This window comes from Nonomuraea sp. NPDC049421, assembly GCF_040677005.1.
Taxonomy (GTDB): domain Bacteria; phylum Actinomycetota; class Actinomycetes; order Streptosporangiales; family Streptosporangiaceae; genus Nonomuraea; species Nonomuraea salmonea.
This window is the reverse complement of the sequence record NZ_JBFAQA010000025.1, coordinates 1-57,671: the sequence shown is the minus strand read 5'-3', so window position 1 is coordinate 57,671 and position 57,671 is coordinate 1. Positions and strand designations below refer to the sequence as shown.

The 57,671-nt window shown below is 72.1% G+C and carries 45 protein-coding genes (1 of these 45 running past the window's edge); 20 read left to right on the top strand and 25 right to left on the bottom strand.

Going from position 1 to position 57,671, the window contains the following annotated elements:
- The 4 genes in view from AB0K18_RS34695 to AB0K18_RS34680 are tightly spaced (at most 3 nt apart) and all read right to left on the bottom strand, a layout consistent with a single transcriptional unit that may run on beyond the window.
- A protein-coding gene (locus AB0K18_RS34695) for an acyl-CoA dehydrogenase family protein (RefSeq protein WP_364923016.1) crosses the window boundary here: on the bottom strand, positions 1-362 show its 5' portion. It extends 784 nt beyond the left edge of the window; 362 of the gene's 1,146 nt are visible here — the first part of the coding sequence; its start codon is at positions 360-362; the stop codon falls past the left edge of the window.
- A 3-nt stretch (positions 363-365) separates the two neighbouring features.
- A complete protein-coding gene (locus AB0K18_RS34690) occupies positions 366-1,271 on the bottom strand; it encodes a hydroxymethylglutaryl-CoA lyase (RefSeq protein WP_364923013.1) in 906 nt (301 codons plus the stop codon).
- Positions 1,271-3,217, bottom strand: coding sequence for a biotin carboxylase N-terminal domain-containing protein (locus AB0K18_RS34685; RefSeq protein WP_364923010.1), 1,947 nt, complete (start codon positions 3,215-3,217; stop codon positions 1,271-1,273). The genes AB0K18_RS34690 and AB0K18_RS34685 overlap by 1 nt, the downstream gene beginning before the upstream one ends.
- A 3-nt stretch (positions 3,218-3,220) precedes the next feature.
- A complete protein-coding gene (locus AB0K18_RS34680; RefSeq protein ID WP_364923007.1) occupies positions 3,221-4,792 on the bottom strand; it encodes a carboxyl transferase domain-containing protein in 1,572 nt (523 codons plus the stop codon).
- 61 nt (positions 4,793-4,853) lie between these two features.
- On the opposite strand from AB0K18_RS34680, the gene AB0K18_RS34675 reads away from it, so the two are divergent.
- Together AB0K18_RS34675 and AB0K18_RS34670 are read left to right on the top strand one after the other, a co-directional pair.
- Positions 4,854-5,453, top strand: coding sequence for a helix-turn-helix domain-containing protein (locus AB0K18_RS34675; RefSeq protein ID WP_345386953.1), 600 nt, complete (start codon positions 4,854-4,856; stop codon positions 5,451-5,453).
- Between the two features lie 27 nt (positions 5,454-5,480).
- On the top strand, positions 5,481-6,719 hold the full coding sequence (locus tag AB0K18_RS34670) for an ATP-binding cassette domain-containing protein (protein WP_364923003.1): 1,239 nt from the start codon (positions 5,481-5,483) through the stop codon (positions 6,717-6,719).
- 730 nt (positions 6,720-7,449) lie between these two features.
- On the opposite strand, the gene AB0K18_RS34665 is transcribed toward AB0K18_RS34670, so the two are convergent.
- The gene (locus AB0K18_RS34665) at positions 7,450-8,181 is read right to left on the bottom strand and encodes an SDR family oxidoreductase (protein ID WP_364923000.1); all 732 of its coding nucleotides are present in this window, start codon (positions 8,179-8,181) and stop codon (positions 7,450-7,452) included.
- A 70-nt stretch (positions 8,182-8,251) separates the two neighbouring features.
- Between AB0K18_RS34665 and AB0K18_RS34660 the strand changes: the two genes are divergently transcribed.
- On the top strand, positions 8,252-9,121 hold the full coding sequence (locus tag AB0K18_RS34660) for a LysR family transcriptional regulator (RefSeq protein ID WP_364922998.1): 870 nt from the start codon (positions 8,252-8,254) through the stop codon (positions 9,119-9,121).
- Positions 9,122-9,330: 209 nt separating this feature from the next.
- Here AB0K18_RS34660 and AB0K18_RS34655 read toward each other — a convergent pair whose 3' ends face one another.
- Positions 9,331-10,662, bottom strand: a complete 1,332-nt coding sequence (locus tag AB0K18_RS34655; RefSeq protein ID WP_364922995.1) for a hypothetical protein — start codon at positions 10,660-10,662, stop codon at positions 9,331-9,333.
- Between the two features lie 199 nt (positions 10,663-10,861).
- Here AB0K18_RS34655 and AB0K18_RS34650 point away from each other — a divergent pair, with 199 nt between their 5' ends.
- Complete coding sequence (locus tag AB0K18_RS34650; protein WP_364922993.1) at positions 10,862-13,081, top strand: thiamine pyrophosphate-dependent enzyme; 2,220 nt, start codon at positions 10,862-10,864, stop codon at positions 13,079-13,081.
- Here AB0K18_RS34650 and AB0K18_RS34645 read toward each other — a convergent pair.
- Positions 13,070-14,695, bottom strand: coding sequence for a protein kinase (locus AB0K18_RS34645; protein WP_364922991.1), 1,626 nt, complete (start codon positions 14,693-14,695; stop codon positions 13,070-13,072). The two genes, AB0K18_RS34650 and AB0K18_RS34645, sit on opposite strands and share 12 nt — an antisense overlap.
- Before the next feature lie 46 nt (positions 14,696-14,741).
- The gene (locus AB0K18_RS34640) at positions 14,742-15,440 is read right to left on the bottom strand and encodes a M50 family metallopeptidase (protein ID WP_364922988.1); all 699 of its coding nucleotides are present in this window, start codon (positions 15,438-15,440) and stop codon (positions 14,742-14,744) included.
- Positions 15,441-15,561: 121 nt separating this feature from the next.
- Here AB0K18_RS34640 and AB0K18_RS34635 point away from each other — a divergent pair, with 121 nt between their 5' ends.
- The 7 genes from AB0K18_RS34635 (at position 15,562) to AB0K18_RS34605 (ending at position 21,916) form a co-directional block, all read left to right on the top strand.
- Positions 15,562-16,425 (top strand): LLM class F420-dependent oxidoreductase, encoded by an 864-nt coding sequence (locus AB0K18_RS34635; RefSeq protein WP_364922986.1) that lies wholly within the window; start codon positions 15,562-15,564, stop codon positions 16,423-16,425.
- Positions 16,422-17,303, top strand: a complete 882-nt coding sequence (locus AB0K18_RS34630; RefSeq protein ID WP_364922983.1) for an amidohydrolase family protein — start codon at positions 16,422-16,424, stop codon at positions 17,301-17,303. Before AB0K18_RS34635 ends, AB0K18_RS34630 begins: the two co-directional genes overlap by 4 nt.
- 7 nt (positions 17,304-17,310) lie before the next feature.
- A complete protein-coding gene (locus AB0K18_RS34625) occupies positions 17,311-17,784 on the top strand; it encodes a nuclear transport factor 2 family protein (RefSeq protein WP_364556412.1) in 474 nt (157 codons plus the stop codon).
- 23 nt (positions 17,785-17,807) lie between these two features.
- Complete coding sequence (corA, locus tag AB0K18_RS34620) at positions 17,808-18,926, top strand: magnesium/cobalt transporter CorA (protein WP_364922980.1); 1,119 nt, start codon at positions 17,808-17,810, stop codon at positions 18,924-18,926.
- 133 nt (positions 18,927-19,059) lie between these two features.
- Positions 19,060-19,287, top strand: coding sequence for a hypothetical protein (locus AB0K18_RS34615; protein WP_364556415.1), 228 nt, complete (start codon positions 19,060-19,062; stop codon positions 19,285-19,287).
- Positions 19,284-21,344, top strand: coding sequence for a hypothetical protein (locus AB0K18_RS34610; RefSeq protein WP_364922978.1), 2,061 nt, complete (start codon positions 19,284-19,286; stop codon positions 21,342-21,344). The genes AB0K18_RS34615 and AB0K18_RS34610 overlap by 4 nt, the downstream gene beginning before the upstream one ends.
- Positions 21,345-21,433: 89 nt before the next feature.
- Positions 21,434-21,916 (top strand): hypothetical protein, encoded by a 483-nt coding sequence (locus AB0K18_RS34605; protein ID WP_364922975.1) that lies wholly within the window; start codon positions 21,434-21,436, stop codon positions 21,914-21,916.
- Here AB0K18_RS34605 and AB0K18_RS34600 read toward each other — a convergent pair.
- A complete protein-coding gene (locus AB0K18_RS34600) occupies positions 21,887-22,603 on the bottom strand; it encodes a crosslink repair DNA glycosylase YcaQ family protein (RefSeq protein WP_364922972.1) in 717 nt (238 codons plus the stop codon). The two genes, AB0K18_RS34605 and AB0K18_RS34600, sit on opposite strands and share 30 nt — an antisense overlap.
- Before the next feature lie 14 nt (positions 22,604-22,617).
- Positions 22,618-23,709: a MoxR family ATPase gene (locus AB0K18_RS34595; RefSeq protein WP_364922969.1), complete on the bottom strand. Its 1,092-nt coding sequence runs from the start codon at positions 23,707-23,709 to the stop codon at positions 22,618-22,620.
- 238 nt (positions 23,710-23,947) lie between these two features.
- Between AB0K18_RS34595 and AB0K18_RS34590 the strand changes: the two genes are divergently transcribed.
- Genes AB0K18_RS34590 through AB0K18_RS34580 form a run of 3 tightly spaced genes read left to right on the top strand, consistent with a single transcriptional unit; the run spans position 23,948 to position 29,546 of the window.
- Positions 23,948-25,150 (top strand): hypothetical protein, encoded by a 1,203-nt coding sequence (locus tag AB0K18_RS34590; protein WP_364922967.1) that lies wholly within the window; start codon positions 23,948-23,950, stop codon positions 25,148-25,150.
- Entirely contained in the window at positions 25,143-26,360 is a 1,218-nt protein-coding gene (locus AB0K18_RS34585) for a hypothetical protein (protein ID WP_364922964.1), read from the top strand. The genes AB0K18_RS34590 and AB0K18_RS34585 overlap by 8 nt, the downstream gene beginning before the upstream one ends.
- Before the next feature lie 57 nt (positions 26,361-26,417).
- A complete protein-coding gene (locus AB0K18_RS34580) occupies positions 26,418-29,546 on the top strand; it encodes a chromosome partitioning protein ParA (protein WP_364922962.1) in 3,129 nt (1,042 codons plus the stop codon).
- A 4-nt stretch (positions 29,547-29,550) separates the two neighbouring features.
- Here AB0K18_RS34580 and AB0K18_RS34575 read toward each other — a convergent pair whose 3' ends face one another.
- Together AB0K18_RS34575 and AB0K18_RS34570 are read right to left on the bottom strand one after the other, a co-directional pair.
- On the bottom strand, positions 29,551-30,999 hold the full coding sequence (locus AB0K18_RS34575; protein WP_364922959.1) for a citrate synthase: 1,449 nt from the start codon (positions 30,997-30,999) through the stop codon (positions 29,551-29,553).
- Positions 31,000-31,050: 51 nt separating this feature from the next.
- The gene (locus AB0K18_RS34570; protein WP_364922956.1) at positions 31,051-32,337 is read right to left on the bottom strand and encodes an MFS transporter; all 1,287 of its coding nucleotides are present in this window, start codon (positions 32,335-32,337) and stop codon (positions 31,051-31,053) included.
- 99 nt (positions 32,338-32,436) lie between these two features.
- On the opposite strand from AB0K18_RS34570, the gene AB0K18_RS34565 reads away from it, so the two are divergent.
- Positions 32,437-33,072 (top strand): HAD family hydrolase, encoded by a 636-nt coding sequence (locus AB0K18_RS34565; protein WP_364922953.1) that lies wholly within the window; start codon positions 32,437-32,439, stop codon positions 33,070-33,072.
- Between the two features lie 9 nt (positions 33,073-33,081).
- On the opposite strand, the gene AB0K18_RS34560 is transcribed toward AB0K18_RS34565, so the two are convergent.
- The 3 genes from AB0K18_RS34560 to AB0K18_RS34550 all read right to left on the bottom strand — a co-directional run bounded on the left by AB0K18_RS34560 (position 33,082) and on the right by AB0K18_RS34550 (position 39,232).
- Positions 33,082-33,966, bottom strand: a complete 885-nt coding sequence (locus tag AB0K18_RS34560) for an NAD(P)-dependent oxidoreductase (protein ID WP_364922951.1) — start codon at positions 33,964-33,966, stop codon at positions 33,082-33,084.
- A 457-nt stretch (positions 33,967-34,423) separates the two neighbouring features.
- A complete protein-coding gene (locus AB0K18_RS34555) occupies positions 34,424-38,122 on the bottom strand; it encodes an AAA family ATPase (RefSeq protein WP_364922948.1) in 3,699 nt (1,232 codons plus the stop codon).
- Positions 38,123-39,232: an exonuclease SbcCD subunit D gene (locus AB0K18_RS34550; RefSeq protein WP_364922946.1), complete on the bottom strand. Its 1,110-nt coding sequence runs from the start codon at positions 39,230-39,232 to the stop codon at positions 38,123-38,125. It abuts the gene before it with no gap.
- A 107-nt stretch (positions 39,233-39,339) separates the two neighbouring features.
- On the opposite strand from AB0K18_RS34550, the gene AB0K18_RS34545 reads away from it, so the two are divergent.
- Complete coding sequence (locus AB0K18_RS34545; protein WP_364922943.1) at positions 39,340-40,833, top strand: prolyl oligopeptidase family serine peptidase; 1,494 nt, start codon at positions 39,340-39,342, stop codon at positions 40,831-40,833.
- Here AB0K18_RS34545 and AB0K18_RS34540 read toward each other — a convergent pair.
- A complete protein-coding gene (locus tag AB0K18_RS34540) occupies positions 40,806-41,735 on the bottom strand; it encodes an alpha/beta hydrolase (RefSeq protein WP_364922940.1) in 930 nt (309 codons plus the stop codon). The two genes, AB0K18_RS34545 and AB0K18_RS34540, sit on opposite strands and share 28 nt — an antisense overlap.
- Position 41,736: 1 nt before the next feature.
- Positions 41,737-42,597 carry an enoyl-CoA hydratase-related protein gene (locus AB0K18_RS34535; protein WP_364922937.1) on the bottom strand — a complete coding sequence of 287 codons (861 nt, stop codon included), beginning with the start codon at positions 42,595-42,597 and terminating at the stop codon, positions 41,737-41,739.
- Between the two features lie 171 nt (positions 42,598-42,768).
- Between AB0K18_RS34535 and AB0K18_RS34530 the strand changes: the two genes are divergently transcribed.
- The gene (locus AB0K18_RS34530; RefSeq protein WP_364922934.1) at positions 42,769-44,283 is read left to right on the top strand and encodes an LCP family protein; all 1,515 of its coding nucleotides are present in this window, start codon (positions 42,769-42,771) and stop codon (positions 44,281-44,283) included.
- 40 nt (positions 44,284-44,323) lie between these two features.
- Positions 44,324-44,578 (top strand): hypothetical protein, encoded by a 255-nt coding sequence (locus AB0K18_RS34525; protein ID WP_364922931.1) that lies wholly within the window; start codon positions 44,324-44,326, stop codon positions 44,576-44,578.
- A gap of 125 nt (positions 44,579-44,703) precedes the next feature.
- On the opposite strand, the gene AB0K18_RS34520 is transcribed toward AB0K18_RS34525, so the two are convergent.
- From AB0K18_RS34520 to AB0K18_RS34510, 3 genes are all read right to left on the bottom strand, one after another.
- Positions 44,704-45,708: an enolase C-terminal domain-like protein gene (locus AB0K18_RS34520; RefSeq protein ID WP_364922928.1), complete on the bottom strand. Its 1,005-nt coding sequence runs from the start codon at positions 45,706-45,708 to the stop codon at positions 44,704-44,706.
- Between the two features lie 10 nt (positions 45,709-45,718).
- Positions 45,719-47,104 (bottom strand): MFS transporter, encoded by a 1,386-nt coding sequence (locus AB0K18_RS34515; protein ID WP_364922926.1) that lies wholly within the window; start codon positions 47,102-47,104, stop codon positions 45,719-45,721.
- A 74-nt stretch (positions 47,105-47,178) separates the two neighbouring features.
- The gene (locus tag AB0K18_RS34510) at positions 47,179-47,919 is read right to left on the bottom strand and encodes a TetR/AcrR family transcriptional regulator C-terminal domain-containing protein (protein WP_364922924.1); all 741 of its coding nucleotides are present in this window, start codon (positions 47,917-47,919) and stop codon (positions 47,179-47,181) included.
- Positions 47,920-48,021: 102 nt separating this feature from the next.
- Here AB0K18_RS34510 and AB0K18_RS34505 point away from each other — a divergent pair, with 102 nt between their 5' ends.
- On the top strand, positions 48,022-49,467 hold the full coding sequence (locus AB0K18_RS34505; protein WP_364922922.1) for an MFS transporter: 1,446 nt from the start codon (positions 48,022-48,024) through the stop codon (positions 49,465-49,467).
- Positions 49,468-49,473: 6 nt separating this feature from the next.
- Here the strand turns inward: AB0K18_RS34505 and AB0K18_RS34500 are convergent, their stop codons facing one another.
- Genes AB0K18_RS34500 through AB0K18_RS34480 form a run of 5 tightly spaced genes read right to left on the bottom strand, consistent with a single transcriptional unit; the run spans position 49,474 to position 56,833 of the window.
- Positions 49,474-50,643: a VWA domain-containing protein gene (locus tag AB0K18_RS34500; RefSeq protein WP_364923251.1), complete on the bottom strand. Its 1,170-nt coding sequence runs from the start codon at positions 50,641-50,643 to the stop codon at positions 49,474-49,476.
- 13 nt (positions 50,644-50,656) lie between these two features.
- Positions 50,657-52,873, bottom strand: coding sequence for a DUF5682 family protein (locus AB0K18_RS34495; RefSeq protein WP_364922919.1), 2,217 nt, complete (start codon positions 52,871-52,873; stop codon positions 50,657-50,659).
- Entirely contained in the window at positions 52,870-53,934 is a 1,065-nt protein-coding gene (locus AB0K18_RS34490; protein WP_364922916.1) for an AAA family ATPase, read from the bottom strand. The genes AB0K18_RS34495 and AB0K18_RS34490 overlap by 4 nt, the downstream gene beginning before the upstream one ends.
- Positions 53,931-55,337, bottom strand: coding sequence for a DUF5691 domain-containing protein (locus AB0K18_RS34485; protein ID WP_364922913.1), 1,407 nt, complete (start codon positions 55,335-55,337; stop codon positions 53,931-53,933). The genes AB0K18_RS34490 and AB0K18_RS34485 overlap by 4 nt, the downstream gene beginning before the upstream one ends.
- The gene (locus AB0K18_RS34480; RefSeq protein WP_364922910.1) at positions 55,334-56,833 is read right to left on the bottom strand and encodes an SWIM zinc finger family protein; all 1,500 of its coding nucleotides are present in this window, start codon (positions 56,831-56,833) and stop codon (positions 55,334-55,336) included. The genes AB0K18_RS34485 and AB0K18_RS34480 overlap by 4 nt, the downstream gene beginning before the upstream one ends.
- A gap of 123 nt (positions 56,834-56,956) precedes the next feature.
- On the opposite strand from AB0K18_RS34480, the gene AB0K18_RS34475 reads away from it, so the two are divergent.
- Positions 56,957-57,499 carry a cupin domain-containing protein gene (locus tag AB0K18_RS34475; RefSeq protein WP_364922907.1) on the top strand — a complete coding sequence of 181 codons (543 nt, stop codon included), beginning with the start codon at positions 56,957-56,959 and terminating at the stop codon, positions 57,497-57,499.
- Positions 57,500-57,671: the final 172 nt, after the last annotated feature.

Here is a 57,671-nt window from a genome sequence, read left to right as displayed (position 1 = left end):
CCGAACGCGCCCAGCATCTCGCCGGAGGCGAGCTTGGGGAGCCACGTACGGCGCTGCTCGGGCGAGCCGAACCGGTAGACGGGCATCGCGCCGAGCGAGACCGCCGCCTCCAGGGTGATGGCGACGCTGGAGTCGACCCTGGCCAGCTCCTCCAGGGCCAGGCAGAGAGCGAAGTAGTCGCCGCCCATGCCGCCGTACTCCTCGGGGATGGGCAGGCCGAACAGCCCCATCGCGCCCATCTGCCGCACGATGTCGTACGGGAACTCCTCGCGCTCGTAGAAGTCCCCGATCACGGGCGCGACCACCTCGCGGGCGAACGCCTCGACGGTCTTGCGCAGCTCTTCGTACTCGTCGGTGAGCATCTCTCAGCCTTTCGCTAGCGCCTGTACGACGCGGGACGGGCTCGGCCGACCGAGCAGCTCCGCCAGCCAGGTGCTGGTGGCGACGAGCTTGCCCAGGTCGAGCCCCGTCTCGATGCCGAGTCCCCGGAGCATCCAGACGAGGTCTTCCGTGGCGAGGTTGCCGGTGGCCGACTCCGCGTAGGGGCAGCCGCCGATCCCGCCGGTGGAGGCGTCGATGGTGGTGACGCCGCAGTGCAGCGCGGCCAGGGTGTTGGCCAGCGCCTGCCCGTAGGTGTCGTGGAAGTGCACGGCGAGCCGGTCCGGGCGGCGGAAGGCGCGGATCAGCTCGGTGACGTGGCCGGGGGTGCCGACGCCGATGGTGTCGCCCAGGGAGAGCTGGTAGCAGCCGAGCCCGAGCAGCCGCTCGCCGACGGAGACGACCTGCGCGATCGGCGTCGGCCCTTCCCAGGGGTCGCCGAAGCACATGGAGACGTACGCCCGCACGCGGATCCCGTTGTCCAGCGCCCTGGCCACGACCGGCTCGAACATCTCGAACTGGCTCTCCAGGCTGCGGTTGAGGTTCTTGGCGGCGAACGTCTCGGTGGCGCTGGCGAAGATGGCGATCTCGGCCACGCCGAGGTCGAGCGCCCGGTCGAGGCCGCGCGCGTTCGGCACCAGCACGGGGTAGCGCACGCCCGTGCGGCGGTGCAGGCGGCGCAGCAGCTCGTCGGCGTCGGCGAGCTGGGGCACCCACGTGGGGTGCACGAAGCTGGTCGCCTCGATCACCCTGTGCCCCGCGTCGGCGAGCCGGTCGATGAACTCGGCCTTGACCTCGACGGGGATGGTGGCGGACTCGTTCTGCAGTCCGTCGCGCGGCCCGACCTCGTAGATCGTGACCTGCTGCGGAAGACCTTCCATCGGGTACGGCATCACGCCTCCTCGGCGGTGACCACGGCCAGGACGGCGTCCATGTCCACCGGCCGGCCCGCCTGCACGGGCAGCTCGGCGACCACGCCGTCGCGCGGCGCGGTGACCGTGTGCTCCATCTTCATGGCCTCGACGACGACCAGCGGCTGGCCCGCGCTGACCCGCTCGCCCTGCTGGGCCTTGACCAGCAGCACGGTGCCCGGCATGGGGCTCCTGACGACGCCGTCGCCGGCCGCCGCCGCGCCGGGCCGGTCGCCCGGGTCGCCGATGTGGTGGCGGGTGAACGACCAGGACGCGCCGTCGCGGCCGAGCCAGAGCGTGTCGCCGTCGCGTACGCACAGATACCGCTCGCTGCGCCCGCCGAGCGTGACGGTCAGGTCCGGGCCGTCGCGCCTGACGCGGGCGGGCACCGCCTGCTCGCCCACGCGGACCTCCGCCTGCTCCTGGGGCAGCCCGCGCACCTGGATCGCGTGCACGCCGTCGCGGGACTCCAGCCGCCAGGTCGTCCAGGCCGGCTCGCCCATCCGCCAGCCGTCGGCGACCTCCCAGGGGTCGTCACCGCGCGGCAGGTCGTGGAAGACCAGCGCCGCCGCCGCCGTCACCGCGTCAGGCGTCTGCGTGGCGGGCAGCAGGCCGGGCAGGACGCGTTCGACCAGGCCGGTGTCCAGTTCGCCGGCCGCGACGGCCGGGTGGGCGGTCAGGGCGCGCAGGAACGGGACGTTGGTGACGACGCCGAGCACCGCCGTGGCGGCGAGCGCGCGCTCGAGCGTCCGGTACGCGGCCGCGCGGTCGGGCGCCCAGGCGATCACCTTCGCCATCATGGGGTCGAACTCGCTGCCGACCACGGCCCCTTCGGCCAGGCCCGAGTCCACCCGCACGACCGCCTGACCCGCCGGATCCCGGGGTTCGCGGAGCGCGAGCACCCGCCCGCCGGTCGGGAGGAAGCCGCGCGCCGGGTCCTCGGCGTACACCCGCGCCTCGACCGCGTGCCCGTCGAGCCGCACGTCCTCCTGCGCGAGCGGCAGCCGCTCCCCCGCCGCCACCCTGAGCTGCAGCTCCACCAGGTCGAGCCCGGTGACCAGCTCGGTGACGGGGTGCTCGACCTGGAGCCGGGTGTTCATCTCCATGAAGTGGTACGCCCCGGTGGCGCCGTCGACGATGAACTCGACCGTGCCCGCCCCGGTGTAGCCGACGGCGCGGGCGGCCTCGACCGCCGCCGCTCCCATGGCCGCGCGCGTCTCGGGGGTGAGGAACGGGGACGGCGCCTCCTCGATGATCTTCTGGTGGCGGCGCTGCAGGCTGCACTCGCGCTCGCCGAGGTGCACGACGCCGCCGTGGGCATCGGCCAGCACCTGGATCTCGATGTGGCGAGGGCTCTCGACGTAGCGCTCGATGAGCAGGGTGTCGTCGCCGAAGGCGGCCCGCGCCGTACGCCGGGCCGACGCCAGGGCCTCGGGCAGCTCGGCGGCCGCGCGTACGAGGATCATGCCCTTGCCGCCGCCCCCCGCGGACGGCTTGATCAGGGCGGGGAAGTCGCGCCAGTCCTCAAGGCCCGGCCCTGTCGCGCCCGGCACCACCGGCACGCCGGCCGCCGACACGGTCTCCTTGGCGCGGATCTTGTCGCCCATGGCCTCGATGGCCGCGGCGGGCGGCCCGACGAAGACCAGCCCGGACTCGGCGCACCGGCGGGCGAACGCGGCGTTCTCCGCGAGGAACCCGTAACCGGGATGCACCGCCTGCGCGCCGGACGCGCGGGCGGCTCCGATGATCGCCTCGACGTCCAGGTAGGACGGCACCTGGAGGGCGACGTCGGCCTCGCGGACGTGCCGCGCCCGGGCGTCGGACGGCGTGTGCACCGCGATCGCTTCGATGCCGAGCGCGCGCAGCGTGCGGGCGATCCGTACGGCGATCTCGCCCCTGTTGGCGATCAGAACACGGTCGAACAACATGCGTCACATCCGGAAGATGCCGAAACCGGCGGGTTCGAGCGGCGCGTTGGCCGCCGCGGACAGCGCCAGGCCCAGGACGGTACGGGTGTCGAGCGGATCGATCACGCCGTCGTCCCAGAGCCTGGCCGTGGAGTAATACGGATTGCCCTGGTGCTCGTACTGTGCCCTGATCGCGGCGGGATCGGCGTCGCCGACGGTGGTGAGCACGTTCGCGGCCTGTTCGCCGCCCATGACCGAGATGCGGGCGTTCGGCCACATCCACAGGAACCTGGGCGAGTACGCCCGCCCCGCCATCGCGTAGTTCCCCGCCCCGAACGAGCCCCCGATCACCACCGTGAACTTGGGCACCCGCGCGCACGCCACCGCCGTCACCATCTTGGCGCCGTGCTTGGCGATGCCGCCCGCCTCGTACGCCTTGCCGACCATGAAGCCGCTGATGTTCTGCAGGAAGAGCAGGGGGATGCCGCGCTGGTCGCACAGCTCGATGAAGTGGGCGCCCTTCATGGCCGATTCGCTGAACAGGATGCCGTTGTTGGCGAGGATGCCGACCGGGTGGCCGTGGACGTGGGCGAAGCCGGTGACGAGGGTCGGGCCGTACTCGGCCTTGAACTCCAGGAAGCGCGAGCCGTCGACGATCCTCGCGATCACCTCGCGCACGTCGTACGGCTGACGGGTGTCGGCGGGGACGATGCCGTAGAGGTCGCGGGGGTCGTGGCGGGGCGGCTCCGGCGTGATCGCCTCCCACGGGCGCGGCGCGCGCGGCGCCAGCGTGGAGACGATGTCGCGGACGATGGCCAGCGCGTGGGCGTCGTCCTCGGCGAGGTGGTCGGTGACGCCGCTGACCCGCGCGTGCAGGTCGCCGCCGCCCAGCTCCTCGGCCGTGACCTCCTCGCCGGTGGCCGCCTTCACCAGGGGCGGGCCGCCCAGGAAGATCGTGCCCTGGCCGCGGACGATGACCGCCTCGTCGCTCATGGCGGGCACGTACGCGCCGCCCGCCGTGCACGAGCCGAGCACCGCGGCGATCTGCGGGATGCCCCGCGCGGACATCGTGGCCTGGTTGTAGAAGATCCGGCCGAAGTGCTCGCGGTCGGGGAACACCTCGTCCTGCCTGGGCAGGAACGCGCCACCCGAGTCGACCAGGTAGACGCAGGGCAGGCGGTTGTGCAGGGCCACCTCTTGGGCGCGCAGGTGCTTCTTGACCGTCATGGGGTAGTAGGTGCCGCCCTTGACGGTGGCGTCGTTGGCGATGATCACGCATTCGCGGCCGGAGACGCGGCCGACGCCGGTGATGATGCCGGCGGCGGGGGCCTGGTCGTCGTACAGGCCGCCGGCGGCCAGCGGCGACAACTCAAGGAAGCGCGAGCCGGGATCGAGCAGGCCGTCCACGCGATCGCGCGGCAGCAGCTTGCCGCGCTCGACGTGCCGCCGCCGCGACCGCTCCGGCCCGCCGAGCGCGGCGGTGGCCAGGCGGTCGAGCAGCTCGGCGGCCAGCCGCTCGTTGAGCTCGGCGTTGCGCTTGTACGCCTCGCTCCCGGGCTCGATCGCCGATCTCAGCACCGGCCAGTCGCTGCTCATGAGTCCCCTCCCATGGCTCGGATGTTAGCCATCATTAACGTCATCGTCTAGCATGTGAGACGTGACCACCGCCTCCGCCCCCTCTACCCGCAGCAGGCGCAACAGGCGCGCGGAGATCCTGGAGGCGGCCGCCCGGCTGTTCGCGGCCCGCGGCTTCCACGGCGTCTCGATCGAGGACATCGGCGCCGCCGTCGGCGTCTCGGGCCCGGCCCTCTACCGGCACTTCGACGGCAAGGACGCGCTGCTGTCGGAGATGCTGCTCGACGTCAGCTCGCGGCTGCGCGAGTCGGCCGTCGCGGTCGCCACCTCCTCCCCCGGCCCCAAGGAGACCCTCGACGCGCTGCTCAACGTGCAGATCACATTCGCGATCGAGCAGCCCGCGCTGATCACCGTGCACGACAGGGAGCTGGGCAACGTCCCGGAGCCGCAGCGCAGGCAGATCAGGCGGCTGCAACGGCTCTACGTCGAGGAGTGGGTGACCGTGCTGGCCGAGCTGCACCCGTCCTGCCCCGCCGCGCGGCTGCGGGCCGCCACGCACGCCGTGTTCGGGCTGCTCAACTCGACTCCGCACAGCGCGGGCGAGCTGCCAGGGCACGAGATGCGGCCGCTGCTGCACGCGATGGCCAGGGCGGCCATCGAGGCCGCTGTTAAGGCTTATTAACTTTTCGTCTTCTGCGCTCAGCGCCTTGTGCCTTCCCGCCCGCGCTATTTCGTCGATTTCCGGACCGGCGGCAGCGCCGAGGTCGCCGGCCACGACGTCGTCAGGCAGCGCGACGAGGTGCGCAGGAACATCGGCCTCGTCCTCCAGGACCCCACGCTCGACGGCTACCTGTCCGCCGAGCAGAACCTGCGCTTCCACGCCGAGCTCTACGGCGTCCCCAAGAGCCAGGTCGGGCCCAGGATCAGGCAGGTCATGGAGATGGTCGCGCTGTGGGAGCGCAAGGACGCCAAGGTCATGACGTTCTCCGGCGGCATGAAACGGCGGCTGGAGGTCGCCCGTGGACTCCTGCACTCGCCGCGCGTGCTGTTCCTCGACGAGCCCACCATCGGGCTCGACCCGCAGACCCGCTCAGCGGAGCGGTTCGGCATCGAGGCCGCCGTGCACGAGGGGGCCGTGACGTTCGCCGTGGCCGCCGGCGAGAAGTTCGTGCCCCGGCTGTTCGCCGAGCTCGGGATGCCGATCAGATCCGTCAGCGTCTCGCTTCGCCCACCTCGACGTCCCCGCCTCCGCCGCGGCCGTCCTCAACCCCGGCGTGCGCTGGTTCACCCAGCAGGTCCCCGTGCCGGTGGAGCCCGGCATCGTCGCCGCCCTCGGCCTCCTGCTCCTCGGGGTGGCGGTCCTGCAGTTCAGAAAGGCCGACTAGGAACTTCTCTCACATCAGCCTGCGCACAACCCTGTGCGGAGGGTAACTTTCCTGATGCGCCGCGCGGCCCCTTCCAGCAGTCCCCCCGAGCAAAAGGAGCTCACCCGATGTTGGATCTCGAAGCGAAGTACTTTGACCTGGAGTGCCGGGTGCAGAAGCTCGAAGCGGCTAACGTGAGTGGCGTGCCGAACCTCAGCATCGCCGACCGCATCGACACCCTTCACGAGCGCGTCACGCAGGTCCAGGACAACGTCAACGCGAGAATCACGAGAGAAGCCCAGTCCATCAGGGCCGAGATGAAGGCCGGCTTCGCGGCCGTCAACGAGCGGTTCGAGCAGATGGACACGCGGCTCGCTCAGATGGACACGCGCTTCGAGCAGATCGATAAGCGGTTCGAACAAATCGACACGCGCTTCGAGCAGATCGACAGGCGGTTCGAGCAGGTCGACACGCGCTTCGAGCAGATCGACAGGCGGTTCGAGCAGGTCGACACGCAACTCGAAAGTCTCCGGACACTGCTCATGCGAATCGATGCCAAGTTGCCGGATTCGCAGGTCAACTAGTGGCTTGGCTCGGATCCTTGGTCGGGTGATTGATCTTCCGTTCGTTGCGCGGCAGGCTGCTTCCACGTTGTGATGGTGGAGGTGGTCGTGGGACGTCATCCACGCCTTCGACGAGCAGGGGTTCGAGGCGCTGGACCCAAAATGGAGCGGGGGTCGCCCCAGGATGATCAGCAGCCAGGTGCGTGAGCACATCTGCCTGATCGCCCGGGGCATCCCCCGCCGACCGACGGCCGGGTGGTCTGTGTCGACGAGTTCGGGCCGCTCAACCTCATGCCCCGCAAAGGCAGGGCACGGCGCCCGCACCGCTCACCACGTCGTCTGCGGGCCACCTACAACCGCTACGACGGCGTGATGCACATGCTTGCCGTCCTCGACCTGGGCCACCGGCAAGATGTACTACCGCATCCGGCCCCGCACACGGTGGTGCGAGTTCCTGTCCCTACTCAAGTCCCTGCGCATCCGCCGGCCCGGCGAGAAGCTCTACGTCGGCCTGGACGACTTCTCCCTCACGAACACTCGAACGTCCGCACGTGGGCCGCGGCGAACGACATCGGGCTGGTCTTCCTGCCGACCTACGGATTGTGGCCGAACTGGATCGAGTCCGAGTTCACCGCCCTTCGCTACTTCGCCCTCAACGGCACCGACCACCACAGCCATGGCGAACAGAACGCCGCCCATCCCGTCCGGGCTGACCCCCACCACTCCGTCCCTCGGTTCCCTGACAGGCAGCTCACCAGGGAACCGGGCCGTGCTCGTCGAAGAAGCCGCCGGTCGGCCCGTCATCGGGCAGCGTGGCGAGCCGGACGACCACGGCCGCCCCGTCGGCCGCGGTGCGGGTGAGGCCGGGGAACGCGGTGGTGAGGTCGGTCGCACACGGCCCCGGATCGGCGGCGTTGACCAGGATGTTGCGGCTGCGCAGTTCCTTGGCGTACTGCACGGTCAGCGAGTTGAGTGCGGTCTTGGACGGGACGTACGCGGCCAGCGGGGGCCGGGTTGTGAAGTAGTCCTCGGGATCGGTCATCCGGGCGATGGAGCCCAGTCCACTGCTGACATTGACGATCCGGGCGGCGGGGGAGCGGGCGAGCAGCGGCAGCATCGTGGTGGTCACGCTGATCACGCCGAACACGTTGGTCTCGAACACCTCGCGTACAGCGGGCAGTTCGACACTGCCAGGGCTCTGGGCGGCGAGGTCGCCAGAGATGCCGGCGTTGTTGATCAGGATGTCCAGCCGGCCAAAGCGCTCCTCGATCCAGCGGGCGGCGGATAGGACGCTGGCGCGGTCGGTGACGTCCAGGGTGACCGGGTACACCCGCGGGCCCAGGTCGGCTGCGGCTGCCGCACCGCGGTGCGGGTCGCGCGAGGCCAGCAGGACGTTCGTGCCGAGCGAGGCGAGCCGGGCTGCGACCTCGCGCCCGATGCCCTTGTTGGCACCGGTGACCAGGGCCGTCGTGGTTTCTGTCATGCGTTCAGCCCACCACGGGTGCGGCCGGGAGCTCCAACACCGATCAGGTGCGCAGCGATACCGTGCGGGTATGGAAAGACTGGAGGTCCGCGAGCTCGTCTACTTCACCGCTGTCGCCGAAGAACTGCACTTCGGCCGGGCGGCCGCCCGGCTAGGAATGGCCCAACCGCCGCTCTCCCGCGCCATTCAGCAGCTCGAACGACGGCTGGGCGTAGCCCTCTTGGAACGCGGCAGTCGCCGGGTCGTACTGACCGAGGCGGGGGCCGTCCTGCTCCGCGAGAGCCGTACGGTGCTCGACGCCGCGTCGGCCGCGGCGCGCCGCACCCGGCGGGCCGGCCGCACCGACCCGCGTCTGGTCCTGGTCATCAAGCCGGGCGGCGACGGTGGCCTGCTGCCCGCGATCCTCGACGCCTATCAGGCTGAGCCGGGTTCGCTGCCGGTCGAGCTGGTGTGCAGCTTCGGCGAGCGTGAGATCCTCCTGCGGGAGGGTCGTGCCGACGCCGCCCTGCTTCATCGTCCCCGCCACGACCTCACCGGCCTGGACACCCAGGACCTCCTGACCGAGACTCAACTTCTCGTGATGCCGAGTTCGCATCGCCTCGCGGGCCGTACCCGGGTCTGCCTGAACGACCTCGCCGGGGAGCCCCTGCCGCGCTGGCCGGGCGCATCTGAGGGTGGCTCACACGGACCCGAGGTCCACGACCTTGGGCAGCTTCTCCACCTCATCGCCTTGCGCCGCATGGTCGCCGTCCTCCCCTCCTCCATCCGCGGCCAGCTCCGCGACGACCTGGTCGCTGTCCCAGTCGCTGATGCCGAGCCCACCACGCTCGTCCTCGCCTGGCCCGAGCACGCCACCTCCCCAGCCCTGGCCGCCTTCGTCCGCGCGGCCGCCGCCGTGGCGGGCAAGGCGACGGGCAAGGCGACGGGCCACGGCGGGTAGAGCGGGGTGGGAGGCTCCCTCGCCCATGCTCGCGGGCGTGCGAACACTCCAGGGCGCCCTCACGACCACCGTCGAGATCACACCTGGAGGCAGAATGACGGGCACCGGACGGCGAACAATGACGCGGTCGACAATCCGGGCCAAGCCACTAGTCAGGTTGAAAGGGCGAGGCCCGGGGTGGGTGTCCCGGGCCTCGTCGAACTAGGAGGTCAGCGCCTTACGCGGACGTAGTCCCTGGCGCTGTCGTCGCCGTTGGTGTCCGCGTCGCCGCGGAACACGAACTTCCAGTGGCCGGAGCGCCAGGCCCTGGCCTTGGTGTAGAGGCGGCCGCTGTCACCCGAGGAGGTGGTCTTGACGTACTGCCACTTCCTGGAGCCGAGCGGCTTGAAGTAGAGCGCCACCTTGCCGGCGTAGCCCTCCCACGAGCCGTCGTCGTCCACCTGCAGCACACCCCTGAACCTGAGGTAGCCGCCGCGCCTCGGCGGCTCGGGGTAGGCGTTGAACCTGATCAGCCGGGTGTCGGCCTTGTCCGCGGTGGGCGGCGGGGCGGGCTCGTTGACGCGGACCCAGTCGGGGCCGCTGACGGTGCCGTTGACGCCGCGGGTGCCGCGGTACTCGGCACGCCACCAGCCCGACTTCTCGGCGGTGGCGGTGGCGAAGAAGCGGCCGCCGCGACCGGTCACGTCGGAGGTGACGTACTCCCAGCGGCGGGAACCGTCCGCACGGAAGTAGACGGACACGCGCTGGCCGGGCAGGCCGCCGCGGCGCTCGGCGCGCAGGGTGCCGGTGAAGCGGAGCTTGTCGCCCTTGTCCACGGGCTCGGGCCTGGCGTCGAAGCCGGAGATGCGGCTGGCGAGGTCGGCGCGCCTGACGTCCACGCGGTCGCCGTCGCTGACGGTGCCCCTGGCCGTGGCGGTGGCCGCGAACTCGGCCCGCCACCAGCCGGTGGACATGGCGCGTACGCGGGCGGAGAACCAGCCGCCGCGCCCCGTCGTCACCTTGGTCACCTGGCGGTAGTCGTCGGAGCCGCGCCCACGGAAGGCGATGGCGACGGTCTGCCCGTCGTACCCCTTGCCGTCGGCGACCAGGCGGCCGGACACCTTGATCGTGTCGCCCCTGCTCACCCGGTCGGGGTCGGCGTCGAAGTCGCCGATCCTGGTGGTGAGCGCCTTGACGACGTCGAAGGTGCCGGTCTTCGTGGCATCGCCGTCACCCTTGGCGACGGCGTTGTACGTCCACTTGCCGACGGCGCCGGCGCCGAACGCCTTGGTGCCGGTCCACTTGAAGCCGCCCGGTACGGGCGACTTGGCGAGGTTCACGACGTCGTTGTTGAGCTTGAGCTCGGCGCTGTTCGCCCGCCTCGTCGTGAACGTGAACGTCACGGTGACGTCCTTGTCGAAGACCACGATCGCGGGCGCGGGACTGATGCCCACGTCGCTGATGGTGGGTGCGGCTGCCGCCGTCGCCGTGCCAGGCGCGGCGGCGAGTGCCCCTGCCCCGAGTACGAGGGCGAGGGCGGCTACACGGATGCGTTGTAACATGCGGGTTCCTTTCTGGAGACCCCATTGGTTTCAACGCGGCATTGAGGGTGCCACGTGTGTCCTCCTAGTAGACGTGGCTCTCGCTGTGAAGGTTGGGAATTCTGACGAACAGTTATCTCAGTGGGTCAATCGGACCGGTCCACAACATCTCCCCCGCGTCCGGCAGACGTCAGCGCCGATCAAAGACATAATCGGGGGTGTGGCGCGCGACACAGTTGAGACTCATTTCATCCAGGCCGTTGCGACGCTGGAGGCGGGTCCCCCGCGAGATCCGGGGCTCCCGATCCGCGACGGCACGTCCCTGACCGGCGCCCAGTGCAGGACGCTCTACCGGCGGCAGCTCGACAGCCGGCTGCTCGACATCGCGGCCAGGTGGCTGCGCGAGCGGGACGAGGGCCACTACACGATCGGCTCGGCCGGTCACGAGGGCAACGCGGCGGTGGCCGCCGCCCTGCGTCCCGGCGACCCCGCGCTGCTCCACTACCGCTCGGGCGCGTTCTACCTGGCCCGGTCCGAGCAGGCGGGCAGACTGCCCGAGCAGGGCATCCGCGACGTGCTCATGGGGCTGACCGCCGCGGCGGACGAGCCCATCGCGGGCGGGCGGCACAAGGTGTTCGGCCACCCCGACCTGGCCGTCATCCCCCAGACCTCCACGATCGCCAGCCATCTGCCGCGGGCCGCGGGGGTGGCGTTCGCGATCGAGCGGGCGCGGGCGCTCGGCGTGCCGTCCGCCTGGCCCGACGACGCCATCGCGGTGTGCAGCTTCGGCGACGCCTCGATCAACCACGCCAGCGCCCTGTCCGGCTTCAACACCGCCGCCTACGCCACCTACCAGGGGCTGGGCATGCCGATCCTGTTCGTCTGCGAGGACAACGGCATCGGCATCAGCGTGCGCACCGCCAAGGGCTGGGTGGAGGCGGCGGCGCGGCGGCCCGGCATCGAATACTTCGCCGCCGACGGGTGCGACCTGGCCGAGGCGTACGACGTGGCCGTCAGGGCCGCCGAGCACGTACGCGAGCACCGCTCCCCCGCGTTCCTGCACCTGCGCACCGTGCGGCTGATGGGCCACGCCGGGTCCGACGTCGAGTCGGCCTACCGCACGCAGCGCGAGATCAGGGCCGACCTCGAGCGCGACCCGCTGCTGCGCACGGCGGCGCTGCTGGTCGAGGCGGGGCTTGAGACGCCGGACGAGCTGCTCAAGTCGTACGAGCTGGCCCGCGAACACGTGCTGCTGATCGCCCAGGAGACGGCGCGCAGCCCGCGGCTCAGCTCGGCCAAGGAGGTCATGGAGCCCATCGCGCCGCGCAAGCCCGAGCTGATCGCCAAGATCAGCCCGATGGCGGCCTCGCCCGCGGTGCGGGAGAAGGCGTTCGCCGGGTCGCTGCCGGAGAACGACAAGGCGATGACGCTCTCGCAGTCCATCAACCGCACGCTCGCCGACGCGCTGGCCGTCTATCCGGAGCTGACCGTGTTCGGCGAGGACGTCGGCAAGAAGGGCGGCGTCTACGGCGTGACCAGGGGGCTGCAGAAGCGGTTCGGGGCCGGCCGGGTCTTCGACACGATGCTCGACGAGCAGGCCATCCTGGGTCTCGCGCTCGGGCAGGGCGTGTCGCGGCTCCTGCCCGTACCCGAGATCCAATATCTCGCCTACCTGCACAACGCGCTCGACCAGATCCGCGGCGAGGCGGCGACGCTGTCGTTCTTCTCGCGCGGCGCCTACACCAACCCGATGGTGGTGCGGGTGGCGGGTTACGCCTACCAGAAGGGGTTCGGCGGGCACTTCCACAACGACAACGCGGTGGCCGCGCTGCGCGACATCCCCGGGCTGGTCATCGCCTCGCCCGCGCGGCCCGACGACGCCTCCGCGATGCTGCGCACGTGCCTGGCGGCGGCCCGTACGTCCGGGTCGGTGTGCGTGTTCCTGGAGCCGATCGCGCTCTACCACACCCGTGACCTGTTCGAGGACGGCGACGGCGGCTGGCTGGCCCCCTACGCGCCGCCCGCGCGCTGGGCCGAGACGCACGTCCCGATCGGCCGGGCCCGCTCCTACGGCGACGGGCGCGACCTGACGATCGTCACGTTCGGCAACGGGGTGCGGATGAGCCTGCGCGCCGCGGTGCGCCTCACCCAGGAGGGGTACGGCTGCCGCGTGCTCGACCTGCGCTGGCTCGCGCCGCTGCCGCTCGACGACCTGCTGCGCGCGGCCGAGCTGACCGGCAACGTGCTGATCGCCGACGAGACCCGCCACTCCGGCGGCGTCTCCGAGGGCATCGTGGCCGAGCTGCTCGATGCCGGCTACACCGGGAAGATCGCGCGGGTGACGTCGTCCGACAGCTTCATCCCGCTCGGGCGGGCGGCCGATCACGTGCTGCTGTCGGAGGAGGAGATCGAGCAGGCCGCGCGCAAGCTACTCGGCTGAGCGGGCCACCGCTCCCCTGATGCAGTACGGCTTCGACCAGGCGACCGTCGACTTCTCCGAGATCTGCACCGGCACCCCGACCAGGAAGCAGTAGCCGCTCTCCGGGTCCAGGCCGCTGATCTTCGCCGAGGTGACGCCCTGGCCGAGCGCGGTGATGGGCTGCCTGCCCCGCTCGACCGGGGAGCGCTGGATGACCACCGGGTAGCCGCGGGCCGCGGCAGGGAGCGTCCACTTCAGCTCGATCAGCGCGCCCCGGTCGGCGGTCAGCTTGAGCTGGCGGGGGGCGTACGCGGATGCGTCCTGCCCGCCTGGGTCCTGGCGCTCGGTGGCCGCCGCCGTCGGGTTCGTGGTGGCCGGTTTGTCCTGTTGCGACAGGAAGACGGCCAGGGCGGTGCCGCCCGCCGCCACGACCGCCACAGCGCCCGCGATGAGGACGACGTTGCGGGTGCGGGTGTTGTTTGAGGGCTGCGTCGGTAAGCTCGGCGGGCCGCTCATGGCGGGCTGGGCCGGGGGGAGGTGCCGGCCCGTGGCGGGGAACGCGTTACCGCCGGCCGGGCCCGAAACGTTGCCGCCCATCGACTGGTGCTGGCCCGTCACGGGGAAGGCGCTGCTCGGTGGCTGGTGCTGCCCCGTCGTGGGTGGTGCGTGGTGGCCCGTGGCAGGTGGTGCGTGGTGGCCCGTGGTGGATGGTGCGGGGTGGCCCGTCGCGGGGAAGGCGGGGCCGGTCGTGGTGGGGTGAGCGGGCCGGGGCGGGGTGGCGTCGGAGCCGATCAGGTCGGTGACCGGCAGGCCCAGCTCCGCCTGTACGGCCTGCAGGTGCCGGGCGAGCTCGCGCGCCGACCCGTACCTGGCCTCCGGCTGCTTGGCCATCGCCCGCAGCACCGGCGCGAGCACCGCGGGCGGCACGTCGGCGCGGTTGACCGGCGGCGGCTCGGCGCTCAGCACCCGGTACATCAGCGGCGCGATCGACGGGTCGGCCGCGTTGTGGAAGGCGGGCTGCCCGGCGAGCAGGTGGTAGAGGGTGGAGCCGAGCGAGTAGACGTCGGTGGCGGCCGAGTGGGGCCGGCCGGTGAGCACCTCGGGGGCGGCGTGCAGCGGGGTGAACGCCTGCGAGGTGGCCGAGATCTCCGCCGCGTCGACGACCCTGGCCACGCCGAAGTCGGCGATGGCCGGCTCGCCGTAGCGGGAGATGAGGATGTTCTGCGGCTTGATGTCGCCGTGCAGCACCCCGGCCTCGTGGACGGCGGCCAGCGCCCCGGCCAGTTTCACCCCGGCGCGCAGCACGTCGGGGACCGGCAGCGGTCCCTCGTTGCGTACGCGGTCGCGCAGCGAGCCGTGCTCGAAGAAGTCCATCGCGATGTACGGCTTGCCCGACCCTGTCATGCCGGTGTCGAAGACGGTGACGACGTTGGGATGGCCGGTGAGGCGGCCGGTGAGCTGCAGCTCGCGCTGGAACCTGCGCATCGTCCGCTGGTCGACCCGGTCGACGGACAGCACCTTCAGCGCCACGACCCGGTCGAGGCGCTCCTGGTAGGCGCGGTACACGACGGCGAATCCGCCCTGGCCCACCTGATCGAGTACCCGGTAGCCGGGTGCGTCCTCGACTGGCAGCACACCACTCTCCCCCTGTTGCTGTGGAGTTTAGTGGGAAATAAGGGGATCAGAGCGGGTTCATCAGGTACGCGCCGAACACCATGGAGACCAGCGCCACCAGCAGGAAGAAGAACACGTAGAAGCCGCCGGGCAGGATCGTCAGCCGGGAGAGCTGGTCGGCGTCGGAGTCTCTGGCCTGCCTGCGGCGCCGCTTGTGCTGCAGCTCGATGATCGGCCGGATGCCGCCGAAGAGCAGGAACCAGGCGGCGACCAAGGCCACGACCTGCTGGACCTCAGCGGGGGCGTACATGATCAGGGCGAAGACGGCGCCGCCGGTGACGAGCAGGATGAGGGCGCCGTACAGGTTGCGGATCAGCAGCAGCATGCAGACCAGGAGCAGCAGCACTCCCCAGATCAGCAGCGTGATGTGACCCTGCTCGGTCAGCCACGCGGCGCCGAGCCCGAGCAGCGGCGGCGCGACATAACCGGCCATCGCGGTCAGCACCATGCCGGGTCCGGTCGGCCTGCCCCTGGTCAGCGTCACGCCGGAGGTGTCGGAGTGCAGCCGGATGCCTTCGAGCTTGCGCCGGGTGAGCAGCGCCATGACGGCGTGACCGCCTTCGTGGGCGATCGTGATCAGCCCCCGGGAGACCTGCCAGGGCATGCGGAAACCGACGATCACGAGCGCGGCGAGCGCCGAGACCCCCACGACCCAGGGGTCGGGGTCAGGCTGAACCGCGATCAGGTGGGCCCAGAACTTGTCCATCGAGGACAAACCCTAATCGCTCCGGCCTGTCCGCGGCGCCCGTACGGGGGCGGCGATCCAGGAGATGCGGAGGGCGCGATAATGAACCGGAGATACCTCCGATTCACGACGGGATCAGCCCATGGAACTCGGACTGCACATTCAGCACTTCACCTGGCCCGGCGGCGCCGAGCGGATCGGGCCCGAGCTGGCCGAGATCGCGCGTACGGCGGAGGACGCGGGCGTCGCCCGGCTGACCGTCATGGACCACGTCTGGCAGATCGACTCGGTGGGGCCCGCCGAGCAGGACATGCCTGAGCCGTACACGACGCTCGGTTTCCTGGCCGCCGCGACGCGGCGGGTCCAGCTGCACACGCTGGTCACCGGCGCCGTCTACCGGGAGCCGGGCCTGCTCGCCAAGACCGTGACCACGCTCGACGTGCTCTCCGGCGGGCGCGCCTGGCTCGGCATCGGCGCCGCCTGGTACGAGGCGGAGGCGCGCGGGCTCGGCCTGCCGTTCCCGCCGCTCGCCGAACGCTTCGAGCGGCTGGAGGAGACGCTGCAGATCTGCCTGCAGATGTGGAGTGGCCGGGACGAGCCGTACGAAGGGCGGCACTACCGGCTCGAACGCACCCTCAACGCGCCTCAGAGCATCGGCAGGCCGCACCCGAAGATCATGATCGGCGGATCGGGCGAGAAGAAGACACTGCGCCTGGTCGCCAAATACGCCGACGCCTGCAACCTCTTCGGCGGCCCCGAGGTCACCCGCAAGCTCGACGTGCTGCGCGAGCACTGCGCGCGCGAGGGCCGCGACTACGACGCGATCGAGAAGACGACCGTGCTGGTCATCGGGGCGGACGACGACGCGGGACGCGTGCTCGAGCAGCTGCGCGGCATGCACGAGCTCGGTTTCACCGCCGTCTACGTGACCGTCCGCGACGGCGACCAGCGCAAGGCGATCGACCTGCTGGGCGGAGAGGTGATCCCGGAGGTCTCGGGCTGGTGACGGGCGTGGACTCCGACATCGACGTGCCCGCATGGTTGCGGCGGCTGGGGCTGCCGGGGCTGATCGACCTGCACGTACACTTCCTGCCCGAACGCATGGAACGCCGGGTGTGGCACCACTTCAACCACGGCGGGCCGCTGATGGGCGGGGGATGGCGCATCGCATACGAGTGGCCGGTCGAGAAGCGGGTCGAACGGCTGCGCGAGCTGGGCGTACGGACGTTTCCCGCCCTGGCGTACGCCCACAAGCCGGACATGGCGGCCGACCTGAACGCGTGGACCCTCGGCTTCGCCCGGCGCACCCCCGGCTGCCTGCCCTCCGCGACCTTCTACCCCGAGCCGGGCGTGGAGGCGTACGTGCGGCGGGCGCTCGACGACGGCGCCCGGATCTTCAAGGTGCACCTGCAGGTGGGCGGGTTCGATCCGCGGGTGCCCGAGCTGGACGACGTGTGGGGGTTGCTGGCCGAGTCGGGCGTGCCGGTCGTGGTGCACGCGAGCTCGGTGCCCGTACCGGGCGGGCACGTCGGCGTGGAGCCCATCGCTGAGGTGCTGCGCCGCCATCCGGCGCTGCGGGTGGTCATCGCGCACCTCGGCATGCCCGAGTACGACCCGTTCTTCGGCCTGGCCGCCCGCTACGAACGCGTCGCCCTGGACACCACCATGGCCTTCACCGATTTCAGCCAGGAGCGGATGCCGTTCCCCGAACGGCTGCGGCCCGCGCTGCTTGATCTCGGCCTGGCGGGGAAGGTGGTGCTGGGCACGGACTTCCCCACCATCCCGTACCCTTACGCGCACCAGCTCGACGCGCTGGCCCGCCTCGGGCTGGGGGACTCCTGGTTGCGGGCCGTGTGCTGGGACAACGGTGCGGCCATGATCTGATAGAGGGGTGAACGATCGGCACGTGGCGCTCATCAGCGCTTTCTACGACGCTCTGGGCCGCGCGGACTTCGCGGCCATGGAGCGCTGTTACCACCCCGCGGTCAGTTTCGGCGACCCCATCTTCCAGGAGGTCGAGGGGCGCGACAGAGTGATGAGGATGTGGCGGCTGCAGCTCGGCGTACGCGACGGGCTGAAGTCCGAATACCGTGACGTGACGGCCGACGACTTCACCGGCACCGCCCACTGGACGGCCACCTACACCTTCTCCAGCACGGGCCGCCAGGTCGTCAACGAGATCGACGCGCTGTTCAGGTTCGAGGACGGCCTGATCGTCCGCCACCACGACGACTTCGATTTCAGACGCTGGTCGAAGATGGCTCTGGGCCGGCCGCACGGGCTGCTGTTCGGCTGGACGCCCATGTGGCGCAAGACCATCAGAGACCGCGCGACACAGCAGCTCGACGAGCTCGGCTCGTCCTAGTTCTTCCTGTTGGGGAGGTGCCCATGGCCAGGGTGAAGGGGCTCAGGCGCGGCGGTGACGTACGCGAGCAAGCGCCCGAACACTCGATGGACCCGCGCGCCGTGGAGGAGCCTCCCTACCGCCCGACCGTCATCGACAACGCCATCTACTGCGACGGCGAGCGGGTCGACAACCCCGGCTCGCTCGCCGACGCCTTCGAACGCCTCAAGCAGACCCCCGACGCCATGGCCTGGATCGGGCTCTACCGGCCGAAGGAATGGGAGCTGGTCAAGCTCGGCGAGGAGTTCGAGCTGCACGAGCTGGCGCTGGAGGACGCCATCGTCGGCTCCCAGCGCCCCAAGGCCGACCGCTACGGCGACACCCTCTTCGTCGTGCTGCGCGCCGCCCGCTACCTCGACGACGAGGAGGAGGTCGCGTTCGGCGAGCTGCACGTCTTCGTCGGTCCCAACTTCGTGATCACCGTACGCCACGCCGAGGCGCCCGACCTGCAGGGCGTGCGCCGGCGCATGGAGTCCGACCCCGACCTGCTGCGGCAGGGCCCGCAGGCCGTCCTGTACGCCATCCTCGACGCCGTCGTCGACGGTTACGCCCCGGTCGTGGCCGGGCTGCAGAAGGACATCGAGGAGATCGAGGTCCAGGTCTTCAGCGGCGACCCTTCGGTGTCGCGGCGCGTCTACGAGCTGTCGGGCGAGGTGATCGAGTTCCAGCGGGCCACCGCGCCGCTGGTCGGCATGATCCACGGCTTCATCGCCGGAGCGCGCAAGTACGGGGTCACCGACGAGCTGCAAAGCTACCTGCGCGACGTCGCCGACCACGCCATCACGGTGACCGAGCGCATCTCGTCGTTCCGCCAGATGCTGCAGAACATCCTCGTCGTCAACTCCACGCTGGTCACGCAGGCGCAGAACGCGGAGATGGCGCGGATGACGGAGGCCAGCATCCGGCAGGGCGAGGAGGTCAAGAAGATCTCGGCGTGGGCGGCCATCCTGTTCGCGCCTACGTTGGTGGGGACCATTTACGGGATGAACTTCGACTTCATGCCGGAAACGCACTGGGTCTTCGGTTATCCGTTCGCCATCGTGCTGATGGGAGCGGTCTGCCTGATCCTTTACACCGTCTTCAAGCGGAGGGACTGGCTCTGACGAGCGAGCCATTCCCAGGCGATTTTCCCCGACATATCATCATCCATTCCATCGCCCTTTTCCGGGCTTGATGCCTTCCGCCCTGACCTGCTTTTATGATGCCTTCGACCCCCGCCACTACAGATCGGCGACGATGGCGACGCAGGAACACATCAACACCGCCCGGCGGCACCTGGAGCATTTGCGCGACCACCACCAGGACGACGTGCTCGCACTCGCCCGCCTGGTCGAGGCCGGCGCGCTCAAGGGCCCCGCCGGCGACCGACTGGCCGCCGACCTCCGTTCCTGGGACCACGCCGTCAAGGACCTCTTCACCCGCGCCCTGTCCCTCCTGGACACCCTCACCCCGGACGCCCGGTGACCCCGCAGGTAGGCATCGATCCGGCCCTGATGACCCGGCTCATCAACGCCATGCGACGAACCGCCCGAACCCTCCCCGAAGTCGCCGTCCGCATCGAACGCGATCTGACCGCCCTGGGCCTCCATGTGTGGGGCCCTTCCCACCTCCACACCGTGGCCCGCCGCCTGACCGACGAACTCCCCGCCCTTCAAGGCCGCCTGGACCTCATCCTCGCCACCCCCGACCGCACCCTCGGCAAGGACGGCCTCCTCTGGGCCGACGAATCCGCCTGGCTCTCCAAGTCCCCCGCCGAAGGCACCACCAACGCCCAGCTTCTCACCACCCGCCTCCGCACCGAGCTCACCGCCCACGCCCTGACCCCGGAAACAGTCGCCGCCCTGGAACGCCACAAGAACGACCCGTACTTCGCCTTGGCCTTCACCCAGTTGATCAGCCCAGCCGAACTCAGAACCCTGATCGCCCGCGCCTACGGGCCGGGCCTCCCGCCCTCAGAACGCCCCCTCCAGTACGACGTGGCAACCCAGGACCGCCTGACCACCATCCTGAGCACCCTGCTGGCCACGGCCTCCCGAGGCGCCGGCCGACTCACCCTCCCACCGGACTACGCCGACCTCCTGACCGCCGACCTCCACCTCCCAGAAAACGCCTTCGCCCTCAAACGTCTCCTCCAGGACGGCACCTTCGACCACACCTTCCTCCTGACATTGGTCCGCAAGCTCTACGACCTCGACCTCGCCCACCCGCCGGACCTCTCACTCCCCCGCGACATGTGGACGACCCCCGGCCCCCGCGACACCTCCGCCGGCGACCTCAGCCCGATGGGCACCGCCCTGGCCGCCCTCGCCCACCACCCCGCCGTAGCCCAGGACTTCTTCACCGACCCGGCCCGCCGCCCCCTGGCACATCTGATGCGCACCCACCCCTGGCACGGCACCGCCGGAACGGACCTCGCCTGGGCCATCGAATCCGCCACCACGGAATTCCGCGACCACGACCTCCCCCCAGCAGAAAGCCGCGGCTACAAATCCGCCCTGATCGCCTCCTGGGCTCTGCACTTCTGGAGCGACCCGAAGGTCCAGAAGAACCTGCCTGAGTCCCGCCTCCATGTCGGCAGAATTCTCGCTCAGTTCACCGGAGACGTGCACCGCGCCGCAGGATCATTCAGCGAAGAAATTCCAGGAGTGGTGATGTATGAGGATCCGGACAAGAACCTGCGCGGCATAGAGCCCTATGGCACACGCATCAATGCGAGGGAGCTGAGAGGCCTGCTCGCATGGGCTTTCTGTGATGAGGAAGCTTTCAAGAGCGTCTCAGCCGCACACGGCGCTTACGCCGCCGCAATGCTGGACGAGGTGGCGAGCAAGGTCGCGCTGGAAGTGGAGGCCGCCTTCGACGCGTGGCGCACAGCCCACCCGGGTGCCACTGACCAGGAAAAGGCCGCAATGCGACAGGACATCTTGGAGGAACACATGGCCCGCAGCGGAGGAGCCGAGTTCTCCAGGGCCGCGCGCAGTCTCAGCAGAGCGACCTGGGCCATCTCGGACGCTGCGCAGATCGGCGACATCTCGGCCGCCGCGGAGAACGACGCGCGCATGAGCACCTTCAAGGAACTGGCCAAAGGTGTGGTGGAACTGGCTCCCGGGCCACCTGGCATGTTCATCGGCGTCATCGCTGAATCCGCCACGACGAGCATCTTCGGAAAAATCAGGACCAGCGAAGAAGAGCGCGTCCGTCAGGAGGCGGACAGTGCCTTGCGCACCACCCAGAACATGTTCGCCGACGTCACCGTCAGAGCCATGATGCGCCACGGCCTCTTCGGCGATGCGACCGCCATTACGCATCCCTACCGCCATGAGGATTTCTCCCCGGGCGCCGAGGGTCACTTCCTCAAGGACGGGCAGATACCGCCACCGACGGAGATGTCGCCTGCCCAGCGCATCGCCTACCAGGACTGGCTGGGGCTCAACGAGACCGGGCGCGTGTTCGGCCGACCGGACGAGTCCATTGAGATCGGGTTCCACAGCGCCGAGGCCTACTACTCCGGAAACGGCTCATGAGAGTGCCGCCGGGGGCGGCCATGTTTCTTGCCGTCCTCGTCACCGCGGCGTCCTGCGCTGCTCCCTCTCCTCCACCTGACGCCCGTCCCTTGGGCGACGTGACCGCGGCCCCACAGGAGTGCGGTCTGATCGCGGTGAACGCCATCACCATCGCCACCGGTCTCACCGAATACAGGGCCTATGGCACTAAGACCGACATGGGTCGCCGCTTCGAGTCGTGCACCGTGCGTAAGAAAACGGCGTCGGATGACGAGCAAGGGCTTCTGATCGAGGTGTTCGAGCCTTCCCCGATCAGCCCTGAGGGGCTGGAGAATACAAAACGCATGAACCGGGGAGACGATCTTCCTGATGGGCTTGGGCCTGGGTTTGTGGCGCGTCGGAAGAATGCTCGGGGGCGGAGCATCGCGTTCGTCTATGGGTGGACGGGTGACTACGAGAAGTTGCTCACCGTCAACATTATGGAGGGTGCGCCGGGGCGGGATTCCGTGGCGGATGCGGTGGAGTTTTTTCGGCAGCTTAAGCCGGTGTTGCTGGGCAAGCGGTCAGGTGAGGAAGCGGTGGATGTCGGTTAGCTCCAGCGTTGTGAGGGGTGAGGTGCCAGGCGGTGCGGGTGGTGCCCAGGGGCAGGCCCGACCAGGTGGCCAGGTCCTCCGGGGTGGCGGGGTGGTGGGGTGGTGGGCTCGGCGGTAGCGGGTGGCGAGTTCTTTGAGTGCGCGGTCCTTCGAGGGTTCGGGGACTATGGGGCGGCCCAGCCAGTCGGCTGCGTGGACGTAGGTGGGCTTGCCGGCGCGTGACGGGCCGAGGACGGCGAGGCCGTGGTGGGCGGCGAGGGCCACCAGGTGGACGATGCCTTGGCCCCGGGCTCGGCCTGACAGGCGGTCTTCCAGCTCTGCCTTGGTCAGGGGGCCCTGGCCTTCCGGGGCGCGGGTGATGAGGCTCAGAAGGTCGTCGCCGGTGACGCCTTCCTGGGCCAGACGGCGCAGGGTGTTCGTGGGGCGGCTGGTCAGGGCGTGGAGCCTCGGGAGGTCGTCCACGTGGACGAAGTGGAGGGTGCCCCGGGAGCCCCACGTTCTGACGATCTCGCGGGCGTGCCAGGCGGCTTCCACGTCGGCGCGGGTGAGGGTGGCGGAGCGGGCGCGGAAGGCGAGCAGCGCGGACGGTACGTCCTGGGCCTGCACGGCGCCCAGGTGGCGGACGATGTCCCCGGCGGTCAGGCCCGGCAGGCGGTGCAGCAGCTGGACCTCGACGCTTCTCGGCATGCCGGGCGGCGCTCTCAGGCGGCCTGGGGGACGGGCATGGTGGTCAGCAGTTCCGTCAGGGCGGTGGCCGCCGTGAAGTCGCGGAGTTCGGCTTCCGGGGTGAGGATGAGGCGGTGGGCGAGGACGGGGACGGCCAGGGCCTTGACGTCCTCGGGCACCACGTAGTGGCGTCCCGCGGCGGCGGCCTTGACGCGGGCGGCGCGCAGCAGGGCGAGGCTGCCGCGTGGGCTGGCGCCGAGCCTGAGGTGCGGGCTCGTACGGGTCGCGGCGACCAGCGCGACGATGTAGTCGTAGACGGGGTCGGCGACGTGGATGCGCGAGGCGAAGTCGATCATGCCGGCCACGTCCGACGAGCGCGCCACCACGGGCAGCCGTTCGACCTGCGGCCCGGTGGGCATGCCCTTGAGCACCTCGACCTCGGAGGCGTGATCGGGGTAGCCGACGGAGATCTTCATCAGGAACCGGTCGAGCTGGGCTTCGGGCAGCGGGTACGTGCCGTCCATGTCGACGGGGTTCTGCGTGGCCACGACGAGGAACGGGCGGGGCACCGGGTGCGGCTCGGCGTCGACGGTGACCCGGCGTTCCTCCATGACCTCCAGGAGCGCGGCCTGCGTCTTCGGTGAGGCGCGGTTGATCTCGTCGGCGAGCACGATGTTGGCGAAGACGGGCCCGTGGTGGAACTCGAACGTCTGCTGCGCCTGGTTGAAGATGGACACGCCGGTGATGTCGCTGGGCAGCAGGTCGGGCGTGAACTGGATGCGCCGCCACTCGGCGTCCACGCTGGCGGCGAGCGAGCGGGCGAGCGTGGTCTTGCCGGTGCCGGGGACGTCCTCGACGAGCAGGTGCCCTTCGGCGAACAGGCAGATCAGGGCCAGCTCGATGGCCTCGTGCTTGCCCCTGATGATGCGTTCGATGTTGGTGGCGAGCAGGTGGAAGCGCTGGGCGAACTGGCCGGCGAGCTGCGCGTCGTGCTGCTGGAGGTAGGCGGAGGGGTCGTGCGGCCCGGTGTGCTGGGGGTGTGCGGCCTGCTGCTGGTACGCCGGCGCGACCGGCGCGCCCGGGTCCTGGTAGCGGGCGGCGTGGTCCTGGTAGTGGTACTGGGTCAACTGAGTCCCCTTCTCAGCCGGCGCACTCGGAGAGCGGCCCTCCGGGGAGGCAGCGGCGAGGACAGCCGGCACACCGCTACACACCCCGATATTTCCGACTGCACACCGTTCGCCCCCGTATTACCGGGGATCACCCTAGCGCTCGGGAATCACTCGCGCGCGCGTACCGGCTGGTAGCGCTGGGACTCCGGGTGCGGGCGTGCGTGGAGTGTCGGTCCGAAGCCGTACCTTAGTGCCCGTGTCCGAACAGCCCCTGACCCTCGACTCCGTGCTCACCGACGAGGCGGTCCTGTCGACCTACCGCCGCATGTTCGCCGCGCTGGCCCGCGACAGCGGGGCGGTGGTCGACGATCCCGCCCTGGTCGACATCGCCGAGACGTTGTTCGCGGCGTTCGCCGAGGCGGGCGAGGAGTGGCTGACGCACGAGCAGATGCGCTTCGCCTGCCGGGCCTACCCGACCGACCAGTTCGACAACCGGCTGCGGGTGCTCAAGGGGCTGGGCGCGATCCGCGAGGTGTTCCCCAAGCCCAACCAGCTCCGCTACCGCGCGTCGTTCACGAGCGTGGTGGGGCTGATGTTCATCAGGCGGATGACGGACGACGGCGGCCAGTCGGAGATGCACCGGCTGCTGGCGCTCGAAGACCTCAACGTCGCCGACCCGCGCACGACGATGGAGGAGGCCAGGCAGAGCGCGCTCAACCTGGCGCGGGCGTTCCGGCTGTGGGCGCTCGAGCTGATCACGCTCACCACCGGCACCATCGAGGAGCTGCGCGAGCAGGCGCCCAAGCTGTGGGGCACCGAGGAGATCGCGCGGCGGGCGCAGGGCCTGCACGGCACGATCCTGACCCGCTGGCCCGAGCTCGACCGCGTCTGCACCGACCTGCGCGCGTCCATCTACGCCTACAGCGACGCCTCGCGCAGGGCGGCCGGCCGGCTGGCCGACTCGGCGGGCACCACCCGCAACCTCACGCTGCTGCCGACCGAGACGTGGCGCACGTTCGCGCAGACCGCGCCGAAGGAGCGGCTGGCGGCGGTGCTCGACGGGTTCGTGTTCGACGCGCCCGCGCCCTGGCACGACCCGGCCGCGATCGCCCGCGCGGTCGACGAGGCCCCGCGCCCGGCGCCGGCGCAGCCCACTCCCCCGCGCTCCAATCTGCCCGATCCTGGTCCTGATTCCGAGCTCGGCGCCTCGCAGGACGCCGTGCTCGAGCGATTGCGCGAGACGGCCGAGTCGCTGCTCGGCGGGTCGGAGCGGGTGGCGCTGCGCGACGTGCTGGGCTCCGACTGGGTGGCCGCGCGGCGGGTGCTGGCCGACCTGACCACCGTCGATCTGCGGCCGGAGCTGCCCTACCGGCTGGTCTGGGCCGACGGGCTCAGCATCGACCCCGATCGTGAGCCGGCCTGGCTGTCCGACGGTCACCTGGAGCGTGTCCATGGCTGAGCATCCCGAGCCCGCCGCCGTCGCCCACGCGCGCGCCCGCGCGGGCGGCCCCGTCAGGCTGGGCGCGGCCGAGCCTGCGCCGCCCGGCATGATGCGGCTGACCAGGGCCGACTCCACCGGCGAAGCGCTGCCGGTGTGGCCGGACGGGGTGACGCCCGCGCTGCTCGACGAGCACCAGGTGCCGCCCGTGGCGGTGGAGCGCTCCGGCGAGACGCGGCGGGTGCTGGCGGCGGTGCTCAAGTGCTGCTGGCACGACCTGTCCGCCGACCCGTGGCCGGGCCGGCCCGCGCCCGTCGACCTGGTGCTCGACACCTACCGCGAGCTGATCGGCCGCACCGACGACCTCATGCGCAACTGGGCGGTGGGCGCGCTGCGGCGGCTGCACGACTCCGCGTGGGTGGTGATGGGCGACGGCGTGGTCACGCTGGGCCCGCGCTGCGCCCTGTGGCCGGTCGAGTCGCACGCGCAGCTGCAGGAGCTCGTACGCAGGCTGCCCGAGCCGGTCCGGCCCGAGCTGACCGTGGTGCCCGACGACGACCTGGTGAACGCCGAGAACGGCGAGGCGGGCGGCCGGGCGGAGGCGGCGGTGGCCGAGTTCGACGACCTGCTGAGCGGCTACGACGAGCGGCGGCGGGCCGAGCTGGTGGCGGCGTACATGGTGATCGAGCACGCGGCGGAGCCGGTGCAGGAGGTGCGCTTCGCCGCGCTGCGCGACCCGGCGCTGCGCCACACGCTGGGCGAGATGCTGGCCAGGCGCGGCCGCACACTGATCCAGCACCGGGACCGCTGGGCCTCCGGCTACGACGACGCCGTCGCCGCCCGCATCGGCGCCGAGGGGCCGGCCCGGCTGGGGGTGAGCGAGCGCGCGGTGCTGACGCTCGTGCTCGTGCACTCGGTGGCCATTCCGCGCGCCGAGGGCCTGCTGCCCGAAGACTCCTGGCTGTCGCCGCACCCCACGCCGGCCGACGAGCTGCGCCGCCACACCCAGCTGCCGATCGGCGAGCTGGAGTCGGCGCTGCGGGTGCTGCGGCACGCGGGGCTGATCAGCCAGGTCAAGGCGGGCGAGGAGGCGGGCGGCTACGTGCCGGGGCCGCAGTTCCACCGGCTCACCCCGGCGGCGCGGCGGCGGCTGCAGGAGGAGCTGATCCTCGCGGCCGGCCCCAGCACGCCGCTCGCGGCGGCCGTGCTCGCCAGAAGATCGGCCAGATGAGATCACATGTCAGCGTTGATGAGGGATGGAAGGGTCACGGGGGTTCAGGTGTCACAGGTGGAGAACGTCGTCGGAGACCGGGTGCTGATCGCCGTGCAGGCGGTCAACATCTCACGGTTGTCGACCCATCCGGTGCCCACCGTCCCCGGCACGCTGATCGTGGTGGCGGGCGCGGGGCCGAAGGACTCCAACGGGGCGGGCAAGTCGTCGTTCATCGCCTCGATCACGGCGCTGCTCGGCGACGAGCAGTGGCGGTTCGCGTCGGGCGCCAAGGCGGTGTCGGAGCTGCTGTTCAACGCGGAGCTGGCCAGCGGCGCCGGGTCCAGGCAGTGGGCGAGCGCCGACCACGGCTACATCGTGGGCGTCTTCGGGCCGCCCGGCATGGACGGGTTCGCCCCGCCTGCCGCTGAGCCGCAGGAGCCCGCGGCCGACGGTGAGCTGTTCGAGGTGCCCGACACCTCGGGCGGCGCCATGACCGTGTGGCTGCGGGTCAACCAGGAGGCGCCGCACCTGGAGATCCGCTGGCGCGAGGGGGTGCACCTGGCGGCGTCGCCGTCGGAGGCGGAGCGGGTGGCGCGGGCCGACGAGATCTGGGCCTCGCTGCCGCGCTCGGCGGGGCGGCGCGACGTCGTGGCCCGCGACCTCACCAAGGTCCTCTACGGTGACCGGGTCAGGTGTGTGTCGTTCCTGTCCACGTCCGTACGCAGCAAGGTCGCCACCAACCTGCTCTCCCAGCCGCTCAACGAGATCTCGCCCGAGCGGGTCTTCGAGGCCATCGCCGCGCTGACGGGCCTCGACGCCGAGCTCGAGCAGGAGCGCGAGGCGCGCCGCGACGAGCACGCCAAGCGCGTGCGGGCGGCGCAGGCGGCCGACCGGCTGGCCGAGTTCGAGTCGGAGTCGAAGGCGCTGCTGAGCACGTTCGACCGGCGTGACCAGGCGCGCGTCAGATTGGCCGACGCGCTGCGGTGCTGGCGCGGGCGGCAGGCGCGCAAGCTGGCCGACGCCGCCGCGAAGGACGAGGCGCTGGCCGCCGACCTCGGGCGGCACCGGGCGGCCGGTGAGGCGGCGGCCGAGGCGGTCGCCCTGGTCAAGGCGGAGATCTCCACCCTGCGCGAGGACACCCTCGATCGGCAGGTCTCCGAGGCGCGCAAGGAGCTGGCGGCGCTGCAGGCGCGGGCGGGCAAGCTCGACGCCGACCGGGCCGTCACCGAGAACTCCGCCGACGAGCTGCGTGGGCTCGTCCCCGCGCTGGAGGAGACGCGCCGTTTCGCCGACGGGCGTGACGTGCCGGCGGCCGAGCGCGAGCTGGGCGAGGTGCGGCTGCGGCTCAACGAGGCGCTGAAGGCGCTCGGGGTGGCCGACCAGGAGGTGGCCTCCGCGCAGGCCGCGCTCGACGACGCCGAGGGCGGGCCGGCGGCGGCCCAGCTCGACGCGCTGGCGGCGGCGGGCATCGGCGCGACCGGGCTGCTCGACGCACTCGACGTGGCCGAGCAGGCCCGCGACGCCAGCCCGTCCAGCGGCGGTCCCCGGGGGGCAGGACGGGGCGCGGGCTCCGGCGGCGGGCGCGGGCCCGCCGCCAAGGGGACGGCCGGCGCCGGTGACGCGCAGGAGGCCGGTGTTGTTGAAGGAGCGGCGCTGGGGGCGGCGCTCAAGGCTCGTTACGGGAAGCCCGCCGCGGTCGGTGACCTGCGGGGGTGGCCGCACGAGCACGCCGTGATCGTGGACGCGGGGCAGCTCGACGCCGCCGCCGCTGCCCTGGCCGACCTGCCGGGGTCGGTGCTGGTGAGCGCGGCGGGGGTGAGCGTCGTCGGGGCGTTCGACGGGGTGGCGACCGGGCGCGAGGCCCGCATCAAGGCCGCCGAGCAGCGGCTCAACCGGGCCAAAGACGTCCAGGAGAGCGCCGCCCAGGCCGTACGCGAGGCCGAGGAGGCGGTCGCCGAGGCGCAGCGGCGGCTCGAAGGGGCCAGGGCCGGGGTGCGGCTGGCCGAGCTGGAGGTCAAGCTGGGCGAGCGGCGGGCCAAGCTGGCCGAGCTCAACGCCGCCATCGAGGAGCTGGCCCCCAAGGTCGCCGAGGCCGAGCGTCAGGCGGGTGCGCTCGACTTCCGCGCCCGTACACGTGACATGGAGATCGAGCGGATGGAGGGCCGCAGGCACCGGCACGAGAGCGAGCGGGCACAGGCCCGCGACCAGGAGTCCAAGGTCGCCGCAGAACGCGAGGCGCTCAAGCTCGACGCGCTGGCCGCCGACTGGGGCGGCACGGTCGGGACCGCCCGCGAGTGGCTCGACGCGCTGTCCGACGACGAGCGGCCGCGCACCGCCGACGAGTGGTGGCGGGCCGCCGAACGCCTCCTCGACCAGGCGTTGCGTGACACGTTCCCGGACGACGACGCGGAACTGCCCGAGGAGCTGCGCTTCCTGCTGAGTGAGCGGGAGGGCAGCACGGCGCGGGAGCAGGCGACGTTTTCGGCGGTGTGCGGGTCCCTTTCGTCCTATCTGCGGGGCCAGGAGGAGTACGAACGCCACCAGCGCCGCCAGATCGAGGCCCAGCTCGTCACCCGGCAGCGCGACCTGGCCGCGGCGGCCAGAGGCGCGGAGGAGGCCGCCCAGTCCACGGCCGTGCACCGGGCCGCGCTGACGGCCGCGATCAAGGCCCGTCTCACGCGGGTGGCCGAGGAGTTCGACAAGCTCGACACCTCCTACGGCGGTTACGGCGCCACCCTGGAGTTCCCGGTGCCGCCCGCGCCGGCCGACCCCGAGCAACGCTGGCAGTGGCGGGTCACGCCGAAGTGGCGGCGGGGCGAGGGGCAGGGGTTCGTGCCCTACAACCGGCGGGCCAACACCGCGCTCATGGACGAGAAGGCCGTCAAGCTGGTGTGCGCGGCGGCCATCGCCTCGTCCGGGGGCGGCCACCTGTGCCTGGTGCTCGACGAGCTCGGGCGCAACCTGGGCAAGGAGCATCGGCGGGAGGCCGTCGCGCTGTTCCGGCGGATCGGGGAGACGTACGGGATCACGGTGATCGGGGCGCTGCAGGACGACATGGAGCCGTACGCGATCGACGCCTGCGGCCAGTACATCAAGCTGCGGCGGTCGTCGGACGCCATGCCGTACAACGAGCCGCCGGTCATCGTGGGGCACGACCAGCACGCGGAGCGGGTGCGGGCGCTGGCGGCGTACGTCGAGCGGTGAGCACTCACCTGGGTGGCGGGCCGGTGTAGGAGGCGCGCAGGCGGAGGAGGGAGCCGCGGCGATACTCCTCCATCGCGTGCGCCAGCCAGCCCGCCGCCCTGGCCACCCCGAAGATCGCCTCGCCGGCGCCGCGGGTCATGCCGCTGACGGTGACGAGGGTGGCGAGGGCGAGGTCCACGTTCGGGTGCGGGAGGCGGCGACGGCGCATCTCGGCCAGTACGGCGTCCAGCGCCGCCATCTGCTCGCCCGCCGGACCACCGGACGGCATGGCGGCCTTCTTGAGCAGGTCGAGGAGGAGGGTGGCGCGGGCGTCGCCGCTCTTGTAGACGCTGTGGCCGAAGCCGGGGATGCGTTCGCCGCGCCGTAGCCGCTCGCCGATCACGCGCGGGGCCTGGCCCGGGTGGGTGATCTCGGCCAGGAGGCGCTCCGCGGCGTACGAGGCGCCGCCGTGCAGCGGGCCGCTCAGCACGCCGAGGCCGGTCAGGACCACCGCGTACGGGTCGGCCTTGGCGGAGGCGGCGACCCTGGCGGCGAGCGTGGAGGCGGCCAGTTCGTGGTCGGCCAGCAGCACCAGGGCGGCCCTCAGCGCGTCGAGCAGGCCGGGGCTGGCAGGGTGCGGCGACAGGCGGGCCCAGAGGCGTTCCGCGATCGTGCCACCCTGGGGGCGGTCGTCGCCGAGGGGCGGCATCGCGTCCACCATGCCCGCGATCAGGCGGCGGGCGGTGGCGGTGACCGATGCGGGGTCGAGCTGGTAGCGCAGGGAGTCGGACGCGCCGAGGACCGTGACGATGACCTGGAGGCGGTCGAGCGGCAGGAGGTCGCCGGGCAGGCCGCGCTGGGCGGCGACGGCGGCCCGCAACCCGTCGCCCGGCTCGAACCGCCACCCGTCCCGGCCGATCGCCGGCCCCGGCGACCCGTCCTGCCCGCCCGGGCTCTCCGACCGCCCCAGCCCGTCCGGCCTGCCCGCACCCTCCGACCGCCCCAGCCCGGCCGAAAGCGCCCGCCCCAGCCCGTCGGAGAGCGCGCGCCCTTCCGACTGCGCCAGCCTGGCCGAAAGCGCCCGCTCCTCCGACCGCGCCGGCCCGGCCGGACGTTCCTGCTTGGGGCGGCGGGGCCGGGCCGGGCGGTGCCAGATGGCGGGGTCGCCGGTCCACAGCCACTCCGCGACCGTCTCGAACGGCGCCGTGCCGGCGAGGGTCAGCGCGTCCGCGCCCCGGTAGTAGGGCCGGTCCACGCCGAGCGACGTGACGGCCGACTCGATGACCAGCTCAGGCGGCTGGGCGCGGGGCCGGCCGCGGCGGGCGAGGCGTTCGATCTCCTCGGCGGAGAACAGGCTGCGCCGCCCGTCCTCGCTGTGCCGCCGCTGCACGACGCCGCGGCTCACGTACGCGTACAGCGTGGCGGGTTTGACCCCGAGCCGCTCCGACGCCGCGGCCGCGTCGATCCACTCCACCCCGAAGGCCCTTCACGTTGACGACCGTCAACGTTGATTGAAGCACGGCCGTCAGAGGGTGCGGTCGCCGGTCTCCGGCAGGGCGAGCAGGCAGAGCAGGCTGAGGACGGCCATCGCGGAGACGTACCCGCCGACGGCCAGCGCGCCGAGCCCGCTCGCCTGCATGCTGGTGGCGACCAGGGGCGGCACCGCGCCGCCGAGCACGCCGCCGAGGCTGTAGGCGACGGACGAGCCGCTGTAGCGGTATTCGGTGTTGAACAGCTCGGGCAGGTAGGCCCCCATCGGCCCGAAGACCAGGCCCATCAGCCCGAGCGCGCCCGCCAGCGCGAGACCGACGAGGAAGATCACCCGGGTCTCCATCAGCGGGAACATCACCAGCCCCCACACGATGGCGGCGATCACGCCGGTGATCAGCGTACGGCGGCGGCCCAGCCGGTCGGACACCATGGCCGAGACCACCGTGCCGGCCGCCATGAACACCACGCCGATCATCGACAGCGCGAGCATCGTGGTCTTGGAGATCTCGAGGACGTCGGTGCCGTAGGCCAGGCAGTAGGTGGTGGCGGTGTAGAAGAGCGTGTACGCGATGGTCATGGCGCCGGCGCCGAGCAGGACGCGCCGCCACTGGTGCCGCATCAGGCCGGCGAACGGCACCTTGGCGATGCGGCGCTCGTCCATGGCGGCCTGGAAGACGGGGGTCTCGGAGATCTTGAGCCGGACGTACAGACCGACGATCACCAGCAGCAGGCTCCCCACGAACGGCAGCCGCCATCCCCAGCTCTCGAACTGCCCGTCGCTCAGCGTCTCGCCGAGCACCAGGAACAGCCCGTTGGCCACGATGAACCCGGCCGACGGGCCGAGCTGGGGGAACATGGCGTACAGGCCGCGCTTGCCGGGCGGTGCGTGCTCGGTGGCGAGCAGCGCCGCGCCGCCCCATTCGCCGCCGAGGCCGATGCCCTGGGTGAAGCGCAACAGCACGAGCAGGACGGGCGCGATCACGCCGATGGCGGCGTAGCCGGGCAGCAGGCCGATGGCGACCGTGGACAGCCCCATCACCAGCAGGGACACGACCAGCATGGACTTGCGGCCGATGCGGTCACCCCAGTGCCCGAACACGGCCGAGCCGAGCGGGCGCGAGATGAACGCCACGGCGAACGTCGAGAACGCGGCCAGGCTGCCCGCCACCGGGTCCATCTCGGGGAAGAAGGCGGTGTTGAGCACCAGGGCGGCGGCGGTGCCGTAGATGTAGAAGTCGTAGAACTCGATCGCGGTGCCGATGAGGCTGGCCGCCGCGATCCGGGACCGGCTGGGGGCGCCGGTCTGGGGGGAAACCTTCATGCTGTCTCACTATGCGGACGATCGTCTTGTGAATCGATACGAGGACGCTATCACCTGGGGTGATGTTAGGTTTCACTACGGGACGTTCGCGAAGAAGGAGTGGATTTGGCGGTCGAGCTGGTGATCTTCGACTGTGACGGGGTGCTGGTGGACAGCGAGCCGATCTCCGTACGCGTGGGGCTGGCGGCCCTGCGGCGGCTCGGCCGGGACATGACCGAGGACGAGTACATCGAGCTGTTCGTCGGGCGTACCGGCGACTACTGGGAGCAGTACGTCGGCGCGACCCCGCCCGGGTGGCGCGACCGGTTCATCGCGGAGTACCGCGCCGCGGTCGACGCCGAGCTGCGCGTCGTCGAAGGCATCACCGACGTGCTCGAACGGCTCACGATCCCGTTCTGCGTGGCCTCCAACGGGCGCCACCGTACGATCCGCCACAATCTGCGGCTCACCGGGCTGGCCCACCACTTCGACGGGCGCGTGTTCAGCGCCGAGGACGTCGCCGAGGGCAAGCCGGCGCCCGACCTGTTCCTGCACGCCGCCGCCACCATGGGGGCCGAGCCTGAGGCGTGCGTGGTGGTGGAGGACAGCCCCGTCGGGGTGATGGCGGCGGTCAGCGCGGGCATGCGCTGCCTGGCCTTCGCCGGCGGCATCACGCCGGTCTCCCGGCTGGAGGGCCTGGGCGCGACGCTCTTCCATCACCCCGCCGAACTGCCCGCCCTGATCACCGCCCTCTAGAGACGGGCGTCACCCCTGGCGGGAGCGGCCGTTCTCGTCCAGGTAGTCGCGCCACGTCCGCTTGGGGGTCCAGCCCAGCATCCGGTACGCCTTCTCGCAGGAGATGCCCGAGGAGTCGACCCGGGACAGCGGGCGCAGCTCGATCTTGTCGCCGTGGATCCTGCGCAGCATGGCGGCGAAGTCGTGCCCGCCCGCGTTGTCGGGGGCGGCGATGTAGAACACCTCGTGCCCCGGCAGGTCGGACTCGACGGCCAGCACGATGGCGTCGGCGAGGTCGTACACGTCGGTGTAGCTCCAGAGCCCGGCCCCGATCTCGCCGGCGTCCCGCACCTGGGGCCCGAGGTTGCGCTCGTAGTTGCCCTCGTGCTGCACCCAGCTCGGCCGCAGCGAGATGCACCTGATGTCGGAGCGGCGCACCGCCGCGTCCATGAGCTGCTCGCCGAAGTGCTTGGACAGCGCGTACGGGTCCTGCGGCCGGGCCGGATGCTCCTCGTCCACCGGCGCGTAGTCCGGCAGGAACGGCCGCTCGGCGAAGAAGAACCCGGGGACGGTCTCGCTGGAGAGGTTGACGAACCGGGTCACCCCCAGCCGCACCGCCGCCTCGATCAGGTTGAACGTCGCCATCAGGTTGTTGTGGAACACCACGTGCGGCGCGTTGGAGGTGGGGTCGGGGATGGCCGCCGCGTGCACGATGGCGTCGGCCCCGTGCGTGATGGCGTACGCCTGCCCCGCGTCGGTCAGATCGGCCTGGAGATAGCGCGGCTCGCCCGGGTCGTGCCGCTCGAAGACGGGACGGGCCAGGTCGGTGGCGGTCACCTCGTGCCCCGCCTCGGTCAGGGCCTTGACGGCGGCCCTGCCCACCTTCCCGTGTGCTCCGGTGACGACGACGCGCATGAGCCGCTCCTCAGAGGCTGAAACCCTCGATCTCGCCCACAACCTATACCTCCCACCCCACCCTCCTCACCACCAACCCACCCACCCGCACAACGTTCCGGGCATGTGGCAACACACCGGCCGTAATCAGCAACTCCCCCGCGAACAACGCATCCCCCCACAATCTCCTTCGGTGGCCCGCAAACGACACAAGGGCTCCCGAAGCAGAGGGGCTGACGACCTCGGGCCGCACGAACGCCACGCCCTCAAGGGCGGCGCCGTTCCGGGACCAGCGCCACGCCCTCAAGGGCGGCGCCGTTCCAAGACGAGCGCGCCTTGCAGGTGGCGGCCCCCCTTCCCCAGCCGGGGCGCCGTTCCGGGACCAGCGCCGCGTCCCCAGGGGCGGCGCTGGTCCGGATGGAGCGCGCCCTGCCGGGTGGCGTTCCCCCTTCCCCGAGCTGATCGGCGGGGTGGGAGGTCAGCTGACGCCGACGGCGCTCAAGGTGGAGCCGGTGCGGGTTTTGGTGACCTTGAGCTGGGCGGTGATGCGGGAGCGGAGTTCGGGGACGTGGCTGACGATGCCCACGGCGCGGCCCCCGTCGCGGAGGCCGTCGAGGATGTCGAGGACGCCGTCCAGGGTGTCCTCGTCGAGCGTGCCGAACCCCTCGTCCACGAACAGCGTCCCCAGCTCCGCGCCGCCCGCCTCGGCGGTGACGACGTCGGCCAGCCCGAGCGCCAGGGCCAGCGAGGTGATGAAGCTCTCGCCGCCGGACAGCGTGGCCGGGTCGCGGTCGACGCCGGTCCAGCCGTCGGCCACTTTCAGGCCCAGCCCGCCACCCGCACGCCCGCGCGCCCCGGCCGTCTTCCCCAGGTCGTGCCTGAGCAGGTAGCGGCCGCCCGACATGTGGTCGAGCCGCTCGTTGGCGGCGGCCACGACCTGCCGCAGCCGCTCCCCCAGCACGAACGACGACAGGCTCATGCTCCACTGGTTGTCGCTGGACGTGCCGCTGGCCAGGGACGCCATGCGTTCGGCGAGGCGGTGCCGGTCGGCGGCGGGACGCCAGCGTTCGAGGTGCCCGGCCAGCTCGTCGCGCAGCTCGGCCAGCCGCCGCGCCCTGGCCGCCGCCCGGTCGCGTACGCTCGCCAGCCGCGTGTGCTCCTCCTCCAGCGCGTCACGTTCCGCCCCTGCCGCGGCCAGGTCGGGCGCGGGCTCGGCCGCGGCGGCCACCAGCTCGGGGTCGGCGAGCACGCCGCTGACGGCCGCGTGCTGGTCGTCGAGCCGGCGCAGCAGCTCGGCCTGGCGCTCCCGCTCGGCCGGGCTCCGGTACGCGGCCTCCGCATCGCGCACATCGCCGAACCCGGCCTCCGCCGCCGCCTCCTCGGCCGCCCGCTTCGCCCCGGCCAGCTCGTCCCTGGCGGACACCGCCGCCTGCGTCGCCTCCAGCGCCTCACGCAGCAGCCCGGCCTCGTCGTTCAGCCGGGACAGCCGGGCGGTCAGCGTGGCGTCGCCGCCGCGCGCCGCGTCGAGCCGCGCGGTGAGCCGTCCCGCGTCGCCGCTCAGCTCCTCGTGCCGGGTACGCGCGGCCGCGAGGCGCGCCGCCACCCGGCGCCCCTGCTCCTCCAGTTCGCCACGCTCGCGCCCGAGCCGCGCGGCCTCCTCCGCGAGCCGAGGCTCCCCGGCCGCCGAGTCCTGAAGCCTGCGCAACTCACGCTCAGCCGCCGCCAGCACCATCTCAGCCTCAAGCTCAAGGCCGAGCCGCGCCTCATGCCCCCGGCCGGCCGCAGCGTCGTCGAGATCCAGCCGCGCCATGACACCCGCCTGCGCCCGGTCGGCCAAGGCGTCGTCGAGATCGAGCTGCGTCATCACACCCGCCTGCCCGGTCTCCCCCTGCGCCTGGCCGGCCACGGGATCCAGGTCGAGCTGAGCGCGTACGCGGGCCCGCTCGGCCTGCCGCTGGGCCCGGTGGGCTCGGGTGGCGGCGAGGGCCTCGGCGATCTCGCGGGCCTCGTCGCGGACGCGTTCGCGGTCGGACTCCACCCTCTCGAGCGCCTGCGCCAGGGCGGGCTCGCGGTCGGCGACCGCCTGGAGGCGGGCCAGCTCCTGCCCGGCCTGCTCCACGTGCTCCTCAGCGGTGGTCACGTCGAGGCCGTCGGTGGCCGCGGCGGCGTCGGCGTGGCGGGACTCCAGCGAGGCCAGGGTACGTTCGGCGGCCTCGCGTTCGGTCAAGGCGGCGTCGTGGGCGGCCTCGGCCTCGCGTTCGTCGTCGGCGGACGGAGCGCTCGGAGCGGGCGCGGCGGGGTGGGGGTGGTGCTCGGAGCCGCAGACGGCGCACGGCTGCCCGTCGGCGAGATCGCGCGCCAGCTCGGCCGCCATGCCGTCGATGCGGGCCTGCCGCAGGTCGAGCCAGCGTTCGCGGGCGGCCTGGGCCTGGTCGACCAGCACCTGGTGCGCGGCCCGCGCCGATTCGAGCTCGCCCGCGAGCCTCTCGCGGCGGTGCGTCGCCTCCAGCGCGACCCTGGCCGACTCCAGCGCCGCCGTCTGGGCGGGGATGGCCGCGGCCTGGGCGCGTGCGTCGGCCAGCGCGGCCTCCGCCCCGGCGAGCCGGGCGGGCAGCTCGGCCTCCGCGGCGGCCACCTCGGCCTCGCGCTGCGCCAGCCCGTCGAGCTCGGCCGCCAGCGCGGCCAGCTCGCCGTCGATCTCGATGAGGTGCGCGGCGGCGTCACGCGCGGCCTTGGCGGCCGGGATCCGCGCGGCGTCGGTACGGGCCAACGCCAGGCCCGCCTCGGCCCGCTCGATCAGGGCGGGCAGCTCGGCCAGCCGGGCGATCACGCGTTCGTCGGCGCGCACCAGCTCGGCCAGTTCGTCCTCGACCCGCAGCAGGTCACGCCTGACCACGGAGAGCCTGGCCTCCTCGGTCAGCAGCTCCTGCAGCCGCGCGATCTCGTCCTGCCGCGCCCGCTCCAGCGCCGCCAGCTCCCCGACGCTGGGCCCACCCTCGTCGATCCGCCGCTGATCGCCGAACCGCTCGCCGGGGGATCCGTCGGAGGCGGAGGGGCCGGAGGAGGACAGGAGGGGGCGGGCGCGGGCGAGGGCGTCGGCGGCCAGGGCGCGGGCCTTGGCAGCGGCTTCTGCGCGTTGCCCGGCGGCCGTGATCAGGGGGACGACGCGGTCGGCTCTGGCCGCGTCGTCGAGGATGGCCTGCAGGTCGGCGCGCTCGTCGGCACGTTCGTCGAGGGTGCGGCGCAGGGTGAGCGCCTCGGCGTACCGGCGCTGCCGTTCGGCCAGGGCGGCGGCCTGCTCGAAGCGGGTGCGCGCGGCGCGTACGGCGACGCCTGCCGCGGTGTGCTCTTCCTCGGCTCGCGTCACGACGGCCCGCGCGGCGGCGAGCAGCGCGCCCGCCCACGGCAACGGCTCCTCCTCCGGCGACGGCACCTCCCCGGCGGCCGAGGCCACCGGCTCGGTGGGCTCGGTGAACTCAGGGTCCGGGGTGAGGGAGTGCAGGAGGGTGGGGCCGGCGGCTTCTTCCAGGCGTTTGACGGCGAAGTCGACCTCCTGGCGGAGGTCCTGGGCTTCGCGCCAGGCCTGTTTGCGGTGTTCGGCCAGCCACGACTCGGCCGAGGTGAAGATCTTGACGGTGAAGAGGCGTTCGAGGAGTTGGGCGCGTTCGTCGCCGGCGGCGCGCAGGAAGCGGGCGAAGTCGCCCTGCGGCAGCATGGCCACCTGGCAGAACTGGTCGGCGTTCATGCCGAGCAGCTGCCCGACGAGGTCACCGGCCTCGTCGAGGCGGGTGGTGAGGCCGTGCCAGTCGGCGCCCTGCCACTCCGACAGCACGACCTTGGACTTCTCCTCGGTGACGCCCGTGCCGCGCAGCTTGGGCCGCTGCCAGGCGGGTGAGCGCTGGATGCGCAGTAAACGGCCCCGGAGGGTCACCTCAAGGGTCACCGAAGGGCCGGTGCCGGGCGGGGCGTGGTCGCAGCGCAGGCTGCGGGCGCTGTTGCGCTGGCCGGGCACCTGGCCGTAGAGGGCGAAGCAGAGCGCGTCGAGGACGGTGGTCTTGCCCGCCCCGGTGGGCCCGTGGACGAGGAAGAGCCCGGCCTCGGACAATGCGTCGAAGTCGACGGTCTCGGTGCCGGGGAAGGAGCCGAACGCCGTCAGCGTGAGCCGGTGCGGCCGCATCTACGCCATCGTCTCCTTCACCCTGGACGCCTCGATGGCCTGTCTTAGCAGGTCTTCCTCCTCGGGTGCGGCAGGCTCGCCGCGGACCTCCTTGACGAAGTCGAGCGCGACCTCCGCCTCGGGCCGCCCGCTGAGGCGTACGGGCTGCGCCGCGGGGACGGCCCCCACGGGCTCGAAGGACAGGGCGAGGGTGTGGGGGAAGCGGGCACGCAGCCGGTCCATCGCGGACTTGGGGCGCACCGGGTCGGTGAGGATGATCTGCAGCCAGTGGTCCTCGTAGGGGGCGTGGCGGGGATGGGTGAGCAGGTCGTCGATCTCGCCGCGCAGCCGCCCGACGGGACGGGGCACGGGAGCGGGCACGAACTCCACCTCCTCCCCCAGTGTCACCAGCCAGGAGCCCTTGACGTGGCCGACCTCGGAGAAGGAGTAGGCCAGCGGCGAGCCGGAGTAGCGCACGGTCTCGGACATGCGCTGCCGCCCGTGCAGGTGGCCGAGCGCGACGTAGTCGGCCCCGTCGAACGCCGTCAGCGGCACGTGGGCGACCCCGCCGACGCTGATGTCGCGCTCGCTGTCGCTGGCCTGCCCGCCGGTCACGAAGCAGTGGGACAGCACCACCGAGGCGCGGTGGCGGGCGGCGTCGGCCCTGATGCGGGTCATGGCGTGGGTGATGGCGGCGGTGTGGCTGCGGTCGGGCAGCTCCCACTGGGCGCGGACCAGCTCGGGCTCGAGGTAGGGGATGCCGTAGAAGGCGACGTCGTCGACCAGGACGGGCTCCCACGACTGGCCGGGCGAGGTGCGCACGTGGACGCCCGCCGCCTCGAACAGCGCGGAGCCGAACCGCAGCCGCAGCGCCGAGTCGTGGTTGCCGCTGATCAGCACCACCCGGGCCCCGGCGGCGCGCAGCCGGGCGAGCGCCTCGTCGAGCAGCGCGACGGCGTCGACGGGCGGCAGCGCGCGGTCGTAGACGTCGCCGGCCACCGCCACGACGTCGACCCGCTCGGCCCGCACTGTCTCGACCAGGTGATCGACGAACGCGGCCTGCCCCGCGAGCAGGCTCTCGCGGTGGAAGGAGCGCCCGAGGTGCCAGTCGGAGGTGTGCAGGATCCGCATGTCGCAGGAAGCTAACAGCTCTCACTGACAAATGCGGCCTCTCCAGTCCCACGCGCCGGGAGTAGGCTGAAAGATCAGCGGGCAAACCAACGCACATGGGGAGGCCGATGCGCACTGGCCGTGGCACCTTGAGCGTCGCCGCCGGTCTGGTGCTGGTGGCTCTCGCGACGGTCGGGTACGTGTTGCCGCCCGCATTCGACCCGCCGCCGCTCAAGGTCGATCCAGCTTTTCAGGCGATCCCGCCTCAGCCCGCCGAGGAGCTGAGGCCGGTGATCGCCGCCGGCGCGATCCGCGAGGAGAAGATCTCCATCCCGGCGGAGGCCCAGCGGCTCCAGGGCACGCTGCGGGTGCCGCTCACGCCTGGGCGGCACCCTGCGATGGTGTTCGTGTCGGGGTCGGGCAACGGCTCGCGTGAGGAGTTCACGCCGCAGGCGGAGTTCCTGGCGAAGGCAGGCGTGGTGACGATCGCGTTCGACAAGCGCACGATCGGTTACGACTTCCGCCGCCGCGACTTCGGCCTGCTGGCGGACGACGCGCTGCGCATGGTCGAGTACCTGCGGACGCGGCCCGAGGTCGATCCCGCGCGGGTGGGCGTGTGGGGCGTGTCCGAGGGCGGCTGGGTGGTGCCGATCGCGGCGGCCAAGAGCACGTCGGTCGGGTTCGTCGTGCTGGTGTCGTCCCCCAACGTCTCCCCGCTGCGCCAGGTCGCCTGGGCGCTGAACGAGCAGCTGCTGCGGCTGCGGGCCCCCGCCGGCGTACGCGACCTGCTGACCAGGGCGATGGGCGGGGTCGGCTTCGACTTCCTGCGCTACGACGCGATGCCCGCCTTAAGCCAGGTCAAGCAGCCGGTCCTGGCGTTCTACGGCACCACAGACCCCTCGATCCCCTTCGTCGAGTCCACCAAGGCGCTCATCACGGCGCTCGGCAAGGCGGGCAACGACGACTACACGATCCGGTTCATGGGCAAGGGCGATCACGCCATGCGGGTCAACGGCGGCGACTTCACCAGCGGCTACCTGGAGACCCTGGCCAACTGGATCAAGGGCCTGCCGCGCACCGCGAAGCCGCCGGTGCACATGGCGGGCGCGACCCCCGTGCAGCGGTTCGAGGCGAGCGACGTACCGGCCGCCCCCTGGTACGCGGGCGGCACGATGCTCGGCCTGACGATCTGCCTGGCCGCCGTCGGCTACGTGGCGGGCCCGGTGGCGGCCATGGTGGTCCGCCTGCGGCACCGCCACCAGACCCCCGTCGAGACCAACGCCCGCCTGTGGCCGCCGATCAGGCGGCGTCTGACCCGGATGGCGTGGACCGGGCTCGGGCTGCTGGCCTCGGTGGTCGCGTTCATCACGCTGCTGGTGCTGTTCTCGGTCAACCAGGCGGGCGCCTGGCCGGCCGTGCTGGCCGGCTGGCTGGTGGTGCGGCTGCTGGCCGTGCTCATGCTGATCCAGGAGGTCACGGCGGTGGCGGCGTACGTGTCGGCGCTGCGCGAGGGGCTGCAGCCGACCCGCTGGCAGTACGTGTCCGTGGCCGGCGTGCTGGGCGGCACAGGGCTGCTGCTCGTGGCCGCCGCCTACTACGGGCTGTTCTCCTTCCCCTGGTGAATGAAGGTGGCCATCCAGCGGTCGATCTCGGCGAAGACCTGCTTGCGTACGGGCTCGGCGGACAGCACGAGGTCGTGCACGCCGTCCTGGATGCGCACGCAGGTCACGTGCGGCCCGACCGAGGTGGACCAGCGGGCGATGTGGCGGGGGTCGAGCACGATGTCGGCCGAACTGGCCTCGGGGACGAAGTCGCGTACGCGCAGGCCGTTGCTTGAGGCGAGCACGAGCACCGGCACGTCCACGGAGAGCCCGCCGTGCAGCCGCCGCTGGGCGCGCCGGATGGCGGCCAGCCACATGGCGTGCACGGAGAAGCCGCCGAGCGGCTTGAGCTCCAGGTCGTAGTCCCATTCGCCGTGTTCGCTGCGGTGCAGGGTGCGGCCGTAGACGTTGCTTGAGGGCAGGGGCAGCACCCACCGCGTGTACGACAGCGGCGTCTTAAGCAGGTCGGCGGCCAGCCGCAGGTGGGTGGGCACGTTGAGGTCGAAGAACGGGCTGTTGAGCACGAGCCCCTGCACCAGGCCCCGCCCGCGCACCCGGTCGGCCCACAGGGGCGCGACGAGCCCGCCGGTGGAGTGGGCGTTGATGGTCAGCTCGTCGTGGTCGCGCCGGATGACGCGGACGGCCTCGTCGATCTCGGGGAAGTATTCTGTGACGCTCCTGACCAGGCCCCTGGTCTGGTGCGGCAGCAGGGATCGGCCGTATTTGCGCAGGTCGAGCGCGTAGAAGTCGATGCCGCGCTGGACGTAGTGGTCGGCCAGGTGGTCCTGGAAGAAGTAGTCGGTGAAGCCGTGGAGGTAGAGCACCGCCCTGCGGGAGGCGGGCTCGGCCTTCCTGGACACCAGCGTCGCGACGACCTCGCCCTCGAAGTCGTCGGGCATGGGCAGCACGGTGATCTCGTACATGCTAGACACGATAGGGATCGTCGGGCCAGGAGGGCACACCGGAGGGCAGGTCGGTGCTGACCCGCATCGGGAAGTCGGGCTGCCGCTTGCCGAGGAACGCGGTGACGCCCTCGACCGTGTCGGGCGCGCCGCCGAGCTCGGTCATGAGGCGGGAGTCGGCGGCGTGCGCCTCCCAGGGCGAGGCGGCCGACAGGCCCGACCACATGAGGCGGCGGATGGCGGCGACGGAGACGGCCGAGGTGTTGTCGGCGATCTCCCTGGCCAGCGCGTACGCGGCGGGCAGCAGCTCGTCCGCTGGATGGACGCGCGAGACCAGCCGCCCTTCGAGCGCCTCGGAGGCGGGGAAGACGCGGCCGGTGGCGGCCCACTCCATGGCCTGGGCGATGCCGACGATCCTGGGCAGGAACCAGCTCGACGCCGCCTCGGTGACGATGCCGCGCCGCGCGAACACGAACCCGAACCTGGCGTCCTCCGAGGCGAGCCTGACGTCCATGGGCAGCGTCATCGTGACGCCGACGCCGACGGCCGGGCCGTTGATCGCGCCGATGACGGGCTTGAGCGAGCGGGCGATGCGCAGCGCGACCGTGCCGCCGCCGTCGCGCGGCACGCCGTCCACGGTCTCGCCCCCATCCTTGCCCTTGAACGTGCCTCCGCCGCCGCCGAGGTCGGCCCCGGCGCAGAACGCCCGGCCGGCCCCGGTGACCACCACCGCGCGGACGTCGTCATCGGCGTCGGCCAGGTCGAAAGCCTCGATCAACTCTCCGCGCATCGTAAAGGTGAAGGCGTTCAGCCGGTCGGGACGCTTCAATGTCACGGTGGCGATGCGATCGGTCACCCCGTACTCGATCTCTGAGAAGCCCATGCCTAGAATCTTATTCGGTCGCTGAAATTCATCCCCAGATAACGTCATATTTCGTATACGGAGCATAGGCTGCCGCCTCGATGAAGCCTGGGGACGACCGCGCCGCGCGGTTGACCACCGGGTTTGAGGGCTTCGCGCCTATGGTGGAGCACGCGGGGAAACGGGGAAGGCGTGGAGCAGGCGAAGGAACCAGGGAGCGCCGCGGCGGTCCTCGGGTGGCTCGTGCTGGCGGCACTCGCACCCGGGGCCGCTCATCTGCGCGCCGGCCGGCGCAGGACCGGCCTCGTCCTCCTCTCCTGCTACGCCGCCATGCTGCTCGCCGTGCTCGCGGTCGCGCTGACCAGCGACCTCGGCACGCTGCTCGGCTCGGCCACCCAGAACTCGTGGATCACCGCCGTCATGATCGGCACCGGCGTGCTGGGCGCGGCCTGGTTCGCGCTGATCGTGCACTCGTTCGTGGTGCTGCGGCCGGGCCGGCTCGGCCCGGCGGGGCAGGCGCTCACCGGCACGCTGGCCGGGCTGCTCGCCGTCGTGGTCGTGGTGCCGTTCGGGTACGCCGCCCACTCCGCCAACACCTACCGGGAGGCGCTCGGCCACATCTTCCAGCCCCCCGAGCTCGCCGATCAGCCGCCGGCCCCCGAGCCAGAGCCTGAGGACCCGTGGGCGGGGCGCGAGCGGGTCAACATCCTGCTGCTGGGCGGCGACGCCGACGACAACAGGACCGGTGTGCGTACCGACAGCATGCACCTGGCCAGCATCGACGTGCGGAGCGGCAACACCGTGCTGTTCAGCCTGCCGCGCAACCTCGAGGACGTGCGCTTCCGTCCCGGCACGCCGATGGCCCGCCGCTTCCCCGCCGGCTTCGACCTGCCGAAGGACGCCGGCGGCGGCAGCAGCGACCTGCTCAACAGCGTGTGGGAGTACGCCGACGCCCACCCCGAACTGTTCGACGGCAAGCAGCACCAGGGGCCCAAGGTGCTGATGGACACCATCGGCTACACCCTCGGCCTCGACGTCGACTGGTACGCCCTGGTCAACATGTGGGGCTTCGCCCGCCTCATCGACGCCATCGGCGGCATCACGATCACGGTCGAGCAGGACGTCGTGTTCGGCAAGTACAACGAGGGCCTGGTCAAGGCCGGCACGCGCCGTCTCAAGGGCGCCGACGCCATGTGGTACGCCCGCTCGCGCACCTTCAGCGACGACTTCACCCGCATGCGCCGCCAGCGCTGCGTGATCGGCGCGCTGCTCGACCAGGCCGACCCGGCGACGATCCTGACCAGGTTCAACCAGGTCGCGCGGGCCACCAAGAACCTGATCAGGACCGACATTCCGCAGCCGATGCTGCAGCACCTCGTGCCGCTGGCGCTGAAGGTGAAGAACGCCGAGGTGACCAGCCTGCAGTTCGTGCCGCCGCTGATCAACACCGGCTACCCCGACTGGGACGAGATCCGCTCCCTGGCCCAGAAGGCGATCCGCGAGTCGTCCCGTACCGAGCGGCCCGTCGCGGCCTCCGCCTCACCGTCGGCTGCACCGGCCTCAGCCTCATCGTCGGCCTCACCGTCGGCCTCACCGTCCGCCTCACCGTCGAAGACGCCCGCGCCGAAGAAGAAGTCGGCCAAGCAGGACGGCGACGACCCCGTGCAGGGCCTCACGCAGGGCTGCGGCCCCTCGACCAGGAGCTGATCGGCCAGGAGCTGATCGGTAAAGAACCCGCCTCGGCGCTGTGGCGTACCCGCCGGGCGCGGCGGCCCCCATGATCTCCTGGGCGGTGTCGCCGTACCTCGGGAGGTCCGCCATGCACCGCCGCCTGCTCGCCCTGTCCGCGCTCGCGCTGGTCGTCGCCGCCGGCACGCCCACGAGCGGGCTCGTGGACCGGACGCACGGCGTCCGTGACGCGCTCATCGAGGCCGGGTCCCGCTTCTCCGGCATCGCCGACATCATCACCGGCGTGCACCTGGCCCGCTCGCTGCATTCCTGAACCCGGCTGAACCCAGGCCCCGCAGAGCGCGTACAGCCTGCGGGAAGGGGGCGTCATGAGCATGCCGACCGGATGGCAGGTGCTGGGCCCGGCCGACGACCTGCCGCTCGCCCGGCGCCGGGAGGTCAGACGTGGAAGGACTCCTTGGTCATGCGGCGGAGACGGTGCTCGTCTATCTCGTGGCCGAGCCCCGACTGCGTCAGCGGCACCGCGATGACCCCGCCGTTCGCGCCCACCACGGGCGTGACGATCTGGTTCTGGCGGGGCGGCTGCGTCACGTCGCACGGCAGCGTGCACCCCGGCAGGCTGGCCACCGCGACGGTGGCGGCCCTGGCCAGGCCGGCGCCCTGGCCGCCGGTGCACTGGATGTCCCACCCGGCGGCGGCGGCGCGGTCGTGGGCGCGGCGGGCCTCCGACAGCGAGGGGAACGCGGCAGGCCGCAGCAGCAGCACGCGGGCCGCGCGCAGGGTGAGGTAGTCGTCGAGCTCGGCGGCCGAGGCGACCTCGACCGCCACGGACGCGGCCACCTGGTCCTGGAGCGAGGCGTGGGAGGTGACGTCGGTGGTGGCGAAGGGGCGTTCGATGACCTCGAGGCCGTAGGAGTCGAGCGCGACGAGCTGGTCGAGGTCGGTGTAGGCATTGCCGCAGTCGACGGCCAGGGTCAGCGCCGGGTACGCCTGCCGCACCGCGCGTACGGGCTCGACGTCCCAGCCGGGCCGTACGTCGAGGGTGACATGTCCGTAACCGGCGCAGATCTGCTGGTTGACCCGGGTGACCAGGCCCTCGACCGACGAGTCGGGCGACAGCCGGACCGTCGCCATGAGGGAGGTGCGGGTGCCGCCGATCGCCTCGGCGAGCGGCACCCCGCGCATCTTGGTCCACAGGTCCCAGCAGGCCATGTCGACGGCGCTGTCGCCGCTCGGCACGGTGTCGGGGTGTTCCCAGTCGACGCCGATGAGCAGCGCCGCCAGCGTCTCCTCCAGCCTCGACCAGGTCTTGGCCGGGGGCGCGGTCGTCTCGCCCCACCCGGTCATGCCCCCATGGTCGGTGAGCTTGACGAGCAGGCTCTCCGACTTCCTGCCGAAGGGCAGGACAAGCCGGAAAACCTCAAGCTCCCGGACTCGCGGCATGCATCCCCCTTTATGGCGCGGCTCCTTCCATAGTGCCCGGTGCGGAAGCGTGCACAAAACGCGGGGCCAGCACGAAGGCTGCGACAGCCAGCAGAGCGGTGAAGGCGAGGCCGATGAGATAGCTCCCGCCGGCGGCGGTGAACAGGGCGCCGCTGATCGCGACCGCCACCACGGTGAACACCGACTCGCCGACGCCGACGGCCGCGCTGTTGCCGCCCTCTTCGCCCTCCTTGGACATCTCCAGCACCAGCACGGACACCGTCGGGTGCAGCGCGCCGATGCCGAGGCCGGCGATGGCCATGGCGACGTACGCGACCGCGATCGGCATGGAGTCGAGCAGGACGAGCGTCACCAGCCCGATGCCGATGGCGATCATCGCGGCGCCGCCCCTGATGGCGGCCATGTTGCCGACCATGCCGCGGCCCTTGATCCAGGACCCGGTGGACCAGCCGAGCGCGCCGATCGTGAGCACGACGCCGGCGCCGGTGGCGGTCATGCCGCGCTCGTTCATCAGCATGAGCGGGATGAACACCTCGGTGGCGGTCAGCGCGCCGAAGGCCAGGCCGCGCAGGACGGGCGCGGTGGGCAGGCCGCGGGCGGCCCGCATCGAGCCGGGCAGCAGCAGCTTGGGCAGGGACACGGCGAGCAGCACGATGCCCGCCGCGAGCAGGGGCAGGCCGGCCGTCTTGAGCGCGCCGCCGTACTGCAGGAGTGCGGCGGCGACGGCGGTGAGGGTGGCCCAGACGAGCTTGCGTCCGAGGCCGGGCGCGGGTCCTGCGACGGGGTCGTCCTCACCGGTACGCCCCGCGGCGCCGCGCCACAGCAGCAGCGCCGCCGGGATCACGATCAGCGACACCCCGAGGAAGATCCACCGCCAGTCGGTGTTCTCCACCACGAAACCGGCGATCGCCGCGCCGACCATCGAGGGCACCACCCAGGCCGCCGAGAACAGGGCGAACACGCGGGGATGCATCGCGGGCGGGTAGGCGCGGGCGACCAGCACGTACAGGGCCACCTGGATCAGCCCGGCGCCGAGCCCCTGCACGAACCGGCCGGCCACGAACACCTCCATGATCGGCGCGAACCCCGCGAGCAGCAGGCCCGCCACGAAGGTGGCCACGCCGACCGCGATGGGCGGCAGCGGCCCGCGTACGTCACTCCACCGCCCGCCCAGCACGGTCGCGATCACGCTGGCCGCCAGGGTGGCGCTGAAGGCCAGGTTGTACAGGGGCATGCCGTCGAGGTCGCGCGCCACCACGGGCATGGCGGTGGCCACCGCCATCGCCTCGAACGCCACCAGCGTCACGAGCGCGACCAGTCCGATGCTCAAGGCCCGGTAGGGGGCGGACAGCGCACCCGGAGGGGCCGCTGCGGTCTTCTCCACAATCGTCGTCATGTGCGAAAACGTATGGGGCGGCCCCTGTCCGGCACATCGGGCATCGGCCCTAGGCAATTGGGCCTAAGGCAGGCTCAGCCCTTGGGCATGCGGGCCTCGATGCCGTCGAGCATGAGGTCGAGCCCGTAGCGGAAGCGTTCCTCGCCCTCGGCGTCCACGAGGTCGTCGATGTGCTTGGTGACGTGGGGGAACTGCTCGGCCGGGAGCGCCCGGTAGTAGGTCGTGATCTGGTCGACGAACGCGTTGAAGTAGTCTTCCCTGTTGTCGTAGCCGGCCGCGCGCATCCTGGCGTAGTGCAGCGACCCCTCGTACGCGTCGCCTGCGATGTAGAGCGAGAGCCGGTCGAGGGCGATGGCCGCCTCCCTGGGCGGCATGCCGGCATCGACGAGCAGCCCGTACATGAACTCGCCCGCGCGTACGGAGTTCTCGCCCGTGGGGATGGTGGCCAGCGCCGCCCTGGCGACGTCGCCGTGCGCGCCGAGCACGCGGTGCGCCTCCAGCGCGTACGCCCGCAGCTGCTCCTTCCAGCGGCCCGGATCGCGTTCGGGGAGCACGATCTCGCCGAGCACCCGGTCGTAGAGCAGCTCCAGCAGCTCCTCCTTGTTGGCGACGTGGGCGTAGAGCGAGGCGGGGCCCGTGTCGAGCTCCTGCGCCACCCGTCTCATGCTGAGCGCGTCGAGCCCCTCGGCGTCGAGGATGCGCATCCCGGTCTCGACGATGAGGTCCTGGTTGAGCTGCCGTCTCGGCTGCACCGGCTTGCGCGTCTTGCGCCACGGCGGCGCCGGGACGCCGTCCGCTCCTTTGCGATCCACCATGACGAACAGTGTACTTGACACGAACACCGTTCGCCATTACAACAGTGTTCGTTAACGAACGCCGTTCGTCGAGACGAACACCGTTATCCAAGGAGTCGCCCCATGACCGTGACCGCACCCTCGGCGCAGACCGAGCTACAGCCCTACCGATGGCGCTGGGTCGCCCTGTTCGTGATCCTGGCGGCCGAGGTCATGGACCTCCTGGACGCGCTCGTCACCACGATCGCCGCCCCCACCGTGCAGAAGGAGCTGGGCGGCTCCGACAGCCTCGTGCAGTGGCTCGGCGCCGGCTACACGCTGGCCATGGCCGTCGGCCTGATCACCGGCGGGCGCCTCGGCGACCTCTACGGCAAGAAGCGCATGTTCGTGATCGGCGCGTGCGGCTTCACCGCGGCCTCGCTGCTGTGCGGCGTCGCGGTCAGCCCCGAGATGCTGATCGCCAGCCGCGTGTTGCAGGGCCTGTTCGGCGCGGTGATGATCCCGCAGGGACTGGGGCTGATCAAGGAGATGTTCCCGCCGCACGAGATGGGCAAGGCGTTCGGCATGTTCGGGCCCGTCATGACGATCTCGTCCGTGGGCGGTCCCGTGCTGGCCGGCTGGCTGGTGGACGCCGACTTCTTCGGCACCGGCTGGCGCATGATCTTCCTGATCAACCTGCCCCTCGGCCTGGCCGCCGTCCTCGCCGCGCTGCGCTACCTGCCGGAACACCGCTCCGCCGGCGCCACCCGCCTCGACCTGCCCGGCGTCGGGCTCGTCTCGGTCGCCGCGTTCCTGCTCGTCTTCCCGCTCATCCAGGGCCGCGAGCTGGGCTGGCCGGCCTGGACGTTCGTGTCGATGGCCGCGTCGATCGCGGTGTTCGCCCTCTTCGGCCGGTACGAGGCCCGCCGCACCGCCTCGGGCCGCGACCCGCTCATCACGCCCAGCCTGTTCCGCAAGCGGGCCTTCACCGGCGGGCTCGTCGCCGGGCTCGCGTTCTTCTCCGGCATGATCGGCTTCAGCCTCGTCTTCAGCCTCTACACCCAGCTCGGCCTCGGGTTCAGCCCGCTCGAAGCCGGCCTGGCCGCGCTGCCGCAGGCGCTCGGCGGCGTCGTCGGCTTCGGCATCGCCATGTCGGGGCTGCAGGAGAAGCTGGGGCGCGGCCTGCTGCAGATCGGCACCGTCGTCATGGCCGCCGGCGCGGCCACGCTCGCCCTCACCATCCACCTGGCCGGCACCGACGTCGGCACGCTGCAGCTCGCCCCCGGGCTCGCGCTGGCCGGCATCGGCATGGGGCTCACCATGGCGCCGTTCTTCGACATCGTGCTCGCCGGCGTCGAGCCGCACGAGTCGGGCTCCGCCTCCGGCACGCTGACCGGCATCCAGCAGCTCGGCGGCGCGTTCGGCACCGCGCTGCTCGGCACGCTGTTCTTCAACATGCTGGCCGGGCAGTGGAGCTTCGGCGCCGCCATGCAGGTCACCGTGTGGGTGGAGGTGGGGCTGCTGGCGCTGACGTTCGGGCTGTCGTACCTGCTGCCCCGGCACGCCCGCCCCGAGCAGCAGGCCGCGTGAGGCGGGTCAGGGCGCGGCGGTGTGGTGCTCGGCCCAGCGGGCGATGTCGCGCCGCTCGATGGCCGCGGCCATGAGATCGGGGAAGGCGTCGGGTGTGCACGCGAACGCGGGCACACCCATCGCGGCCAGCGCGGCCGCGTTCTCGTGGTCGTAGAAGGGCGCGCCCTCGTCGGACAGCGCGAGCAGCACGATCACCTGGACGCCGGCCTGCGTCATCGCCGCCACCCTGCGCAGCATCTCCTCCCTGACCCCGCCCTCGTACAGGTCGCTGATCAGCACGAAGATCGAGTCGGCCGGGCGGGTGATGAGGCCCTGGGCATAGGCGATGGCCCTGTTGATGTCGGTGCCGCCGCCGAGCTGGGTGCCGAACAGCAGCTCCACCGGGTCGTGCAGCCGGTCGGTCAGGTCGGCGACCGCCGTGTCGAACACCACGAGGGACGTCTTCAACGACCGCATCGACGCCAGCACGGCGCCGAACACGCTCGCGTACACCACCGAGGCCGCCATCGACCCGCTCTGGTCGATGCACAGCACCATCTCCCGCTGCACCGACCGCTGCCGGCGCGCGTAGCCCACCAGGCGGGAGGGGACGACGGTGTTCTTCTCCGGCAGGTAGTTCTTCAGGTTCGCCCGGATCGTACGGTCCCAGTCGATGTCGGCCGTGCGCTTCGGCCGGTGCGTCCTGGCCGACCTGTCGAGCGCCCCCGACACGGCGGCCCGCGTCTTCTGGGTCAGCCGGCGCTCCAGCTCCGCCACCACCGTGCGCACCACCGCCCTGGCCGACTCCCTGGCCTGGTCCGGCATCACCTTGTTGAGCGCGAGCAGGGTGCCCACCAGGTGCACGTCGGGCTCAACGGCCTCGAGCATCTCGGGCTCCAGCAGCAGCCTGGTCAGGTTGAGCCGCTCGATCGCGTCCTTCTGCATGACCTGGACGACGGTGGACGGGAAGTACGTCCTGATATCGCCCAGCCACCGCGCCACCCGCGGCGCCGACGCGCCCAGCCCTCCTTCCCGCCGGTCCGCCCGTCCGCCCTCGCCGCCCCTGGCCCCGCCGTCCCGGCCGCTCTGGTCGTAGAGCGCCGCCAGCGCGCCGTCCATCTGCGCGTCCGCGCCGTCGAGCGCGCACCCGGTGCCGTCGGCGGCCCCGCCGCCGAGCACCAGCCGCCACCGCCGCATCCGCTCATCCTGCTCACTCACCGGCCCGACCTCCTCCTCCGGTCGCCGTCCTTCCCAGGATCGACAGGACGGCCGCCACCGCCGGGGCGGCGCGATGGTCGTCCACGTCGTGCCGGCCAGGCCCGTCGTCGCGGCCCGCGGAGCGCAGGCGCTCCCCCACGGCCCGGCGCTCCGGGGGCGCGAACGCGCCGAACGTGCGGCGCAGCAGCGGCAGCACGTCGGTGAACTGCTCGCAGGACAGCCCGGTCAGCCACTCGTCGACCAGCCCCAGCAGGCGGGGGTCGTGCACCAGCAGCAACCCGCCGCCCGCCAGGAACCCCTCCACCCACGCCGCCGCCCGCGCCGGCGCCTGGCCCCGGGACATCGCCCTCGACATCCGGTCACCGGCGTCGTGCAGTTCGCCCGCGTCCAGCAGGATCCTCGTGAGCCGGCCCTCGATCAGGCCGTGCAGGTCCTGGCGTTCGCTGATCGCGCGCAGCGTCGCCATCCACCGGCCCCTCGGCGCCCCTTCGATGGCGGGTCTTTCCCCGTCGAGGAGGGCGACCGCCGAGTGCACGGCGTCCACGTGTTGGAGCAGATCGGCCGCCGCGTCGTCGTCCAGCCCCGTCACGGCCACCGGGAGCCCGACGCAGATCCGTTCGAGCATCGACCGGACGATCACCGCCAGCCCCTCCGCCGAGGTGCCGCGCACGTCGCCGTAGCGGTGTGCCCGCACCATCGCGGGCAGCGCCGCCATCAGCCGGGTGACGTCGGTGTCGAGCGCCGCCTTGGCCGACAGGGCGGCCAGCACGTCCGGCAACGCCTCCGGCAGGTCCGCCAGCAGGCACTGCTCCACCAGCCCCGTCAGGTCCGCCAGCGCAGCCTCCCCGGACGCCGCCAGGTCGCGGGCACGCCGCCCGGCGGCGGCGACCACGGTGGTGCCGAGGGCGGCGTGCTCGATGAGCGCGAGATCGTGCTCGGGCCGCCAGCGCAGCGTCCACGTCTCCCTGAACGTGCCCTTCCCGCGCGCCTGCCCCGGCGCGCCCCAGCCGACCTCCAGCAGCCGCAGCCGGTGCAGCAGGTGGCTGCGGTCGAGGTCGAGCGGTTTGCGCAGATCGAGGTCGATCTCCCGGTCGAGCGCCTCGGGCTTGAGCTTGAGCCTGCGCTGCCGGTCGCGCAGGTCGCGCTGGAGCGGCACCATCGGGATGCCGTCGGGGACGTGCCCGAGCCGGTCGCCGACCACCATGCGCCGCTGGATCAGCTCGACCGCCAGGTCGTCGCCCTCGCACAGCACCGCCCTGGCCGCCTCGGTGACCTCACCCAGCCCCGCCAGCGGGCGGCCGCGCAGGGCGGCGAGGCTCTCGGCCAGCCGTACGGACTCGATGACGTGCGCCGACGACACCGCCAGCCCCTCGTCGCGCAGCACCGCCGCCGCCTGCGCCAGCCACCGCTCGATCGGCCGGTCCCCGGCCTCGAACAGGTGGTGGTACCAGCCCGGCGAGGTGATGCCCGCGCCGTAGCCGCTCCACGACGCCAGCCGCCCGTACGTCCACGGCACCCACGTCAGCTCGACCTTCGCCCTCGGCAGGCCGCGCAGCAGCGCGTTGTCGGCGGTCGCGGGCGGGAAGGGGGCCGTCAGCGCGGGCACGTGCCAGGCGCCGCAGATCACCGCGATCCGGCCGTGGCCCTGCTTGACGGCCGCGCGGATGGTCTTGCGCATGTACGCCTCGCGCGCGGCCTCCCGCTCGTCCGGCCGGTGCCCCTCGCGTACGGCGGACATGGCCTCGGCGATCACCGCGAACGGCGTGTCACCGTCCCGGTGCTCGACCACGTCCTCCCACCAGCGTTCGGGATCGTCGTAGCCGGCCGCCGCGGCCAGCGCCCCGATGGGATCGACGGGCGCCTCACCAGGGGCGGCGGGCTCCCCGGTCGCGGCCAGCGAGTGGGCGGCGGGCAGGTCGCAGAACCGGACGGGGACGCCGGCCGCCGTGCCGTACCTGATCGCCTGCCACTCCGGCGAGAACGCGGCGAACGGCCAGAACGCCGCCCGCGCCGGCGCCCCGGGCACGTGCGCCAGCAACGCGACCGGCGGCTCGAGCCCGGAGGCGTGCGCGACGAGCGCGTCGGCCTCGGGCGGCCCCTCGATGAGGATCGCGTCGGGCCGCAACCGCTCCAGCTCCCGCCGCACGGCCCGCGCCGACCCCGGCCCGTGATGCCGCACCCCGAGCACGGAGACCTTCCGGGTGGTCATGACACCTCGCGGCAGGCGCGGTAGAAGTCGTGCCAGTCCGTACGCTCGCGCACGACCGTCTCCAGGTATTCCCGCCACACCACCCGATCCGACACCGGCTCCTGCACCACCGCCCCGACGATCCCGGCCGCCACGTCGGACGCCCGCAGCACCCCGTCGCCGAAGTGGGCGGCCAGGGCGATGCCGCTGGTCAGCACCGAGATGGCCTCGGCGGTCGACAGGGTGCCGCTGGGCGACTTGAGCTTGGTGCGGCCGTCCTCGGTCACCCCCGTGCGCAGCTCCCTGAACACGGTCACCACCCGCCGGATCTCCGCCGGCCCCGTCGTCGTCTCTGGCAGCTCCAGCGAACGGCCGAGCTGGGCGACGCGGCGGGCGACGATGTCGACCTCCTCGTCGGCGGTGGCGGGCACCGGCAGCACGACGGTGTTGAACCGGCGGCGCAGCGCGCTGGACAGCTCGTTGACGCCCCGGTCGCGGTCGTTGGCGGTGGCGATGACGTTGAAGCCGCGCTCGGCCTGGACCTCCCTGTTGAGCTCGGGAATCGGCAGCGTCTTCTCCGACAGCACGGTGATCAGCGCGTCCTGGACGTCGGACGGCATGCGGGTGAGCTCTTCGACGCGGGCCACCCGGCCCTCGGCCATGGCGCGCATGACCGGCGACGGGGTGAGCGCTTCGAGCGACGGGCCCTCGGCCAGCAGCCGCGCGTAGTTCCAGCCGTAACGGATGGCCTCCTCCGCCGTGCCGGCCGTGCCCTGCACGAGCAGCGTCGAGTCGCCGCTGATGGCGGCGGCGAGGTGCTCGGACAGCCACGTCTTCGCGGTGCCGGGCACGCCGAGCAGCAGCAGCGCGCGGTCGGTGGCGAGGGTGGCGACCGCGACCTCGACGATGCGGCGCGCGCCCACGTATTTGGGGGTGATGCGGTCGCCGTCGCCCAGGATGTACGTGGTGACGGCCCACGGCGACAGCCTCCAGCCCGGCGGCCTCGGCCGGTCGTCGTCCTTGGCGAGGACGGCCAGCTCCTCGGCGTACTGGTCTTCCGCGTGCGGGCGCAGAACGGTCATCGGTGGAGCTCCTTGTACATGTCAGCGCGGAAACGCAGCAGGGCGGCGACCTTCTGGACGGGTTCGGCCGGGGAGAAGTCTTCGGCCAGCTCGTGCAGGTCGGGGTCGATGTGCTCGCCGGCCAGCTTGACCAGCTCGGCGAGGTTCCACGGCTGCGTGGTGTTCACTTTCACGATCTTGCGGAGGACGGCCGCCGCCAGGCCCTCACCCCAATGGGACGACACCCCGCCGAGCACCATGATGAGCTGGCTGTCGAGGTCGTGCTCCGCGACGAACCTGGCCGCCAGCTCCTGCTGCTCCGCGGGCGGCAGGGCCACGAGCAGGTCGGCGATCGGGTCCCAGCCGAACATGGCACGCGCCCACTCCGGGTCGCGCTGCAGCACCGCCGCGCGCACCCAGGCGCCCTTCACCTCGACGTCCCAGTCGGGGATCTTCATGGCGAGCAGCCGGGCGGGCGGGTGCTCCCAGACGGAGAGCGGGGCGCGGGCGATGATCTGCTGCAGCCACCAGGCGCGCTCGCCGGTGCCGCGGGGCGGCTTCTGGCGTACGCCGTCGCGTTCCATCTCCTTGTCGCAGGCCGTGGGGGCCTGGACGGCGATGACGCCGCCGGTGATCGTCACGCAGGCGCGCAGCCTCTCCGCCATGCGCCGCGACATGCGGGACTCCGGCAGGCGGGTCAGCAGGTTGGCGGCGGCCTGGCGCACCTCCCTGCGGCGGTCGTCGAGCGCCTCCTCCAGGAACGGCTCGTCGTCCATGCTCAGCCCCTCGGCCAGCACCTCCACGAACCCGGCCCGATCGTCCGGCGACTCCCGCTCCCACGTGCTCTCCAGCAACTCCCTGGCCTGAGCCGGGCAGGCCGCCCTGAGCGCCGTCAGATGAGCCCGCCGGTCGGCCGCGCCGCCCAGCTCCCACGTCTCGCCGGTCGGCTCCTCCAGCAGGTAGTCCCAGCCGGGGTTGAGCCCGGCCAGCCAGCGCCCCCGCTGCCCGGCCAACACCCCCAGATGCACCCGCATCGACCTATCCCGCCGCCCGCGCTCCAGCAGGTCGGGCAGCACGTACGGCGGGACGATCCGGCCGGTCGCAGCCGCGGCGGCCAGCCACTCGGGCAGCAACCGCTCATGCTCACCGCCGAGAATCCGCCGCAACCGCTCCGCCGCCCGCCGCCCCACAACCCCCCGCTCCTCCAGAACCGCCCGCCCCGGTCCGAACGCCCTGCCCGCATCGGTGTCATCGGGTACACGGCTCTCGCCGGGCGCGGAGGGTTGTGGCGGCTCGTCCGGGGTTCTGGTGCCCGCTCGCCGGCGTACGGACTCCACGGCGGCTGCTTCCAGCAGGTCGCCGGGGTACGGGCGGCGGTCGGTGCCCACGAGCGCGGTCGAAGCGAGGTCGTCCCAGCCGGTCACAGGATCACCGTCGTTCCTTCGTCGTCCCAGGTGGTCAGGGGGCGCAGACCGGCCGGCGTCCATTCGGCGGCCACGGTGAGCGGGTGCCCGCCGGAGACGGCGATGAGGCGCCAGGGGTCGTGGGAGCGCGGATGCAGCGGCAGGCCGCCGATGGTGCGCCGGTCGGGCACCACGCCCGTGAGAACGAGCGGCCACGACTCCGTCCACGGGTCCTCGGCGAGCGCGCGGGCGACCTCGTCGAGGGCTTCGGCGGGCGTCATCCCGGGAGGCACGGGCTCAGGCTCCTCGGTGGACATGGCCGGGGTGTGGCGGGTCGCCACCAGGGCGCGGAGCGGGGCGGCGCCCGGGTAGTAGGCCAGGTCGGCGTCGATGGCGGTGCCCGTCACCAGGGAGGCGTCGAGCGGCTGCCCCTGCGGCGCGAAGGACAGGATGAGGGCGGCCCGTCGCGTACGGCGGCCGCGCAGCCACACCCGGCGCGCGGTCAACCGGTCCTGCGTCTCGTCACGCCGCCCCAGGACATGCCACACATCCCGGACCACCGGCCCCGTCAGCACCTCCTCCTTGGTCACGGGGAACCCGACCCGGATGAGCACCGTACGCGCGAGGTCCGGCGGCAGCTCAGCCCTCCTGCGGTAGGCGACGGCGAGGAGATTGAGCAGGGCGTACTCCTCCAGCAACCGCCCCGGCCACCCCTCCTCGGCCCGTACGCGCGACAACCGCGACACCATGCCCGCCACGCCCGGCGCCTGCGCGTCGATGAGCCGCTTGGCCAGCCCCTCCCAGTCATGCTCGGCCGCCACCGCCAGCCCCTGCCGTACCTGGTCGGCCAACCACCGCTCCAGCTCGGCCAGCCCAGCGGCGACCCGCCCATGCCGTACGGACTCCGCCCCGGCCGCACGCGAGCCGCCCCGCCCACCCGCACTCACCCGCTGGGCACCGTTCCCCACTCCACCGGCGTCGCCCGATGCCTCATCGCCCCCGACCGAGCCGCCGCCATCAGGGCCCGCAAGAGTTGCCCCAGCGGCGGCCTGCTCAGCGACGACCTGCTCGCCGGCGGCCTGCTCACCGGCGGCGGTCTTCCCGGCGGCGGTCTGTTCGGCGGAGGTCTGTTCGGTGGCTGTTGTGTCGGCGGGGGTCGCGGCGCGGGCGGCGGACTTGGCGGCGCGGGCGGCGCGGCTGTCGAGCCACTCCGTCACCCACTGCGGCGCGCCCGCCTCGGCCGGGACCGCCTCGTCGGACCACAGGAGCAGGAGCCCCAGCGCGTGCTTGCACGGGAACTTGCGGCTCGGGCAGCTGCACCGGTAGGCGGGCTCGCTCAGGTCGACGCACGCCAGGTAGGGCGTGGACCCGCTGCCCTTGCACTCGCCGTAGACGACCATGCCCGTGTGGCCGCGCACCGGCCATTTCGCGGGCGTTGCCACGCCCTGCGCCGCCTTGCGGGACGAGGTGTCAGGGGCGAGGGCGAGGACCTGATCACGGCTCCACCGTTCGATCACCTGCCGCAGACTAGCCAGCCGCACCGACAATTCCCGGCCTCGTTTCCCACCCGTGACCAGCCCCACGCCCTCCACCCCGGACCGGCCCGATCCGTGTGTTGCGCGGGCGCCTAGACTCGCTGTGTGGAGTTGCGGATCTACCCTGACGGCCCGTCCGTCGAAGTGGCCGACGAGGCGGCGGCGCTGGCCAGCTCGCTCGACGGTCAGCTCGTTCTCGACGGACGCTTCCTGCGCAGAGACGTCACCGGCGCCCCCGTCGCCTTCGTCGAGCGTCCGCCCGTCGCCGCCGCTCTCGACCTGCTGCCGCATCCCGAGGGCGGCTGGTTCAGGGAGACGTGGCGGTCGCCGGTGACGTTCACGCCGGACGGCTATCCGGGGGAACGGGCCAGCGCCACCGCCATCTACTTCCTGCTCCACCCGGGCGAGGAGTCCGTGCCGCACGTGGTGCGCTCGACGGAGCTGTGGCTGTGGCATCGGGGCGGGCCGCTGGCGCTGACCATCGGCGACTCCGTCGTCACCCTGGGGCAGGACGTCGAGAACGGCCAGGTGCCGCAGGCGGTCGTGCCGGGCGGGGTCTGGCAGTCGGCGCGCCCGGCCGGGGACGAGGCGGTGCTGGTGAGCTGCGTGGTCTCCCCCGGCTTCGACTTCGCCGACTTCTCCGCCTGACACCCGACACCACCCACGTACGTCGCGAGACCTGCTGCCGGCGGGCTCTGCCTGCTTCTTGGCGCTGGGCGTCACTCCTAGGAGACTTCTGATGATGTTGCTGGTCAGACTTCCGATCATGTAGGTCGAGGGTCAGGCTGGGTAGCATGATGGGGCGTCGTCCCGAGCGGCC

Coding starts and splice junctions, on each gene's coding strand:
- AB0K18_RS34560 (WP_364922951.1), bottom strand. CDS start 33,966: ATGCGCGTCGTCGTCACCGGAGCACACGGGAAGGTGGGCAGGGCCGCC.
- AB0K18_RS34655 (WP_364922995.1), bottom strand. CDS start 10,662: ATGTTACAACGCATCCGTGTAGCCGCCCTCGCCCTCGTACTCGGGGCA.
- AB0K18_RS34660 (WP_364922998.1), top strand. CDS start 8,252: ATGGAAAGACTGGAGGTCCGCGAGCTCGTCTACTTCACCGCTGTCGCC.
- AB0K18_RS34690 (WP_364923013.1), bottom strand. CDS start 1,271: ATGCCGTACCCGATGGAAGGTCTTCCGCAGCAGGTCACGATCTACGAG.
- AB0K18_RS34615 (WP_364556415.1), top strand. CDS start 19,060: ATGGCGACGCAGGAACACATCAACACCGCCCGGCGGCACCTGGAGCAT.
- AB0K18_RS34500 (WP_364923251.1), bottom strand. CDS start 50,643: ATGCGGCGGTGGCGGCTGGTGCTCGGCGGCGGGGCCGCCGACGGCACC.
- AB0K18_RS34520 (WP_364922928.1), bottom strand. CDS start 45,708: ATGCCGCGAGTCCGGGAGCTTGAGGTTTTCCGGCTTGTCCTGCCCTTC.
- AB0K18_RS34600 (WP_364922972.1), bottom strand. CDS start 22,603: ATGCCGAGAAGCGTCGAGGTCCAGCTGCTGCACCGCCTGCCGGGCCTG.
- AB0K18_RS34555 (WP_364922948.1), bottom strand. CDS start 38,122: ATGCGGCCGCACCGGCTCACGCTGACGGCGTTCGGCTCCTTCCCCGGC.
- AB0K18_RS34540 (WP_364922940.1), bottom strand. CDS start 41,735: ATGTACGAGATCACCGTGCTGCCCATGCCCGACGACTTCGAGGGCGAG.
- AB0K18_RS34635 (WP_364922986.1), top strand. CDS start 15,562: ATGGAACTCGGACTGCACATTCAGCACTTCACCTGGCCCGGCGGCGCC.
- AB0K18_RS34515 (WP_364922926.1), bottom strand. CDS start 47,104: ATGACGACGATTGTGGAGAAGACCGCAGCGGCCCCTCCGGGTGCGCTG.
- AB0K18_RS34510 (WP_364922924.1), bottom strand. CDS start 47,919: ATGGTGGATCGCAAAGGAGCGGACGGCGTCCCGGCGCCGCCGTGGCGC.
- AB0K18_RS34640 (WP_364922988.1), bottom strand. CDS start 15,440: ATGGACAAGTTCTGGGCCCACCTGATCGCGGTTCAGCCTGACCCCGAC.
- AB0K18_RS34665 (WP_364923000.1), bottom strand. CDS start 8,181: ATGACAGAAACCACGACGGCCCTGGTCACCGGTGCCAACAAGGGCATC.
- AB0K18_RS34495 (WP_364922919.1), bottom strand. CDS start 52,873: ATGACCACCCGGAAGGTCTCCGTGCTCGGGGTGCGGCATCACGGGCCG.
- corA (WP_364922980.1), top strand. CDS start 17,808: ATGGCCAGGGTGAAGGGGCTCAGGCGCGGCGGTGACGTACGCGAGCAA.
- AB0K18_RS34505 (WP_364922922.1), top strand. CDS start 48,022: ATGACCGTGACCGCACCCTCGGCGCAGACCGAGCTACAGCCCTACCGA.
- AB0K18_RS34490 (WP_364922916.1), bottom strand. CDS start 53,934: ATGACCGTTCTGCGCCCGCACGCGGAAGACCAGTACGCCGAGGAGCTG.
- AB0K18_RS34585 (WP_364922964.1), top strand. CDS start 25,143: ATGGCTGAGCATCCCGAGCCCGCCGCCGTCGCCCACGCGCGCGCCCGC.
- AB0K18_RS34570 (WP_364922956.1), bottom strand. CDS start 32,337: ATGAAGGTTTCCCCCCAGACCGGCGCCCCCAGCCGGTCCCGGATCGCG.
- AB0K18_RS34535 (WP_364922937.1), bottom strand. CDS start 42,597: ATGGGCTTCTCAGAGATCGAGTACGGGGTGACCGATCGCATCGCCACC.
- AB0K18_RS34545 (WP_364922943.1), top strand. CDS start 39,340: ATGCGCACTGGCCGTGGCACCTTGAGCGTCGCCGCCGGTCTGGTGCTG.
- AB0K18_RS34550 (WP_364922946.1), bottom strand. CDS start 39,232: ATGCGGATCCTGCACACCTCCGACTGGCACCTCGGGCGCTCCTTCCAC.
- AB0K18_RS34680 (WP_364923007.1), bottom strand. CDS start 4,792: ATGAGCAGCGACTGGCCGGTGCTGAGATCGGCGATCGAGCCCGGGAGC.
- AB0K18_RS34685 (WP_364923010.1), bottom strand. CDS start 3,217: ATGTTGTTCGACCGTGTTCTGATCGCCAACAGGGGCGAGATCGCCGTA.